This is a genomic window from Sporolactobacillus vineae DSM 21990 = SL153 (genome assembly GCF_000377985.1).
GTDB lineage: Bacteria > Bacillota > Bacilli > Bacillales > Sporolactobacillaceae > Sporolactobacillus > Sporolactobacillus vineae.
The window spans coordinates 344,986-396,965 of record NZ_KB899044.1; the positions used below are offsets into that span (position 1 = coordinate 344,986).

48 protein-coding genes and 1 rRNA gene (1 of these 49 running past the window's edge) are annotated in these 51,980 nt (G+C 50.1%); 12 read left to right on the plus strand and 37 right to left on the minus strand.

The features are described from left to right. From D889_RS0105945 to D889_RS0105975, 7 genes are all read right to left on the minus strand, one after another. On the minus strand, positions 1 to 87 hold the 5' end (the start) of the coding sequence (locus D889_RS0105945; protein WP_010631601.1) for an FAD:protein FMN transferase. Its footprint begins 843 nt before the window's first position; only the first 87 of its 930 coding nucleotides appear in the window; its start codon is at positions 85 to 87; its stop codon lies off the left edge, out of view. A gap of 39 nt (positions 88 to 126) precedes the next feature. Beyond that, a complete protein-coding gene (locus D889_RS0105950; RefSeq protein ID WP_010631600.1) occupies positions 127 to 645 on the minus strand; it encodes an FMN-binding protein in 519 nt (172 codons plus the stop codon). A 195-nt stretch (positions 646 to 840) separates the two neighbouring features. After that, positions 841 to 1,917, minus strand: a complete 1,077-nt coding sequence (locus D889_RS0105955; RefSeq protein WP_010632350.1) for an AI-2E family transporter — start codon at positions 1,915 to 1,917, stop codon at positions 841 to 843. 231 nt (positions 1,918 to 2,148) lie between these two features. After that, entirely contained in the window at positions 2,149 to 3,411 is a 1,263-nt protein-coding gene (locus D889_RS0105960; RefSeq protein WP_010632349.1) for a dihydrolipoamide acetyltransferase family protein, read from the minus strand. Between the two features lie 97 nt (positions 3,412 to 3,508). Continuing rightward, a complete protein-coding gene (locus D889_RS0105965; RefSeq protein ID WP_010632348.1) occupies positions 3,509 to 4,543 on the minus strand; it encodes an alpha-ketoacid dehydrogenase subunit beta in 1,035 nt (344 codons plus the stop codon). Positions 4,544 to 4,574: 31 nt separating this feature from the next. After that, positions 4,575 to 5,570: a thiamine pyrophosphate-dependent dehydrogenase E1 component subunit alpha gene (locus D889_RS0105970; protein ID WP_010632347.1), complete on the minus strand. Its 996-nt coding sequence runs from the start codon at positions 5,568 to 5,570 to the stop codon at positions 4,575 to 4,577. A gap of 125 nt (positions 5,571 to 5,695) precedes the next feature. After that, on the minus strand, positions 5,696 to 6,487 hold the full coding sequence (locus D889_RS0105975; protein ID WP_026039109.1) for an SDR family NAD(P)-dependent oxidoreductase: 792 nt from the start codon (positions 6,485 to 6,487) through the stop codon (positions 5,696 to 5,698). 248 nt (positions 6,488 to 6,735) lie between these two features. Between D889_RS0105975 and D889_RS0105980 the strand changes: the two genes are divergently transcribed. Continuing rightward, positions 6,736 to 7,989 carry an ammonium transporter gene (locus tag D889_RS0105980; RefSeq protein ID WP_010632345.1) on the plus strand — a complete coding sequence of 418 codons (1,254 nt, stop codon included), beginning with the start codon at positions 6,736 to 6,738 and terminating at the stop codon, positions 7,987 to 7,989. 86 nt (positions 7,990 to 8,075) lie between these two features. Here D889_RS0105980 and rnz read toward each other — a convergent pair whose 3' ends face one another. From rnz to D889_RS0105995, 3 genes are read right to left on the minus strand one after another with little or no spacing between them, the layout of a single operon-like run. Continuing rightward, positions 8,076 to 9,014 carry a ribonuclease Z gene (gene rnz / locus D889_RS0105985; protein ID WP_010632344.1) on the minus strand — a complete coding sequence of 313 codons (939 nt, stop codon included), beginning with the start codon at positions 9,012 to 9,014 and terminating at the stop codon, positions 8,076 to 8,078. Positions 9,015 to 9,044: 30 nt separating this feature from the next. Continuing rightward, positions 9,045 to 10,283: a DNA polymerase IV gene (locus D889_RS0105990; protein ID WP_010632343.1), complete on the minus strand. Its 1,239-nt coding sequence runs from the start codon at positions 10,281 to 10,283 to the stop codon at positions 9,045 to 9,047. Positions 10,284 to 10,320: 37 nt separating this feature from the next. After that, a complete protein-coding gene (locus D889_RS0105995) occupies positions 10,321 to 11,442 on the minus strand; it encodes a M20/M25/M40 family metallo-hydrolase (protein ID WP_010632342.1) in 1,122 nt (373 codons plus the stop codon). A 233-nt stretch (positions 11,443 to 11,675) separates the two neighbouring features. Here D889_RS0105995 and prli42 point away from each other — a divergent pair, with 233 nt between their 5' ends. After that, positions 11,676 to 11,780, plus strand: coding sequence for a stressosome-associated protein Prli42 (prli42, locus tag D889_RS15575; RefSeq protein WP_018962210.1), 105 nt, complete (start codon positions 11,676 to 11,678; stop codon positions 11,778 to 11,780). A 4-nt stretch (positions 11,781 to 11,784) separates the two neighbouring features. Here prli42 and D889_RS0106005 read toward each other — a convergent pair whose 3' ends face one another. The 3 genes from D889_RS0106005 to D889_RS0106015 form a co-directional block, all read right to left on the minus strand. After that, a complete protein-coding gene (locus tag D889_RS0106005; protein ID WP_010632341.1) occupies positions 11,785 to 12,873 on the minus strand; it encodes a sensor histidine kinase in 1,089 nt (362 codons plus the stop codon). Next, entirely contained in the window at positions 12,870 to 13,547 is a 678-nt protein-coding gene (locus D889_RS0106010; RefSeq protein ID WP_026039108.1) for a response regulator transcription factor, read from the minus strand. Before D889_RS0106010 ends, D889_RS0106005 begins: the two co-directional genes overlap by 4 nt. 178 nt (positions 13,548 to 13,725) lie before the next feature. Beyond that, the gene (locus D889_RS0106015) at positions 13,726 to 15,927 is read right to left on the minus strand and encodes a glycosyltransferase family 39 protein (RefSeq protein ID WP_010632339.1); all 2,202 of its coding nucleotides are present in this window, start codon (positions 15,925 to 15,927) and stop codon (positions 13,726 to 13,728) included. Between the two features lie 232 nt (positions 15,928 to 16,159). On the opposite strand from D889_RS0106015, the gene D889_RS0106020 reads away from it, so the two are divergent. The 3 genes from D889_RS0106020 to D889_RS15385 all read left to right on the plus strand — a co-directional run bounded on the left by D889_RS0106020 (position 16,160) and on the right by D889_RS15385 (position 19,163). Next, on the plus strand, positions 16,160 to 16,894 hold the full coding sequence (locus D889_RS0106020) for a phosphatase PAP2 family protein (RefSeq protein ID WP_248676829.1): 735 nt from the start codon (positions 16,160 to 16,162) through the stop codon (positions 16,892 to 16,894). A gap of 89 nt (positions 16,895 to 16,983) precedes the next feature. Further along, positions 16,984 to 18,936, plus strand: a complete 1,953-nt coding sequence (locus D889_RS0106025; RefSeq protein ID WP_010632337.1) for a glycosyltransferase family 39 protein — start codon at positions 16,984 to 16,986, stop codon at positions 18,934 to 18,936. 116 nt (positions 18,937 to 19,052) lie between these two features. Continuing rightward, positions 19,053 to 19,163, plus strand: coding sequence for a YjcZ family sporulation protein (locus D889_RS15385; RefSeq protein WP_010632336.1), 111 nt, complete (start codon positions 19,053 to 19,055; stop codon positions 19,161 to 19,163). Positions 19,164 to 19,390: 227 nt separating this feature from the next. On the opposite strand, the gene D889_RS0106035 is transcribed toward D889_RS15385, so the two are convergent. The 4 genes from D889_RS0106035 to lpdA are packed head-to-tail and all read right to left on the minus strand — an operon-like array spanning position 19,391 to position 24,125. Next, positions 19,391 to 20,668, minus strand: coding sequence for a dihydrolipoamide acetyltransferase family protein (locus tag D889_RS0106035; protein ID WP_010632335.1), 1,278 nt, complete (start codon positions 20,666 to 20,668; stop codon positions 19,391 to 19,393). A 19-nt stretch (positions 20,669 to 20,687) separates the two neighbouring features. After that, positions 20,688 to 21,671, minus strand: coding sequence for an alpha-ketoacid dehydrogenase subunit beta (locus D889_RS0106040; RefSeq protein WP_010632334.1), 984 nt, complete (start codon positions 21,669 to 21,671; stop codon positions 20,688 to 20,690). A gap of 13 nt (positions 21,672 to 21,684) precedes the next feature. Beyond that, positions 21,685 to 22,710 carry a thiamine pyrophosphate-dependent dehydrogenase E1 component subunit alpha gene (locus D889_RS0106045; RefSeq protein ID WP_010632333.1) on the minus strand — a complete coding sequence of 342 codons (1,026 nt, stop codon included), beginning with the start codon at positions 22,708 to 22,710 and terminating at the stop codon, positions 21,685 to 21,687. Next, positions 22,707 to 24,125, minus strand: a complete 1,419-nt coding sequence (gene lpdA / locus D889_RS0106050; protein WP_010632332.1) for a dihydrolipoyl dehydrogenase — start codon at positions 24,123 to 24,125, stop codon at positions 22,707 to 22,709. The genes D889_RS0106045 and lpdA overlap by 4 nt, the downstream gene beginning before the upstream one ends. 297 nt (positions 24,126 to 24,422) lie before the next feature. On the opposite strand from lpdA, the gene D889_RS0106055 reads away from it, so the two are divergent. Both D889_RS0106055 and D889_RS0106060 read left to right on the plus strand, forming a co-directional pair. Next, the gene (locus D889_RS0106055) at positions 24,423 to 24,851 is read left to right on the plus strand and encodes a VOC family protein (protein ID WP_010632331.1); all 429 of its coding nucleotides are present in this window, start codon (positions 24,423 to 24,425) and stop codon (positions 24,849 to 24,851) included. A gap of 122 nt (positions 24,852 to 24,973) precedes the next feature. Then, positions 24,974 to 26,095, plus strand: a complete 1,122-nt coding sequence (locus tag D889_RS0106060; protein ID WP_238537678.1) for a mechanosensitive ion channel family protein — start codon at positions 24,974 to 24,976, stop codon at positions 26,093 to 26,095. A 4-nt stretch (positions 26,096 to 26,099) separates the two neighbouring features. Here the strand turns inward: D889_RS0106060 and D889_RS0106065 are convergent, their stop codons facing one another. The 5 genes from D889_RS0106065 to D889_RS0106090 all read right to left on the minus strand — a co-directional run bounded on the left by D889_RS0106065 (position 26,100) and on the right by D889_RS0106090 (position 31,554). Further along, entirely contained in the window at positions 26,100 to 26,504 is a 405-nt protein-coding gene (locus D889_RS0106065; protein ID WP_010632329.1) for a hypothetical protein, read from the minus strand. Between the two features lie 270 nt (positions 26,505 to 26,774). Then, positions 26,775 to 27,089, minus strand: a complete 315-nt coding sequence (locus tag D889_RS0106070; protein WP_010632328.1) for a hypothetical protein — start codon at positions 27,087 to 27,089, stop codon at positions 26,775 to 26,777. 84 nt (positions 27,090 to 27,173) lie between these two features. Beyond that, positions 27,174 to 28,979, minus strand: a complete 1,806-nt coding sequence (locus D889_RS0106075) for an ABC transporter ATP-binding protein (protein ID WP_010632327.1) — start codon at positions 28,977 to 28,979, stop codon at positions 27,174 to 27,176. Continuing rightward, entirely contained in the window at positions 28,976 to 30,733 is a 1,758-nt protein-coding gene (locus tag D889_RS0106080; RefSeq protein WP_010632326.1) for an ABC transporter transmembrane domain-containing protein, read from the minus strand. Before D889_RS0106080 ends, D889_RS0106075 begins: the two co-directional genes overlap by 4 nt. A gap of 386 nt (positions 30,734 to 31,119) precedes the next feature. Then, on the minus strand, positions 31,120 to 31,554 hold the full coding sequence (locus D889_RS0106090) for an Hsp20/alpha crystallin family protein (protein ID WP_010632325.1): 435 nt from the start codon (positions 31,552 to 31,554) through the stop codon (positions 31,120 to 31,122). A gap of 234 nt (positions 31,555 to 31,788) precedes the next feature. Here D889_RS0106090 and D889_RS0106095 point away from each other — a divergent pair, with 234 nt between their 5' ends. Next, entirely contained in the window at positions 31,789 to 33,894 is a 2,106-nt protein-coding gene (locus D889_RS0106095; RefSeq protein WP_010632324.1) for a DNA topoisomerase III, read from the plus strand. Positions 33,895 to 33,972: 78 nt separating this feature from the next. Here the strand turns inward: D889_RS0106095 and D889_RS0106100 are convergent, their stop codons facing one another. The 3 genes from D889_RS0106100 to D889_RS0106110 all read right to left on the minus strand — a co-directional run bounded on the left by D889_RS0106100 (position 33,973) and on the right by D889_RS0106110 (position 36,071). Beyond that, complete coding sequence (locus D889_RS0106100; protein ID WP_010632323.1) at positions 33,973 to 34,674, minus strand: SGNH/GDSL hydrolase family protein; 702 nt, start codon at positions 34,672 to 34,674, stop codon at positions 33,973 to 33,975. Positions 34,675 to 34,786: 112 nt separating this feature from the next. Further along, positions 34,787 to 35,275 (minus strand): threonine/serine exporter family protein, encoded by a 489-nt coding sequence (locus D889_RS0106105; protein WP_010632322.1) that lies wholly within the window; start codon positions 35,273 to 35,275, stop codon positions 34,787 to 34,789. A gap of 10 nt (positions 35,276 to 35,285) precedes the next feature. Beyond that, positions 35,286 to 36,071 (minus strand): threonine/serine exporter family protein, encoded by a 786-nt coding sequence (locus D889_RS0106110; protein ID WP_010632321.1) that lies wholly within the window; start codon positions 36,069 to 36,071, stop codon positions 35,286 to 35,288. A 381-nt stretch (positions 36,072 to 36,452) separates the two neighbouring features. Between D889_RS0106110 and gpmA the strand changes: the two genes are divergently transcribed. After that, the gene (gene gpmA / locus D889_RS0106115) at positions 36,453 to 37,196 is read left to right on the plus strand and encodes a 2,3-diphosphoglycerate-dependent phosphoglycerate mutase (RefSeq protein WP_010632320.1); all 744 of its coding nucleotides are present in this window, start codon (positions 36,453 to 36,455) and stop codon (positions 37,194 to 37,196) included. Between the two features lie 326 nt (positions 37,197 to 37,522). Here the strand turns inward: gpmA and D889_RS0106125 are convergent, their stop codons facing one another. From D889_RS0106125 to D889_RS0106140, 4 genes are all read right to left on the minus strand, one after another. Further along, the gene (locus D889_RS0106125; protein ID WP_010632319.1) at positions 37,523 to 38,950 is read right to left on the minus strand and encodes an amidase; all 1,428 of its coding nucleotides are present in this window, start codon (positions 38,948 to 38,950) and stop codon (positions 37,523 to 37,525) included. Between the two features lie 99 nt (positions 38,951 to 39,049). After that, positions 39,050 to 39,220 (minus strand): FeoB-associated Cys-rich membrane protein, encoded by a 171-nt coding sequence (locus tag D889_RS15580; RefSeq protein ID WP_010632318.1) that lies wholly within the window; start codon positions 39,218 to 39,220, stop codon positions 39,050 to 39,052. 27 nt (positions 39,221 to 39,247) lie between these two features. After that, positions 39,248 to 41,248, minus strand: coding sequence for a ferrous iron transport protein B (feoB, locus tag D889_RS0106135; protein ID WP_010632317.1), 2,001 nt, complete (start codon positions 41,246 to 41,248; stop codon positions 39,248 to 39,250). After that, positions 41,233 to 41,478, minus strand: coding sequence for a FeoA family protein (locus D889_RS0106140; RefSeq protein ID WP_010632316.1), 246 nt, complete (start codon positions 41,476 to 41,478; stop codon positions 41,233 to 41,235). The genes feoB and D889_RS0106140 overlap by 16 nt, the downstream gene beginning before the upstream one ends. 224 nt (positions 41,479 to 41,702) lie before the next feature. On the opposite strand from D889_RS0106140, the gene D889_RS0106145 reads away from it, so the two are divergent. After that, complete coding sequence (locus D889_RS0106145) at positions 41,703 to 42,752, plus strand: two-component system sensor histidine kinase NtrB (protein ID WP_010632315.1); 1,050 nt, start codon at positions 41,703 to 41,705, stop codon at positions 42,750 to 42,752. Positions 42,753 to 42,807: 55 nt separating this feature from the next. Here the strand turns inward: D889_RS0106145 and D889_RS0106150 are convergent, their stop codons facing one another. The 4 genes from D889_RS0106150 to D889_RS0106165 form a co-directional block, all read right to left on the minus strand. Next, positions 42,808 to 43,101 carry a YxcD family protein gene (locus D889_RS0106150; RefSeq protein ID WP_010632314.1) on the minus strand — a complete coding sequence of 98 codons (294 nt, stop codon included), beginning with the start codon at positions 43,099 to 43,101 and terminating at the stop codon, positions 42,808 to 42,810. After that, positions 43,089 to 43,532 (minus strand): hypothetical protein, encoded by a 444-nt coding sequence (locus tag D889_RS0106155; RefSeq protein WP_010632313.1) that lies wholly within the window; start codon positions 43,530 to 43,532, stop codon positions 43,089 to 43,091. The genes D889_RS0106150 and D889_RS0106155 overlap by 13 nt, the downstream gene beginning before the upstream one ends. Positions 43,533 to 43,638: 106 nt before the next feature. Continuing rightward, complete coding sequence (locus tag D889_RS0106160) at positions 43,639 to 44,817, minus strand: MalY/PatB family protein (RefSeq protein ID WP_010632312.1); 1,179 nt, start codon at positions 44,815 to 44,817, stop codon at positions 43,639 to 43,641. Positions 44,818 to 44,910: 93 nt separating this feature from the next. Further along, on the minus strand, positions 44,911 to 45,492 hold the full coding sequence (locus D889_RS0106165; protein WP_018962214.1) for a thioredoxin family protein: 582 nt from the start codon (positions 45,490 to 45,492) through the stop codon (positions 44,911 to 44,913). 421 nt (positions 45,493 to 45,913) lie between these two features. On the opposite strand from D889_RS0106165, the gene proB reads away from it, so the two are divergent. Together proB and D889_RS0106175 are read left to right on the plus strand one after the other, a co-directional pair. Then, positions 45,914 to 47,068, plus strand: a complete 1,155-nt coding sequence (gene proB / locus D889_RS0106170; RefSeq protein ID WP_010632311.1) for a glutamate 5-kinase — start codon at positions 45,914 to 45,916, stop codon at positions 47,066 to 47,068. Positions 47,069 to 47,071: 3 nt separating this feature from the next. Beyond that, entirely contained in the window at positions 47,072 to 48,337 is a 1,266-nt protein-coding gene (locus tag D889_RS0106175) for a glutamate-5-semialdehyde dehydrogenase (protein ID WP_010632310.1), read from the plus strand. A gap of 59 nt (positions 48,338 to 48,396) precedes the next feature. Here D889_RS0106175 and D889_RS0106180 read toward each other — a convergent pair whose 3' ends face one another. From D889_RS0106180 to rrf, 4 genes are all read right to left on the minus strand, one after another. Beyond that, complete coding sequence (locus D889_RS0106180) at positions 48,397 to 49,095, minus strand: LutC/YkgG family protein (RefSeq protein ID WP_010632309.1); 699 nt, start codon at positions 49,093 to 49,095, stop codon at positions 48,397 to 48,399. Next, entirely contained in the window at positions 49,092 to 50,552 is a 1,461-nt protein-coding gene (locus tag D889_RS0106185; protein ID WP_010632308.1) for a LutB/LldF family L-lactate oxidation iron-sulfur protein, read from the minus strand. The genes D889_RS0106180 and D889_RS0106185 overlap by 4 nt, the downstream gene beginning before the upstream one ends. After that, positions 50,518 to 51,300, minus strand: coding sequence for a (Fe-S)-binding protein (locus D889_RS0106190; protein ID WP_010632307.1), 783 nt, complete (start codon positions 51,298 to 51,300; stop codon positions 50,518 to 50,520). Before D889_RS0106190 ends, D889_RS0106185 begins: the two co-directional genes overlap by 35 nt. Before the next feature lie 424 nt (positions 51,301 to 51,724). Further along, positions 51,725 to 51,841 (minus strand): 5S ribosomal RNA (rrf, locus tag D889_RS0106195). Positions 51,842 to 51,980: the final 139 nt, after the last annotated feature.

Sequence of the window (51,980 nt, forward strand, 5' to 3'; positions counted from 1 at the left end):
CTGAACCTGTTCCTGCTTCGGTTTTCCGGAAACCACGCGGATCATCACGATCGTATCCATACAGATGAAATCTTTCTCAACGGTCATGGTTTCTCTCCTTATGCCCTCTTCCTTTCCCCGGGTGTCTTATGCTTTAGCCTGGGTCAGCGCCTGGGCCACGGCAGTGACAAAGTCCGACGTACTTTCAGTGGCGCCCGAAACATTATCTACATTTGCATTCTGACGCGAAACAACCTGTGCGGGCAGCTGATCAATCTTTATTTCAGGATAAGATGTCGTGCAGTCTGTGATCTGAACACTGGCTATTTTCCCCTGTTTAATCGTCACGCTGACGGCAACCGCACCGATCCTGTTCATCCCCTGGCCGGAGTATGTGCCGTCTTTATATCCGGACTTTTTCCGGATGGTCGTAGCTGTCGTCCTGTTCTGCTTCTTTTGTGTCGTCCGCCCCTGATGCTCCTCTGCTTCTGAAGCAGATTCTCCGCCTGCAGATGCAGATGCCCTGTTGTCTGACTGCACCTGGACAGAATGGCTTGCCGGTGCTGCAGCAATAGGCCTGGGTTCAGTCACGACATACCCTGCTGAATAGGCCAGTCCGATTGCTGCCGTACACAGAGCAATCCATTCAGGTCTCAATTTGGCCATTTCTTAACCTCCCGATGGTGCTTTCTTTGCTTTACACGGAACATTTTATCGCCCGAATCTGAATAAGCGCTGAAAAAAAGTTTCCGCTTTTTGAATGACCTCAAAGAGCGGAAACTTTTTTTATTCAATGGGATTGTTAAAAGGTTGCCGGCAGAGAAAACTCAGCAATGGAACACCGGGCAAACAGTACACAGATTATTGCCTTCGCAGCTGGATCAGCTGATAGACACGCGTCACAATGACCTTTGCGACTGCGTAAACAGGGATTGCCAGCAGCATGCCGATGATTCCGGCAAGATTTCCGGCGACCAGCAACAGGCAGATAATGGTCAGCGGATGGACATCCAGCTTTCTTCCCATGACGAGCGGGGATATGACATTGCCCTCAATCTGCTGCACGACAATCACCCCGACAATGACATAGACAGCAAGCATCGGGCTCTGAATAAACGCGACGATCACCGCCGGCACGGTCGCAATGAATGATCCGATAAACGGAATGACATTCGTAAACAGGATAATCAGAGCAAGTACCAGTGAATAATTAAGACCGATAATTAAATACCAGATGTAAATAAACACAAAATCAAACAGGAGAACGATCATCTGCCCCTGAATATACCCGCTGAGGGCCTGATCCATATCAATGATGATCTCTTTTGCTTTATCCCGGTGTTCTTCCGGGATCAGGCGGAGAAAACCGTGAAACATTTTATTCCCGTCTTTAAGGAAATAAAACAGAATGAAGGGTACGGTAACAACAATCAGGAGCGTACCCGTCACAGACTGAGCAATCGAAAGCACATTATTTCCCACGGACGTGACAATCGAGGAGAAGGACTGCGAGAATCGGTTCATGGTATCGATATAGGAAATATTGTTCAGCTTCAATTTGGTAAACAGTTCACTGTTCTGAAACTGATTCAGTTGTAAAGACAGTTTATTCATTAAACCGGGCATACTGTTGACCAGAGAAAGAAACTGGCTGTAGAGAATCGGCCCGATCCAGAAAACGAGGAAGGTAAACAGTCCGACAGCGAGCAAATAAATAATCAGAATGGCGACAATCTTGGGAATGCCGACTCGTGCCAGCAACCGGACAAGCGGGCGAAGCAAATAATAGAGCAATCCGGAGACAATCAGCGGTGCGGCCAGTGAAGTAAACAGGACACCGATCGGCCACAGGATGAATGTCAGATTAGATCCGACCAGCAGGACAAGAAAGATTACAAGAACCCAAATAGCAAAACGAAAGTACCTTGATTTCGGCATAACTTTTCCCCTCATTAATTAATCGCAGACGGCTTACATCTGGATCGATCAAACAATATGAATCTGCTGAATTCTATTGTAACCTATTTCCTATGATTTCATCCAATCATTTCCGGACATTGCTGCATCTCATTGTATTTTTACAAAAAAAGTGCTAATAAAAAGAACAGTTTCAGAGCTGTTCTTCTCCGAAACTGTTCTTGTCCGATCAGAACCCTGATGTGCAATCGATCAGAGAACCAGTTTGAATGGTGCTTCCAGATTTGCCTTGAGATCCGCCAGAAATGCGGCAGCCTGAGCGCCGTCGACCGCGCGGTGGTCGAACGTCAGACTGAGCGGCAGCAGGCTGCGTTTCTGCAATTCTTCACCGACGTAAACCGGCTGCGCGTTGATTGTGCCGACACCAAGAATGCCGATTTCAGGCTGGTTCAAAACCGGAGTAAAGAAACCGATTCCGTACGTGCCGAGCGAAGATACCGTAAATGTCGAACCGCTGAGCTGAAGTGTATCAAGTTTCCCGCTCCGCGCAGCTTTACTTGATTTTCTGATCTCCCGAGAAATGGCACTAAGCGACTTCTTATCGGCGTCCTTAACGACCGGTACCACAAGCCCTTCATCCAGAGCCGTTGCGATACCAAGCTGGACGGATTTGAACGTTGTAATTGTATCATTCTGATAGAAACCGTTCATTTCGGGATGCTTCAGCAGTGTATTGATCGTCGCTTTGGCAATGAAATCCGTGATTGTCAGGCGGACTTCGTCATCAATCGGATACGCTGCTCTGGCTTCCTTCTGAAACTTCAGCAATTCGGTTACGTCCGCTGTCGTCTGCAGCGTCAGCTGAGCTGAAGTTTGCAGGCTTTCAAACATACGCTCGGCAATCACTTTGCGCATGCCGGTGACTTTCCGGACGCTGCCTTCTTCTGCTGCAGCCGGGGCAGGCTGCACCGGAGATGCTGCAACAGGTTGCGGCGCAGGCGGCGTCTGCTGCTGCGCGGCAAATGCGGCCACATCAGATTTAGTGATTCTGCCCAGCGGTCCCGTTCCGGTTACCTGATTCAGATCCACCTGCTGCGTCTTTGCCAGTTTCCGGGCAGCCGGGGAAACACGCAGCCGCGGCTGATCCGGCAACGGAGAAGCCGCCTGAGGCTGTTTGACGGCAGCGGTTGCCACCGGTTTTTCAGCAACAGCTACAGCCGATGAACCGGCGGCAACAGAGGCTTCGCTGCTCGCAGCCGGGGCAGAGACCGTTTCGCCTTTCGCACCGATATAACCCAGTGGCTGACCGATCGGCACAACCGCATCTTCTCCTGCTTCAATGTCGATCAGAACCCCGTCTTCCGGCGCTTCAAGGTCTTTTTCAATCTTGTCCGAACTGATCGAAACCACCGATTCGCCTTTTTTAACAGAATCGCCTTTGTGTTTCAGCCACTCAACGACGGTTCCTTCTTCCATACCCATGCCCATCTTGGGCATAATAATTTCAGTCGCCATTAATGTCCGCTCCTTTCTGATTCAAAAAGAGAGAGGGGAACATCCGGGAATTTGCCGGACGATGTCCGTCCCTCAATAAATCAAGCTGTTACATGTTTCACACAGTTGTAAAGACTTTGTCGCCGACCATTGACTGAAAGGCATTGATGATCTTTTCGGGATTCGGAAGATAAAGTTTTTCAAGCGGCGGCGAGAACGGTACCGGGCTGTGAGGTGCTGTGACTCGCTTGATCGGGGCATCGAGATAATCAAAGGCCTTATCTCCGACGATCGCAGCAATGTCTGTTGCCGCACTGCAGCGCGGATAGGCTTCATCAACGATGATCAGGCGGCCGGTTTTCTTGACCGAGTTAATGATCGTATCCTCATCCAGCGGCGACAGCGTTCTCGGATCGATGACTTCTGCCTCAAAGCCTTTCCTGGCAAGCTGATCTGCAGCTTTAAGTGCTGTATTCACCTGCTTGCCGATTCCGACGATGGTAAGATCCTTTCCGGCCCGTTTGATTTCTGCCTTGCCGAATGGAATGGTATAGAATCCTTCCCCAACCTGTCCTTTGACGCCGTACAACGTCTTGTCCTCAAAGACAACCACCGGATCATCATCAAAGATGGCACTCAGCAGAAGGCCTTTCATGTCATACGGATTGCTTGGTACAACGACTTTAAGACCAGGTATGTGTGTGAACAGGGCATAAAGGCTCTGAGAGTGCTGCGCTGCAGCATTGAATCCTGCCCCGTCGATGGTCCGGATGGTCAGCGGCACTTTCGCTTTGCCACCGAACATATAATGGAATTTTGCCGCCTGGTTCATCACTTCGTCGAGACAGCTGCCGATAAAGTCGTTGAACATCAGTTCCGAAATCGGCCGCAGTCCGGTCGCCGCTGCCGACACAGCCGCACCCATGTAGCCGGCTTCAGCAATCGGCGTATCAATAACACGGTCACGTCCGAATTCCTCCACGATCCCTTTGGTTACACCGAAAACTCCGCCCCAGGCGCCTTCATCCTGCAGATGGTCAACTTCAGCACCACCGGCAACGTCCTCACCCATGAGGATAACGTTTTCATCTTTGCGCATGGCAATACGAATCGCATCATTTATGGCATCTGAATAAGACATCTTGACTGTCATTTATTGTCACCTCCAGATTTTTAACCTGCAATCAATAATTAATGTATACATCTGTTGTTACCTGAGAAGCATCAGGGAACGGGCTGTCCTCTGCAAATTTAATCGCATGCTCGATCTCAGCTTTGACTTTGTCGTCAATCGCTGTGATCTCGTCCTCTGTCAGCAGCTGACTATCCTTCGCGTATTTCTGGAATCTCAGAATCGGATCATCTTCGTGCAGTGCGCGTTCCTGGACATCCTTGTCCTTATAGGTCTGAGTGTCGCCTTCAAAATGCCCGTAATCACGGTAGGTCTTGCATTCAAGAATGGTCGGCCCTTCGCCGTTTCTTGCTCGCTGAACCGCTTTTCCCGCTGCGTCATAGACAGCCTGAACATCGCGGCCGTCAACGGTTTTTCCGACGATCTTGTAGGCCTTCGCATAATCTGCAACATGATCGGTTGCTGCGGCATAGTCGAATGTCGACGCTTCGCCGAAACCATTATTCTCGCAGACAAAGATCACCGGCAGTTTCCAGATCGCAGCCATGTTTACGGCTTCATGGAATGTGCCGTGGTTGCTTGCACCGTCGCCGAAGAAACAAACGGCAACATTCTTTGTCTTTTTCACTTTCGCAGTCAGTCCGGCACCAATCGCAAGAGGAAGTCCGGCGCCGACGATCCCGTTAGCGCCGAGCATGCCCTTCGACACATCGGCGATATGCATGGATCCTCCCTTGCCCTTACAAAGTCCGGTTGAACGGCCGAAAATTTCAGCCATCATGCCGTCCAGGTCGCATCCCTTTGCGATGCAGTGCCCGTGGCCACGATGGGTACTCGTAATATTATCATTGTCTGTCAGATGAGCGCAGACACCTACAGCAACGGCTTCTTCTCCGGCATAGAGGTGAACGAATCCGGGAATCTCGCCTTTCTCAAAAATATCATGAACTGAAGTTTCAAACTGGCGGATCTCCTGCATTTTCTGATAAATCCATTTTGCTTTCTCAACGGTCATGTCTTTAGCGGATGCCTTTGTTTCCGTTTGCATTCTGACTCCTCCCGTCTTATGTGGCTCGCATAGCTGCAGGATGCAGTGTCTGTAAGCGTTTACTTGCATAATTATGATAGCCTATTTACATGCATTTTGCAAAATAAATTACGAAATTCATCAGGTTACTTCAGGTCCATCCACCGGCCTCCGAGATGCTCGACGAGCCGCGGGCACAGCTGATAGAGCCGGCTGCAGGCGCCCATGTACCATGGAAGATTGATCTCCCGCTTTTTCGTGCGTACGGCTCTGACAACCTTTGCCGCAACAAAAGTCGGATCCATCATGAACCGTTCAACAGATGCTGCATAATGACCGTCCGGGTCAGCAGTTTTAAAGAAAGGTGTCCGGATCGGTCCCGGGTTGACGACGGTAACTGTAACGCCTGAATTTTTCAGGTCGAGTCTCAGACCATCGGAGAAACCGATCACAGCATGTTTCGTTGCTGAGTAAACCGCTGAACGTGTTGTTGCGATTTTCCCGGCAATGGAAGCGATGTTCACAATCTGCCCGGAGTGCTGCCGGATCATCTGCGGCAGGACCGCCTTCGTGCAGGCAATCAGGCCGACAATATTGACGCCGAACATTTTTCTTACTGTTTCCAGATCCATTTCATCGACTCGTTCAAACATCCCGAAACCGGCACAATTGACCAGCACATCAATTTTCCCAAAGCGGGCAATGATTTTGCCAAAGACACTGGCAACCTGCCCCGCATCATTAATATCAACGGTGGAAGCGGCCGACCGTCCGCCTCTCTGTTCGATCGCAGCAGCCACGGACTTCAGCCGTTCGCGGTTTCTCGCCAGAAGAACTGTTATTGCCCCGCTGCGTGCGAATAACAAGGCGGTTTCCTTGCCTACGCCGCTGGAGGCACCTGTGATCACGATGATTGGATTATCTGACAAGGACATCATTCCTTCACTTCGACGTTTTTCTGTATTCTTCCATTATATAGAATCATTTACCGCAGAAAAAGCTATAAAGGCGGTTAGTGGGGCGGATTCCGGCCGGCTGATCAGCTGCCTTCGGTAAATCGTGAACAAAATGTTTCTGAATGGAAACGCTTACTAAAATAATTGAATATTATTAAAATTTAATTGTAACTTTTACTAACATGATATGTTATAATTATGGCATCATAGATGAGGGGAGCATTAGTTACATGAAGGAATTGTCTTTGAGTGCAGACACTCTGTGGATCATGGTTGCCGCAATTTTAGTTATCTTAATGCAAGCGGGGTTCGCATTCCTGGAATCAGGGTCTCTGCGCAGCAAAAATGCCGGTCACATTACCGGTAAACAGATCATCACGCTGGCTATTGCATCGATTGTTTACTGGGCTGTAGGTTACGGCATTGAGTTCGGATCCGGAACCAAATTTATCGGACTGAACCAGTTCTTCGTCGGCGGTGTTCCGGATGGCTATACCTCGACTTACTGGCTTTTCCAGATGGCTTTCGCCGCTGTATCCCTTGCCATTGCCTGGGGCGGTTTCGCCGAACGGGCAAAACTATCGGTCTACTTCATATTCGGTACCGTATTTATTGCGATTATTTATCCGGTAGTTGGCCACTGGGTATGGAATGCAAACGGCTGGCTCGGTCTGAATGGGCTGCAGATGCAGGACTTCGCCGGTTCAACAGTCGTCCATCTGCAAGGCGCGACTGCTGCTCTGATCGGCACGCTGCTTCTCGGCAAAAGAATTGGCAAATTTATTGATGGAAAGCCGCAGGCCATTCCCGCACATAGTCTTCCTTTCGTTTATCTTGGTACATTTATTCTCTGGATTGGCTGGTTCGGTTTCAACGCCGGCAGTACGATCAGCATTGGGAACGGCCAGTTCTTCGGCTACGTGGCGCTAACGACAAATCTTGCTGCAGCAGCTGGAGCACTCGGCGCTCTGTTCACTGCAATGATTCTTTCGAAAAAAGCAGATATCGGTGCGATGTGTAACGGTGTTCTGGCTGCCCTGGTTGCGATTACCGCGTCCTGTGCGTTCGTTGAACCCTGGGCCGCGATCGTGATCGGCGCAGTTGCCGGCGGCTTTACTTACTGGACATCGATCTTCTTTGAAAGCAAAGGTCTCGACGATCCGATTTATGCTGTATCGGTACACGGCGTTGCCGGTGTCCTTGGTACAATTTCCACCGGATTCCTCGCAGCTCCGGCACTTGTTAAAACAGCCGGTGTCGGCCGTCCCGGCCTGTTCTACGGCGGCGGCTGGTATCAGCTCGGGGTTCAGGTGCTTGGCGTTGTCAGTGCCTTCGCTTTCGTCGCTGTCGCTTCTCTGATCGTTCTTGGAATCATGAAAGCAACGATGGGCATCCGTGTTTCAGCCGAAGCTGAAAAAGCCGGACTGGATATCAGCGAACATGGCGGTTATGGTTACGGCGAAATGAAGGATAACGAATACTAATTCATCAGTTTCTAATCAAACAGACAAAACGACCGTTCTTATATGAACGGTCGTTTTGTCTGTTTGCTATTTTTTACTGTGGCGCTTCATTCCCGATGCTTCTGCCGCATTAATTGGTATACCTTAAAATCATTTGCCAGAATGGTATGTGGAAAGATCTTTTTTGCTTCTGCCAGCAACAGTTTCTGGTCCTTTTTCTGATACCTGGAGCTGAGATGAGTCAGAATCAAGCGGTGCACCGAAGCATTCTTCGCTGTTTCTGCAGCCTGCACCGATGTGGAATGATGATAGCTTTCGGCCAGAGATGCATCACTGTCGCGAAAGGTGGCTTCATGAATCAGTAAATCCGCATTTTCAGATAGCTTTGCCGTCGTACTGCATGGGCGCGTATCGCCGAGAATGGTCACAACTCGCCCCGACTTTTCTTTTCCGAGATAATCTGCACTCCGAAGGACTCTCCCGTCCGGCAGCTCAACTTCCGGCTGTTTTTTAAAGAGCCCATAAACAGGCCCGGGTTTCACACCCGCAGCTTCCAGTTTGTCCACGAGCAGTTCCCCGGAAAGTTTGTGTTCTTCAATCCGGTAACCGAAGGACGCAATCCCATGATCGAGCCTGTCCGTGGATACGCGAAAACGATCGTTTTCATAGATCACGCCGGTACCTTCAATTTCTCTGATCACCAGAAGATAGTGCAGATGCGTTCCGGAGACACTCAGACTGGTCCGAATATAATTTTTCAGACCTCTTGGCCCGATCAGTGTTAAAGGACTTTGGGCCCCCTGGAAGGAACGGGTGCCGAGAATGCCCGGTAAACCGAATAGATGATCTCCGTGCAGATGTGTAATAAAAATGACCGACAGCCGGGTCAGTTTTACCGGCGTATATAATATCTGGCGCTGTGTCCCTTCACCGCAGTCAAACAGCCACAGATCCCCATCATACTCTGGAAAACCAACGGCGACCGATGTCACATTTCTTTCTTTTGCAGGGATTCCCGCACCGGTTCCCAGAAAAGTAAAATCCATTTCTTCACCCTGATTTCATAAGTTCTTAGGTTATTCATGCTTCGGCTGATGCGAATGATCAGTCGAATGCAGCTCCCCGTCATTGAAAAGAACGGCTGCCGATTTCAACGTACCGGCTCCGAATTTTTCGTTCATTTGCGCAACGAGACGGACAATCGGTTCTTTCTCAGCATCTTGTTCATATGTAAATAAATCCAGCTGCTTGGTCGACATGTCCAGCGGTTTAAATGCCGCCAGCGTCACGCCGATCAGCCGGACGGGCTTACGCTTCCAGTTTTTCCGGAACAGGTTCAGCGCACACTTGTTAATTTCATTTTTTTGATAGAGCGGCTGATCCAGCGACTGCTGTCTCGTAACGGTTTCCCAGTCTTTATAACGGATCATCACCGAGAGTTCATAGCTGACAATATGTTTCTTCCGAAGTTTATCCGCAAGTTTCGCAGACAGAGTATTGATGGTTTCGGAAATCACTGAAATCGAGCGTGTATCTTTCGGCAATGTCACCGAATGCCCGATACTCTTATACCTGTCCCAGGCGCCGGGATCCACCGGTCTGTCATCGTTTCCGTTGGCATGCGCCAGCAGCCTGCATCCGAATACCCCGAATCGTTCCTTTATGTCTTCCGGCCTGGCTGCTGCCAGCTGGCCGATCGTCCGGATGCCGACCTTCTTCATACGCTCCGCTGTTTTTGGTCCGACACCATGCATCTTTCCGATGGCCAATGGCCACAATTTCTGTGCCAGCTGCCTCTTGCGCAAGATGGTGATTCCCATCGGCTTTTTCATGTTTGAAGCCATTTTGGCAAGAAACTTGTTCGGTGCGATACCGATGCTGCAGGGAATACCGAACTCCGACCGAATCCGATTCTGTATTTCCCCGGCTAGTTGCAGTGCCGTCTTTCCCGTAATATGATCGGTCATATCCAGATAGCCTTCGTCAATCGAAGCCTTCTCAACGGCAGGTGTGTAGCTCTTCAGAAACCGGAAGAGTTGGGCTGAGACGGCACGATAACGAACAAAATCAGGATGCTTCACAATGAGACCGGGGCACTTCCGCCGTGCTTCCTGGACAGTCATCGTCGTGCGGACGCCCATTTTCCGGGCCTCATAACTGCTCGTGACCACGATGCCGTGCCGCTCTTCCGGATTTCCGGCAATGGCCAGAGGCTTGCCCTTCCATTCCGGATGAAAAGCCACTTCTACCGAAGCGTAAAAGCTGTTCATATCTACGTGAAAAATAATCCGGGAATGATTCAGTGATTTTGTCATTCACATCACCTGCCCTGAATAGAATCCTGATTCGGGTTCAAACGGTCGCCTGATTCATGAGCGCCATAATCAGTTCGGAAGTTTTCACAAGTTCGCTGACCGGCAGTTTTTCCCTGAGCGTGTGAATCTGTTCATAGCCGATACCCAGATTAAGCGCAGTCAGGCCTTTTTCATTAAAGATATTGGCATCACTTCCGCCACTGCTGCTGCACAGGCGCGGCTTGCGGCCGACCGACAGAACCGCTGCTTCGGCCGCCCGGACGATCGGTTCAGCCGGTGTGAAACGATAACCCGGGTATACTAGCATCGGCCTGATCCCCGCCGTGCCCCCTATTTCCGCAGCAGCCTGCTTAAAGGCACGGGTCATCAGGTTCAGCTGACGGTCCAGCTTCGACCGGTTCAGTGATCGTACTTCAGCCAGAAGATAAACATGATCGCCTGCGGCGGCGTGAGTGTCGCTGTTCCCCGCAAACCGGCTGATACCGGCTGTTGTTTCACTGTCAATCCGGCCGAGCGGCATACGGGTAATGGCTCTCTTTGCCATCGTCAGCGCCGACCCATGGCTATCCGGGACCATGCCGTCATTCTTCGCTGCTTTTGCAAAAAGATCGACATCAATCCGGGCCTGAAACGGTGCGGCGATCGTAATCTCCCCGACAGGTCCGACACTGTCCAGTTCAAACCCGTACTGACTGAGAATGAGATCCGAATTCAGTGCCCTTGCGCCAAGCAGACCAGATTCCTCACCCGCCGTAATAATGATCTGCAGATCCGCATGGGGAATCCGATAAGCCTGCACGACCGTAAACGCCTCGATCAATGCTGCAATGCCTGCCTTATCATCAGCACCGAGGATCGTCCTCCCGTCAGAGACAATATAACCGTTACGGATTGCCGGACAAATCCTTTTCCCCGGACAGGCCGTATCCATATGTGTACCGAAAAAGATCGGCGTTCCTGCTGTCGTGCCGGGTAGCGTAAGAATCAAATTGTTCGCACCATGCCCGGTAATTGCTTTCGCCTGATCTTCCTGAAGGACAAAACCAAGTTTTGAAAATTTTCCCTTCAAAAAACTTGAGACAGCTGCTTCCTCACCGGTTTCCGAATCAATCCGGATCAGTTCAAACAGCGTTTGAATCAGTCTTTCCGTATGGATCAAAAACTCACCCTGCTTCTACGGATTTTTATATCCGGCTATATCTTCGCTTATTGTATCATAGCTGCATGAGATATTCAGTGGTTGAAAAAGGCGCAGCCATCCGTATATAATTTTAAGGAAATGCTTTCCCTGACAAGGACGGAAAGCTGCTCAATTCGGAAGAATGAGGAAGAACCGTCCCATCATAAACTCTCTCTGGTTTCAACGGGAGAACGAACAGGAGGTCAGACATCGTGTCGAAAAAAGTGTTCAAAGTGGTCGTTTATATCATGATTGCCGCACTCGTTTTATCAACCATCGGCGGCGTCGTCGCAGCGACGGTCGGCGCAGCAGGCTGATCTGTCATTTTCCGATTGCAGGCTCGTTGCCGCTCTCACTCAGAACAGGAAGAGAAACGGTGAACTGTGTCCCCTGACCCGGTTCACTCGCTATACGAATGGATCCATGATGCACATCGACGATCTTCTTGACAATCGACAGTCCCAGTCCGTTTCCTCCGTTTGTCCGGTTTCGCGACTTATCCGCCTTATAGAAACGCTCGAATAAATGGATCCGGTCTTCCTCACGAATGCCAATCCCGGTATCGCTGACCTGAAATACTGTGCCGTTCTTCTGACGGAACAGCCGGATCGTGATCCTGCCCTGCTCCGGCGTGAATTTAATACTGTTCTGGATCAGATTCATCCACACCTGGTTCATCAGTTCCTGATCCGCGATCAGCGTCACAGCTTCCAGTTTAATTCTCATGTCCAGTTTTTTCCTGTTCCACTGAGGTTCCAGCGTCAGCAGCACCTGCCTGATCTGACGGTCGGCCCGGTACGCCTCAAAACGAATCGGGTGGCGATTATTTTCAAGAACCGTCAGTTTCAACAAGTTATCACTCAGTTTAGACAACCGGTCGCTCTCCGATTCAATGATTCTGATATAATGGCGCCGCTCCTCATCCGACAGTCCGTCACTCTCCAGTGCTTTGGCAAAACCCTTGATGGACGTCAGCGGCGACTGGATTTCATGCGACACATTGGAGATAAATTCCTGCCGGACACGTTCGATCTGGCTAAGTTCTTTAGCCATATAGTGAACACTGTCTGCAAGTTGAATAAACGGATTTGATTTCACATTCAGGCCGGGCGGCGTGAGCGAAGCGTCCAGCTCGATTTCGAAATTACCCTTTGCGATCTGTCTTAAAGCCTGAATAATCGCTTGAAAATAATTTAAACGTTTCGGTTTGTGCAAATGACTGATCAGATCGCCGATAACCGCAAACAGGAAAATGCCGAGGATCGAACTGATGATGTGATGGGCCAGCGGATTGAGGGAAAAGGACCCGATCTCCGCCACAAGCCCGATCACAAAATAAAAGAACGTCCAGAAAATACTCAGGACGGTAAGGACCGCAGCCATGAAGAAAAATATTTTAATGACTCTCATTCGCATTCTTCCAGTCTGTAGCCGATCCCGCGTACGGTCCTGATTTTAATCCCTGAATCTACCGCTTGAAACCGTTCACGCAGCCGTTTGATATGTACATCGACCGTGCGCTCGTCTCCTTCATAGTCAAAACCCCATATTTGTTCAATCAAGTCATCACGCGTATACGTTCTTCCCGGAGTTCCGGCAAGCATGAACAAGAGTTCAAACTCTTTCAGAGGCAGGGTCATCCGGCCGGTCGCCGTTCTGATCTCATGGGCTTTCTTGTCCAGGCAGAGCTGCCCGATATGTAGTGTCTGTGACGCCGAAATCTGATAACGTTTCAGCAAAGCTTTGACACGCATGACCAGCTCAATCGGTTCAAACGGCTTGACCAGGTAGTCGTCGGCTCCGAGCTCAAATCCTTTGACTTTTTGCATTGTTTCCCCTTTCGCCGTGAGCATCAGGATTGGCAGCTGGCTGTGCGATGCCCTAACTTCTTTACATAAAGTCCAGCCATCCATTTCCGGCATCATAATATCCAGAACGATCAGGGCAACCGGCTGATTTTCAAGCCGGTCCAGCGCTTCTTTTCCGTTTTCCGCCTCAAGGCAGGACAAATCTTCTTTTTGCAGAAATAGCCGGACCAGTTCACGGATATACGGATCATCGTCGACAATCAGAATATTCTTCAGAATAAACATCTTCTTTCCGGAGGCATTGTTGTTGCTGCAGGCGGCTGCTCTCTGTGCAAAAGTTTTCTTTTCCACGCGGGCCCTGCATACCGGCAGGCGAATCAGCAACAGCTCACTAGTCATTATATACGTCATTCACCCCTTGCGAACAGCAGCAAGTTCGATGGAAAGCTGCTGCTTATGTCTGATTCGCCGCGCCCCCCTGTTGCGGCCGGGTTCTTCTGATCCCGTTTAATGTTTCAAACATCAGTATAAGCAGGATGCCCAGCGGGAGAACGATTAAGGCATCATAGAGTTCATCACCCATATACGGATGCGTGACTGTCCGGTAGACCTGGAATGTCAGATCATAGTCAGGCATCCGCCGGCCGTTTTCATAGAGTGCGCCGCCGGGATAAGTGTCCCATTTGCCGTATAAACCGGTACCGTTCATGCTCAAATCAAGCGCAGCACCCTTCGAACCGTGGATCTGCCGGATCGTGAGCAAATAGCCGGGTTTGCCGGTGAACACTTTTCTGCGGATCCAGTGAAGCATAATAAGACGTGTTTTTTTACCGGGATAAATCCGGAAATTGGTCCTTCCATACACTGTGTGATGCTTTAAATCGGTAATCCCGGCCTGATAGATCGCTGTTCCTCTGTGCCCGCTCATCTGGAGGGCGAGATGGTCAAAGGTCCGGGTTGCCAGAAAAGTCTGGCCGGCATCGTGCATCCGGCTGACCCGGACAGCTTGATGCCCTCTATGCGACGTCTGATCAACACAAAACAGCTTCTGCTGTTCCTGCGTTTGTGTGAATAAGCGTTCATTTTGATAACCCGCCGCCATCACGGCGCCAAACAGGCACAACAGACTCAGCATCACCGGAAGAATACGACCGGGCCGTGACTGTTGGCTGTTTAAATACTTTTTATACAGGTCGTGCATTTCAACAATGCCATATGCCGATCCACAAAGCTCAAGCAGTGTAAACAGGAGAGAATAACGCGGCTCCGCTTCCCAGATAAAGACGTAGAAAATAAAGCTTCCGAACAGGCATAACTGAATAAACAGATTTTCATCAGCTTGTTTTTTCCGGAATAAGCGCAGCACGGCAAACGCCAGCGGAATGAGGACGGCAACATGAAATACCTGTATCAGGAAAACCGTCAGTTGTTTTTCATTGCCGTAGAGGTAATTGTAGGGAACAGAATAATCCGTTGTATCATAGGTTTGCCAGTAATAAGCCTGCAGGCCGTCTCCGAAAACGCGTGCATCCTTCAATATCCATGTGCCGCCCATACGGATCAAGCCCTTGCTTTTGATCCGGTGCTGAATTGCCTTAAATACCACCTGCTGTTTTCGCTGCGCTGTCGGCTGCTTCATGGCCCGATTGTAATCCTTTATATTATATCTTCCGGAATGAGACAGCCCCATCAGCAGCCAGTCCGACGCCGGCATCTGCAGCTTCAGATTTTTAGTGAATCCAAGCGACTGTATATAACTCTGAGTGGCCGTTGTGACAGCGAAAAGCGAGACGGCGCAGACCACGAGGCCGACCAGCACCTTTTTCGGCTGACGGATGAGGAAATAATAGAGGATCAGCGCAGGGAGCATCAGGATCATGTTGATTCGAATCTGACAGCTGACTGCCAGAAACAAACCGATCAGGAGAATATCGCTGATTTTCCCGGTTTTCCTGTATCTGTAAGTCAAATAGAGCAGAAGCGGCGGAAACATCATGCTAACGGAATCTGTATAAAAGTAGACGATATAGAGGAAGAGTGGAAAACAGGTCAGCGTCATCAGCAGCATGACGTGAGCAGCTTCAGCGCTCAAAGATTCCTTGATAAACTTCCACGAAAAGAAGATACCTGCAGTCAGTGAGGCGGCGCAGGCAACCTGATCAATATAAGGATAGGCCGCCGGATTTCCGAAAGAGAACAGCCGATAGAGCCAGTATCTGACGACGGTTACCCCGATGTTATTCGGATAAATCTGGAAATATCCGGAAACCAGTCCGTCATTTTTGATCAGATCAACCGCCTGCGCATAAGTATGCCCCCCGTCATATCCGGGTGGCAGAATCCCGTGGAAGCATATAATGATACCGGTTTCAACCAGCAGCGTCACAGTCCAGAGAAATGCCGCCGTCACCTGTTTACCGTAATGCCCGAACTGTAAGAGAAGAGTATAAAGTAAAAAATAAAACGAAACAGCGACAGCAGCAAAGACGAGCAGTGCGGCCGTAATGCGTAAGGAGTGAAACTGACTGCCAAGATATAATTTCTTTCGTACCCAGTCAAAGGCAGGAAAGAGGACACTCAGAAATAAAATGGACAGGACCATCAGTCCGGACAACAGTGAGAAAGTGACAATTAATGGTCTTTTCCGGTTTTTCAAAAGAATCACCTGCGAAATGATGATTATCCCTTCGTAACAAGGTCACATTCAGATCACTTCAGAACACCAGCGATTGTAATCAAAACGACGGTTGAATAGCAAAAATGTCAAAAAAATTAAACATGAGATTTTTCTAATCTTCGTTTAATCATGATCTCATGTGTTGTCAATGAAAGAGCGATGCCGCATTCGGTATAATAGTTTTTAGAAAAACGGACTAACGAAACGGAGCATGACTGATTTGAATGGTAATTCATTGAGAAAGGAACATCTCTTTTTCCTGATCGGAAGCATCGCGTTGATTCTGTTTCTTCTCGAGAGTCTGATGATTTCCCTTGCTTCTTCGTATGTATCCTGGGCGGACAGGAATCTGATTCAACTTGTTCAATCCGGAATTTCAGCATCCGGCATCCGTCTCATGCTCTCGATGACGCAGTTAGGCAGCCCGGCAGCCATTGCCCTGCTGTCGCTTTTACTTGTTGTCTTCCTTATCTCTATAAATAAAAGCGGTGCCGCGCTTTGGTTCCTGGCCACCCTGCTGTTTGGCTCAATAATTGTCAATCCATTGCTGAAACAGCTGTTTGGCCGGCCGAGACCGGCGATTCACCGCATACTTATTGAATCCGGTTTCAGTTACCCGAGCGGTCACGCCACTGCAGCAACACTGTTTTTCGGCTTACTGATCATCCTCTCGCTGCGCTACGCGCGTCAGCGGCTGATACGGATCGCCTCGGTACTCGTCTGCGGTGCGGCGATTCTCATGGTGATGCTCTCAAGAGTATATCTTGGCGTCCATTACCCAAGTGATGTGCTTGCCGGGCTTCTGACCGGTACGGCGATTGACTGTTTCTCTGCAGGCCTATCCCTGCGCCGATCGTTACATATAAGGCGTTATGCAACTTCCGGCAACGAGGTCCGAAAGGGCAAGTCAGCCGCAGAAACTCAGGATCAATGCACTTCTTCCTGACGGATCGTGTTTGTGGTGAACGATCTTGTTCTTTATACCCGTAAGTCTCAAATACGGGTATCGTGCTTAAGAACCGGGGGCCTTGAATTTTGAAAAATCTGAGCAACAGGACAGACGCTTACCTGATTCTGATCCTGTTTCTGTCGATCATTCTGAATACAGTGGGGATCTCAACCATTGGGATGGCGAACCCTTATTATCTGGCTGCCGTCGTCAGCATGGTGCAGAATTTCCACAACTTTTTCTTTGCCTCATTCGACCCGGCTGGCTTTGTTTCCATTGATAAGCCGCCGCTTGCTTTATGGATTCAGACTGTTTTCGCGGTTGTTTTCGGCATCCACGGCTGGAGTGTCGTCCTCCCGCAGGCGCTCGCCGGTTCAGGATCCGTTCTTTTGATCTATCTTCTGATCCGGCCCGCTTTCGGTGTTGTCAGCGCCCGGATTGCCGCGCTGATTCTGGCGATCACACCCGTGGCGGTCGCCGTGTCCCGAACCAATAATGTCGACTCGCTGCTCGTCTTCTTCCTGCTGCTGGCCACCCTTTTCCTGTTCCGTGCATCGCGTCGGACATCCGGAAGCCGCCGCCGGCTGTTCCTTGCGTTTGCAGTCATCGGACTGGCTTTTAACATCAAAATGCTGGAAGCTTATCTGATTTTGCCGGCATTTATCTTTCTTCATCTGATTCGTTCTGGTAAAATCACGCGGAGAAGCATCGGCTCACTGGCAACAGCACTTATTATCCTTATTGTCGTGTCGCTTTCCTGGACAACCGTAGTAGATGCCATTCCCAGCCAGTCACGGCCCTTTATCGGCAGCAGTATGAAAAATTCGGAAACTGATTTGGCATTTGGCTACAACGGAACGCAGCGGCTGAGCGGTCAGGCGTCAGGGCTTGATTTGAAAACGAAAACTTATCCTTCTGTGGCATCAAAAGGGGTTGCCCGGCTGTTCCGGGTCGGTTACGGCACCCAGATCAGCTGGTTTCTCCCCTTCGTTTTTTTCGGTATCGCATTCGTTCTGATCCGGCTGCGCAGGAAAGACGGCCCAAGCTGGTATCGCAGCATGGAAGGACGGGAGATCCTGTTCTGGATCATCTATTTCCTGCCGGCTTTCAGCTTGTTCAGTTTTGCCGGATTTCTTCATCGCTATTATTTTGTGATGATCGCCCCGCCGATTGCTGCGCTATGCGGCATTGCGCTGCCCGCCATGTACCGGCGGTTTACTCAGTTGCCGGGACTGAGACCGATTGTTTTCCCGGTATCTCTGCTTACTGTACTTCTGTTGCAGTCGCTATATATTGGCTATTATCAAGGCGTTGCCGGACTATTATTCGCCATCACGGGTCTCTGCCTGCTCTTTCTTTGGGGCCGTTCTGATACGACGCATGCGTCACACAGATCATTGGTACGATTTAGTGGCGCCGCATTGGCAACCCTGCTGGCGATTGCCCCGGTATACTGGTCTCTGACCCCTGTGCTGTACGGCGGCAACCATGCGCTTCCTGAAGCCGGACCGCAATTAAAAAGTCAGCAGACGGCCATTCAGCAGGGCAACCGAACCAACAACCGTCTGATTCACTATCTGTTCCTGCACCAGAAGCCTCACACTTTTCTTTTTGGAACAACAGACGCGCCAACTGCCGCTCCCTATATTATCAAGACGCAAAAGCCGGTGATGGCCATCGGCGGATTTAATGGTACCGATCCAATACTCACGCCCGTTCGTCTGGATCAGCTCATTGATCATCACCAGATCCGCTATTTTTATTTTCCATCGTCCCATGTCACGACGACACCCGTTGAACGCTGGATCAGGGCACACGGAAAACCAGTGCCTCCGCGTCTGTGGGCGGGGCATTCTCGGACGACACTGAATCATTCGGCAGGACAATTGTACGATCTTGGTGCCGGCGATGAAAGAACTGAATCCGCACCCACCGTATTACGTGCACAAAAAAGCGCCTCATCCTGGAAGAATGAGGGTAAAATAAGAACGTTTATTCCCACAAATAGGTCGTTGTTCATCATTGATCGCCCATTTTAAAATCATTTTGGCTGTCAACTGCATCAAAACGGACGTTTTCATTCCTGCATTTGTCCCTTTCACTTACTGATCAGGTTCATAGAATGTAGTATCACGTGAAAAAGAGGTGTCGCTCAATGAGTTATGATGGTGGATATGGTGGCGGTTATGGGCACAAAAACGATTTTGTCTTAATTGTTGTGCTGTTCATTCTCTTGATTATTGTTGGTGCTTCCTTCATCTATTAAAGGCAGTAATCGTATAGTCGCCGAAATTGCCTTCCCCAATCTCCTTTTCAAAGGGCACTCTGAACCCAGTGCCCTTTTTAGTGGTATACGAGCATGAGAGCTAAAATAAGCGAAAAAAATGCCGCACACATTTTATGCGGCAAGAACCATGATTTTATAAGTATGTGGTCAAAAGGGTTTTGCTTCATTTAAGCCCCTTTATATAACAATAACGTGTTGCGTGTTCATCAATAGATCGGCGTATTTTCCGGAGATATATTTTCCAGCCGCTCCTTAACGCGGGCAAGGAAGTGACCCGTAACCAATCCGTCCAGTACACGATGGTCGATGGAAATACAAAGGTTGACCATATCGCGGATAGCGATCATGTCGTTGACCACAACCGGACGTTTGACGATCGACTCGATCGACAGAATGGCTGCCTGAGGATAGTTGATGATCGGCTGGGATTCAATCGATCCGAACGAGCCGGTATTATTGATGGTAAACGTTCCGCCCTGCATATCATCGGGTGACAGACGGTTCTCCCGGACCTTGGCGGCCATCTCATTGACGGCAATTGCCAGACCCTTGATGCTCTTCTCATCGGCGTGGCGGATCACCGGAACATACAAAGCGTCCTCTGCAGCAACGGCGAGAGAAATATTCACGGCCTTTTTTTCAATGATCCGGTCTCCGGCCCATGTACTGTTGATCCGCGGGAATTCCTTAAGTGCCGCGACAATCGCTTTAATGAAGAAGGGCAGGTAGGTCAGCTTGGTCCCTTCTTTTTTATGGAAGATATTTTTTATCTGATTCCGATAATTGACCAAATTGGTGACATCGACTTCAATCATCGTCCAGGCATGGGGGATTTCATGCTTGCTCCGGACCATGTTCCGGGCGATCGCCCGGCGGACACCGGTGAGCGGTATATCAATATCCCCTGCTTCACTCTGCACGGCCGGTTCACTGCGCTTCGGAACCGCCTGCGCTACTGCTTCCGAGAAGGATGCGGCACTTCCGGTATGGGCAGCCGAAGGAGCGGATGATGAATGCTGCTGTGCGGCCTTTCCGGACGCGATAAAGTGTTCTACGTCTTTCCGGGTGATGCGCCCGCTCCGGCCTGAACCGGTCAGCTGTTCAAGATCGACATCGTTCTCCTGGGCAAGACGCAGGACAGCCGGAGAATAGCGCTTCTTCATTGATTGATCCTGATCCGTGTCCGCTGATGACGTTGCCGCGGATGTTTGATCAGGCACTGCTTCAGCTGCAGGCTCCCCTTCACTCGTTTCGATGGAACACATCACTTTGCCGACGGGAAGCGTGTCGCCTTCTTCGGCAAGCAAAGCTGTAATTTTTCCGGAGAAACTGGACGGAACCTCAGCATTCACCTTATCCGTCGTGATTTCGGCAATCGGATCATATTTACTGACCTTGTCACCGACCGAGACGAGCCACTGACTGATCGTTCCTTCCGTCACACTTTCTCCCAGCTGCGGCATTTCCATTTGTCTGACACTCATTTTTTCTTCCTCCTCCCTTTTAAAATTCCGCCAGATCGCGAATGGCCTGTTCTACTTTTTCCGGAGTGATCAGAAACTGCTTTTCCAGCGGTGCTGCATATGGCATTGACGGCGCATCCGGAGCAGCCAGCCGACGGACCGGTGCATCGAGATCAAACAGGCAGTTCTCGGCAATCGTGGCCGCAACTTCGCTGATCACACTGCCTTCTTTTGTATCCTCAGTGACCAGCAGCACTTTCCCGGTTTTCCGGGCAGCATCGATCACCGCTTCCTTATCGAGCGGGTAGACGGTGCGCAGATCGAGAATATGGGTCGATATGCCGTCAGCAGCCAGTTTTTCTGCTGCTTTCAAGGCAAAATGAACGGCCAGGCCGTAAGTGATCACCGTCACATCCGTACCTTCCCGTTTGATATCGGCCTTGCCGATCGGCAACGTATATTCCTGATCGGGCACTTCACCTTTAATCAGGCGATACGCACGCTTATGTTCATAAAAAATGACCGGATCATTGGAACGAATTGATGATTTCAAAAGCCCTTTGACATCATAAGGCGTCGACGGCATGACAATTTTAAGACCGGGTACATTGGCGAATATGGCTTCCATCGACTGAGAATGATACAGACCGCCGTGTACACCGCCGCCATAGGGTGCACGGATGGTAATCGGTGCCGACCAATCATTATTCGACCGATATCGGGTTTTCGCCGCCTCAGAAATGATCTGATTAGCTGCCGGCAGCATAAAGTCGGAAAATTGCATTTCGGCTACCGGGCGCAGCCCGTACATGGCGGCACCGATACCGACGCCGACAATTGCCGATTCAGCGAGCGGGGTATCGATCACCCTTTTCTCTCCGAATTCTTCATATAATCCTTTCGTTGCCTGAAAAACACCGCCGCGTTTCCCGACGTCTTCTCCTAAAACAAAAACGTCCTCATCGCGTTCCATTTCTTCTTTTAATGCTTGTGTCACTGCTTCGATATATGAAATCACTGCCATGATCTGCTCCCCCTCAATCCTTTTCCTCATAAACATAACGGAGAACAGAATCAGGATCAGCAAACGGCGCTTGTTCCGCGTAGTCGGTCGCCTCATCGATCTCACTGCGGATCTGTTCTTCCAGTTGTTGTTCGACGTCCGGCGTCAAAATTTCAAGGTCGCGTAAATACTGGGCAAAAGTTAGAACGCCGTCATACTTCTTGTGCGCGTCGACTTCTTCTTTGGTCCGGTACGTCATATCGTTATCATCGCTCGTATGCGGCTGCAGCCGGTAGCAGTTGGCTTCAAGCAGTGAAGGTCCCTCGCCTCTGTGAGCCCGGTCTGCCGCTTCTTTTACTGCTGCGTAAGCGGCCAGCGGATCGTTGCCGTCGAACGTTCTGCCGAACATCCCGTAGCCGGCCGCACGGTCGGAAACATGCGCACAGGCCAGCTGATGTTTTAAGCCGACAGAAATGGCATAATGGTTATTTTCGCACATGAAAATGACGGGCAGTTTATGAACGCCGGCAAAGTTGCACGCTTCATGAAAATCACCCTGATTGGAGGAACCTTCACCGAATGTGACAAAGCTGACAATGTCGTCGCCTTTGATCTTTGCCGCCAGCGCAATGCCGACAGCATGCGGATTCTGCGTTGTGACCGGAGATGAATGGGTCAGCATTCTCAGTTTCCGGTCGCCGAAATGACCCGGCATCTGTCTGCCGGCTGAATTCGGATCCTCTGCCTTGGCAAAATTATTCAGCATCATCTCACGGACCGTCATGCCCCAGGCAAGCACGAATCCATAATCCCTGTAATAAGGGGCCACATAATCTTTCTCACGGTTCAATGCAAACGCTGCACCAACCTGTGCCGCTTCCTGACCCTGGCAGGAAACAACAAAGGGAATCTTTCCTGCCCGGTTAAGCAGCCAGAGACGCTCATCAATCCGTCTTGCTGTCAGCATAATCCGGTACATATTCAGTACGTCCTGATCGGAAAAACCCAGTGCATGATGTCGATTTTCCACTTTATTTTCCTCCTCACCGGTTTTCATCATATATGAATCGCCCTCCCGTCAACGGCCAGTGCCGCTTCTCCGATAATCTCACTCAGTGTCGGGTGCGGATGGATCGTCTCTGCAACTTCCCACGGCGTCGCATCGAGCAGACGTGCCAGTGAAACTTCGCTGATCAGATCCGTTGCATGCGGTCCGTAGATATGAACACCGAGCAGATCGTCGCTGCTTTTATCCGCAATGATTTTTGCGAACCCTTCCGAATCACCGTAAACCAGTGCCTTGCCGATCGCGCCGAACGGAACGCGGCCGATTTTCAATTCATGATCTTTTTTTGCTTCTTCTTCCGTCAGACCGATCGATGCCGCTTCAGGCGCCGTGTAGATGCATCTGGGAACAAGCGTCTCATCAAGCGGTTCAACATTTTGACCAGCCAGATGGTCGACGGCGATGATGCCCTGACGTGCCGCCACATGGGCCAGCTGCAGCCCGGGGACAATGTCGCCGATCGCATAAATATGCGATTCTGCAGTCTGACCGAAACCGTTTGTTTTAATTTGTCCTTTTTCCATTTCGATCGACGTATTCTCAAGACCAATGTCTTCGGTGTTCGGCTGCCTGCCGACGGAAACGAGCATTTTTTCCGCGGTGAATGTCTTCGGTTTGCCGTTGATTTCTGCATCAACAGAAACGCCGTCTTCTTTCTTCAGCGTTTCCGGCAACACTTTGGCTTTCGTGTAAACCTGGATACCGCGTTTTTTAAAATTCCGCGTCATCGCCTGGGAAATCGCCCGGTCTTCCGTTGGAACGAGCCGGTCCAGGTATTCAATGATTGTGACCTCCGCACCGAAATCAGCCATCATCGACGCCCACTCGGCACCGATCACGCCGCCGCCGACAATGATCAGCGAGCCGGGAACTTCAGTCATCTTTAACGCTTCGTCCGAGGTCATCACTTTCTCACCGTCGATGACCAGCCCTTTTAATGAACGCGGCCGGGAACCTGTTGCCAGAATGACGTTTTTTGATGTTAAAATATCATTTTCACGTCCATCACCATAGTCGACAGAGATGGATCCGGAAAGCGGAGAGAAGATCGACGGACCAAGCATCCGGCCGTAGCCCTTGTAGACATTGATTTTCCCTTTTTTCATCAGCTGCAGTACACCGTGGTGCAGTTTGTTGACGATGTCCTGTTTTCTTTCCTGGACTTTTGCAAAATGAAGCACTGCGTCAGGAACTTCTACGCCGAATACCTCGCTTTTTTTCATGGTAGCATAGACTTCCGCGCTTCGAAGCAACGCTTTTGTCGGAATACAGCCCTTATGAAGACAGGTGCCGCCCAAAGCATCGCGTTCTACAATCGCTGTCTTCAAGCCAAGCTGGCTGGCTCGGATTGCCGCTACGTAACCGCCCGTGCCACCACCTAATAGTACCAGGTCATAATTTTTGGCCATAAAAAAAGTCACTCCTTCTACCCAGTGTTTCTATCTACGCAGCAACTTATAAAAAGTTTCATTCACGCATTGATTCACGGATTTTCACACGAAATCACTCGGACACCATCAGTCCTGTTAACCAATAACAGTTTACGCTTGTTTATAACAAGATACAATTCTTATTTAAATACAGAGTGCGTCCGGTCTGCTGTCGCCGGATGTGTCGGATTCAGTCGCTATTTGTTGCAACCCCGTATTGCAATCTGATAGGCTTTGGGGGTAACCAATAATTGACGCATAAAGGAGTTGGCCAGCTTGGCACTTTCATTAACCCCATATCTGGTGATGAACGGGAATGCCGGTGAAGCAATTCAGTTTTATGAAAAAGCTCTGGACGCTAAGGTGACGTTCAAACAGACTTTCTCGGAGATGCCCGCAAATCCCGATTTTCCCCTCCCGGAAGCGGCGAAAAATCTGATTTCGCACGCGATGATAAAAATCGGTGATTCTGATCTGATGTTTTCCGATAATTTTCCAGGTCAGTCTTCCAGTACATCGGGGAATCAGGTAACGATCTGTATTACTTCCGATAGCAAGGAGCAAACTGGAAAATCTTTTGACACACTGAGTGAAGGCGGCCAGGTCGTCATGCCGCTGCAGGAAACTTTCTTCAGTCCCGCCTACGGTATCGTCACCGATAAGTTCGGGATTACCTTCCAGTTCTTCACAGAAGGAAAGAATTGATCAGCGATCGCTGTCAGGAGCAGCCCGCCCGCTAACGGGCAGGCTGCTCTGTGATAGATAATGCGGCGGAATACATTCCGTGCTATGATAAAAGAAATCTGCTTTTTCGGAGTGACCGGACTGTGAATCAATTTCAATGGATCAGTCAGATAACCTGGGGCAGCGGCATAACCGCGTTAGCCATTTTTCTGGCTTTCTGTCTTGGCGCATGGGCTTTTTCAAGATATTTTCCTGTCCTGATTGCTAAAATGTCGAAATTAAGCCACGGCCAGATGGACGATGCGCTGATCACCTCGTTTCGCCGGCCGATTCGTTTTATCCTTGTCCTGACCGGCATTTATCTGGCACTGGCGTATTTACCATTGCCCGGGCAATGGAAGCATATTGTCTCGCTTTTTTACGGGTCGGCCGCTACTTTTTCCATTGGTTGGGGCTTCTTCTATTTTTCGGATGCGATCGGTGTTTTCTTCAGCCATATGGGCGACCGGTTTGATCTGCAGTTCAATACGATTGTAATTCCGTTTCTTGCCAAACTCGCTAAATTTATTGTTGTGATCATGACGGTGATTTTGATTCTGGATCAGTGGAATTATCATGTCACCGGGCTGATTACCGGGCTCGGCATCGGCGGACTGGCGATCGCGATGGCAGCCAAGGATACCCTCAGCAATCTTTTTGGCGGACTCGTCATCATTACCGATGCGCCGTTCACGATCGGCGATCTGATCCAGTCAGGAACGGTTGAGGGGGTCGTCGAAGACATCAATTTCCGGTCGACACGAATCCGGACTGCAGATCAGGCACTGGTCACGGTACCGAACTCAACGCTGGCCAACCAGCCGATTACCAATCTGTCGCGGATGAGCAAGCGCCGCATCTCGCTGAACATCCCGCTGGACCTTGAGACACCGAATCGAAAACTGAACCGCTGCGTCACCCGTATTCGCAAGCTGCTGACAGATGATGATGCGGTTTATCATGAAGGCCTGATGGTTTATCTGGACGAGATCACGTCAACCAGTATCAATCTGATGGTTCAGTTCTTTGTCCATGCCACAGAACTCGACGAATTTCTGAAACTGAAAGAGAAGTTTAATTTTGCCATTCTTTCGCTCCTCGACGAAGAAGCCATTGATCTGGCAACAACACGATCCCAGATGGTGATCGACCGCCGGCAAGATGCCGTTCCGAAGCTGACTGCTGCAGCTGAAAACAGGGATTCACGGGAGAAAACAGACGAATAAAGGTTCACGTCGGTTTCTGCTTTCCTTCTTCCCCTTTGCGATCATTGCTGAGCATCAGCACACCGGCCGCCATCAGGACGGCACCGGCCGGCAATCCTGCTGAAAACAGAATCACACTATTCGCTGCACCGGCCGTGATCAGTAAAATGCCGGTGAATACATGAGCCCTGCCTTTTCGCATCAGGGATACCGCAATCGTGAGCGTCAGACTGGCGGAGATTCCGGCAAGCAGCGCCGCGGATCCGAAATGGACCAGGCTGTCTTTTGCTCCTTCCAGCGTTGTACTGTCACTTAGTGGTGTCGTCAAAGGGATCGCAGGCCGGATCCATGGGATCCATGCAAACAGCACAAGCCACAAACCAAACAGCATTTGCAGCAGGATCAGGCCGATTCCGGTTATGGTCAGCAAGTGACACGTCCTCCTGTTTCGCATCGCTTTCTCCCCTGTCGTCTTCTTTACGATTAAGCCTCAGAAATGGCAGCGAAAGAAATTCGGACACTGTTTGTCCCCCTTCACCACCCGAAAGTTTGACCGATGCGTTATATTTATGTCTCGTTCAGAACGATCAGACCATATTTGTTCATGACAATCGCCGCCGCACCGGAAAATAGAAAAGAAGCACCATTTAGTATGGTGCCCCTCTGTCATCCTCTATGCTGTTTATCCTTTAAACTCTGCCTATCCGTTTTGTCTATAGAGTCCGGGGTTTTCCCTGGCATTTTCCCTGGCAATCTGAATCGACCCTTTAATCTGCCTGTACAGGTGCTCGGCATTTTCTCCTTCGATCACCAGCAGCACTTCTTTCCTGTGAATCTGGGACAACAAAGAGAGCGTCTCCGGCAGATTATTTAACGGAAGCATTCTGCCTTCAATTGAAAAATAAGCCGTGCACTGGCCTTTTTTGATCTTTTCATACAAGCGCAATGCCCTCTTCAATGTCAGTGTGCTCATTGTCCTGAATGGAATTTTGATCGATACAATTTGCTTTGCCATAGTTTGAAAACCACCTCTTACATGTTTCTTGATTCACCCCATACACTTTACATTATATGCCTTCTCTGCAGCCATGCAGTCAGTTTACACCTTACCGCCGGCAGCGGCTTCATTTTCAGCAAGTTTTCCATGCTGCAGCTGATACATGTTGAAATAAAGCCCTTTTTTCCTGAGCAGCGACTGGTGTGTTCCGCGCTCGACAATTTCGCCGCGATGCAGAACCAGAATTTGATCCGCATCCTGAATGGTGGACAGCCTGTGCGCAATCGCAATCGTAGTCCTTCCCTCACGCATCCGCTGCAATGCCCTCTGAATCGCTTCCTCCGTTTCCGTATCGACATTCGCTGTCGCTTCATCGAGTACCAGAACTTTCGGTTCAAGCGTCATCGTCCGGGCAAATGAAATCAGCTGGCGCTGTCCGCTTGAGAAGGTCGTGCCGCGTTCACCGACTCGTTCCTGGTACCGGTGCGGGAGTTTCTCGATGAAACGGTCTGCCTGGACAAACCGTGCCGCATCACGAACCGAAGCATCGGGAACAGGATGGCTGAGCCGGATGTTTTCAGCCACGGTGCCGACAAACATAAACGGGTCCTGGAGTACCAGTCCGACTCTGCTGCGCAGCTGCTGATCAGAGTACTGTGTCAGCGGTTTTCCGTCGATGAGAATACTTCCGTGGACAACGGGATAGAAACGCATCAAGAGATTAATAATCGAACTTTTCCCACTGCCGGTATGACCGACAAGTGCCACCGTCTCGCCCGGATTGGCTGTGAACGAAATATTTTTCAGAACATCTGTCTTGCCGTCGTACGAAAAAGTAACATTTTTGAATTCAACACGGCCTTCTTCAATCTGCGGATCCTTCTCTCCCTGTTGAACCGGTGCCATTCGCGGATCGTCCAGCAATCCGAAAACACGTTCCGCAGAAACAACTGCCTGCTGATACAGAGTCAGCTGCTGCATGATCTGGTTCACCGGATCGAAGAAGCGGTCCAGATAATTGACAAATGCGTAGAGTACACCGATCTGGACGACACCCCCGATTGATTGGATGCCGAAGAAGCTCAGGATCATGATCAGGCCGAGAAGATAGACGGAATAAACTGCAGACCGCAGCATCAGGCTGTTCAGACGGACACTCTTCAGCATCGCCGTCCGGTGCTCGTCATTAATCTTGCCGAATTCGCGGCGCATCCGTTTCTGCTGCCTCATTGCCTGGATCATGGCCATCCCCTGAAGAGACTCGTTCAGTTTCGCATTCAGCTGACTGAGTTTCACACGAGTAACCCGATAAATCTTCGCGCTGAGGCGGCCATAAAGCCACATCAGTCCCAGCAGAAACGGCATCAGAATCAGACAGATCAGCGCCAGCCGGACATCCAGAATGAACATACCGGTAAAGATGCCGAGCATCATGATGCCGCTGCTGACAAAGGTTGACAGGACACTGACATACAGATCCTTGATCGTTTCCGTGTCATTGGTAATCCGGGACACAAGACTTCCGCCCGGCGTCCGGTCGAAAAAGGTCAGGCCCAGATGCTGCACCTTGCTGAAGACATCGACACGGATCTTCTGGACAACATTCAGGGCGATTTTCTGGAACATCAGCACCTGAAGATAGTTAAATAACGCAGAGATGGCAAAGAGCCCCACAAATCCGGCTCCGAGAAATGTCAGCGGCTGCCACGGAAAGTACCTCGGTGCGAGATAATTATCAATAAAAATTTTCATCACGATCGGACCAAGAACGTCGGCAGCAGTACCGATCAGCAGCAAGGTGAAAGCTGCAGTCAGGCTCGATTTAAACGGTACCAGATAGTGCATCAGACGGCGGACGACATGTTTCTCTGTCAAATTTTCGTTTATCGGGTTCAATTCCGCTCTCAACGATTTGTCCCTCCTTCAGATACCAGAGACTCAAGCTGCTGATGGGCATACATTTCGGCATACCAGCCGTTTTCTTTCATCAGCTCATCATGGGTGCCCTGTTCACTGATCTGCCCGTCAGCCAGAACAATAATCTGATTGGCATGTTCCACAGCACTGAGCCGATGGGCGGAAATCAAGGTTGTTTTATTCCTTCGCTCTTGTTGCAAAGCTTTCAGAATCGCCGTTTCCGTCCGCGCATCGACGGCCGACAGCGAATCATCGAAAATCAGAATTTCCGGATCGGCGAGCAGCGCCCGCGCAATCGACACCCGTTGTTTCTGCCCGCCCGACAAGGTCACTCCGTGCTCACCGACGACCGTTTCATAACCGTCAGGGAAATGAAGAATGTCTTCATGGATGCTGGCCAGCCGCGCCGCACGCTCGATTTCCTCCCGGCTCGCATCCGGCCGGGCGAAGGCGATATTCTCCGCAATCGTTGCTGAAAAGAGAATATGGTCCTGCGGCACATAACCGATAGCGCTTCGCAGTGCCTCCAGGGTCATTCCCATAATCGATTGTCCGCCGATGAAAATCCCGCCGTCCGTCAGATCAAACTCGCGCAGCAGCAGACGAAGCAAAGTCGTCTTCCCCGCACCGGTCTTCCCGACCAGTCCCAGCGTCTGCCCCTTGCCGAGGGTAAAATGGATATTCTTCAGAACTGTAGCGGCACTTCCCGGATAAGTGAACGAACGAATGGCATAGCGGATATCCCCGCCCGGCACTTTATCCGACGCATCAGGGCGGCTGACGACTTCCGGTTTCACGGCAAGCAGCCGGCGGATCCGCTCATATGACGCATTGCCGCGTTCGACAACATTAAACAGGAAACCAAATGCCAGCATCGGCCAGACAAGCTGGCCGAGGTACAGGGTAAAGCTGGTCAGTTTGCCGATGGACAGTGTCCCGTCGACGACAAAGATCGAGCCGAAGACGAGCGACAGAAAAAAGCACAAAGCAACAATAAATGTAATCGTCGGATCAAACAGAGCATCGATCCGGGCCACAGCCATGTTTTTATTCACCACATCCTGTGATGCAGTGCGGAAGAGATTAATCTGGGCCGATTCCTCGCCAAATGCCTTGATGACCCGGACACCGGAAATATTTTCCTGAACCTTATCGTTCAGATCGGAAAAGGCCTCCTGAGCCACGCCGAATCGTTTATGCATAAGTGAACCGTAATACATCGTCAGCACAGCCATTACCGGCATCGGCAGCAGCGCAATAATCGTCAGTTTCCAGTTAATCAGTGCCGCCATTGTGATAATCACCATGCCGCCCATCGTGATCGAATCCACAAGTGTGAGGATCCCTTCACCGGCGGCACTCTGCACCGCATTGATGTCGTTGGTCGCGTGGGCCATCAGGTCGCCGATGCGCCGTTTCTGGTAAAAGTTCGGCGACATTCTGGTGAAATGGCGATAAAGATCGCCGCGAAGCTGCCGGGCCAGCACAATCGATGAGCCGAAGATCAGTTGCCGCCACACATAGCCGGTAAAATAATAAATCGTACCGATCAGGATCAGAAAACCCACCCAAGCGGCAAGTACCGGCAGGCTCAGGCTCCTCTTCCGTATATCATCGACAATGATACCGACGACATACGGAGGGATCAGGGAAAGAAAACTTGAAAGCATCAGAAAGGTAATCCCAAAAAAATATTTCAGTCTTTCCTGTTTAAAAAACCACCATAAATCCACGAAAATGCGCAAACGGACAACCTCCCCGGACGATAAAACTGCAGAGAAATGCAAAAAAGAGGCTTCAGGAAAACGGAATCTCTTTTCCTGAAGCCTGCACAAAAAATAAACGTTAAAAATAGTCGTTCATCGTTTATTCGTTGCTTTGCATGGAAAAAGAGATGGGCGTCTGATGATCATACACTGCTGCTTCTTTAATCAAACGAATCACAATGATTGCAGTCTGTGTTGTACTCATTACGCTCACCTCTGGTCACGAATCATATCTCATAAATCAATGCCCTCATTATAAAATTTTTCTTCGCAGAATTCAACAGCAAAAAACCGGAGGATGTCGTTCACTCCTCCGGTTTTTTCTATATAACATCAAATGCGTACGCATGTGTCCTTTTTATTGATTAGTCGATCGAGATCATCCTGCCGGATTTATCTGCATTTTCTTTCTTAGGCAGATGTATCGTCAGAACACCTTTATCGTAGGATGCTTTGATTTTTTCATCATCCACGTCATCAAGCATGAATCTGCGGAGATAAGAACCCGTTGAGCGTTCCTTTCTCAGGAAGCTTCCGTCATCCGCTTTTTCATTCGTTTCCTGATTACGTGAAGCCTGAACCGTCAGAACGCCCTGATCAAAATCAAGGTGAATATCCTTTTTATCGACGCCCGGCAGATCTACCTTCACATCGTATTCGTTCTGCTTTTCTTCAACGTCGGCTGCGAATGGCTGAACGCTCGGATTATGCATGAAATTGTGCCCCCATTCGTCAAACCAGGAAGGCAGAAAATCAAAGAATCCGTCACGATCTTTTTTTGTTGGATAAAGATTAGCCATAAAGCATTCCTCCTTGAATTTAGCAGGGATACGAAGGACTGACTTTCATCTTTCTCTCCCTCGCTTACATAAGTTATTATAGACCATTGGTCAGTAAAGGTCAAATATAATTTGACTTATTCTGACTTTATTATTTTCTCAATCCGTCTGAAACTTTTGCGCGACTCCGATATAATAAAAAGGAATACCGGAAATACAGAATGCAGAACGGCGTAAGAGGAAGGGATGTTTCAAATGGCAAAGACACTGGTGCTTGCTGAAAAGCCAAGCGTCGGCCGTGATATTGCCCGTGTTCTCGGCTGCCGGAAGATCAGCCGCAGTTATATTGAAGGAGACCATTATATTGTGACCTGGGCACTCGGCCACCTGATCGAACTGAAAATGCCTGAGGAATATGACGCGCGATACAAAACCTGGCGGATGGAGGATCTGCCGATCATTCCTGATCATATGGAGACACGTCCGATCCGTAAAACAAGCGGGCAATTAAGTACAATTCGCCGGCTTGCCGGTCGGCATGATCTCGACCGGCTGGTGATTGCAACAGATGCAGGGCGTGAGGGAGAACTCGTCGCCCGCTGGATCATCGATAAAATAAGATGGAAAAAGCCGGTGCTGCGGCTCTGGATCTCATCGCAGACCGACCGGGCGATCAACGAAGGATTTAACCAGCTGAAACCCTCTCGGGATTATGACAAACTTTATCAGTCAGCTGTTTGCCGGTCCGAAGCAGACTGGCTGGTCGGGCTGAATGTCTCCAGAGCACTGACGACCAAATATAATGACTCGCTCTCAGCCGGGCGCGTTCAGACACCGACACTTGCCATGATTCTGAAACGCGACCAGGAGATCCGCTCATTCCGGCCTGTCCCCTTCTGGACAATTCACGTTCAGGCCGGATCGATTTCTGCTGACTGGAGCCGTGACGGACAGTCCAGAATCTTCGAACGGAAGCAGGCGGATGCGATCGTTCAGAAACTGAAGCATGCGTCCGCTGTCGTTCAGTCGCTGACGGTCAAAACGAAAAAAGAACGGCAGCCCCTTCCCTTTGATCTGACAGAACTCCAGAGGGAAGCAAACAGGCGGCTCGGTTTCTCGGCAAGAAAAACGCTGAACGTCCTTCAGAATCTGTATGAGCACCACAAAATAGTGACCTATCCGCGGACCGATTCACGCTATCTGACACGTGATATTGCCGCTACCATGCCGGAGCGGCTAAAAGCTGTCTCGTCGGTTTTCGGCGCTGAAGTGCGCCCGATCCTTTTCAAACAGAAAGGACGCGTTCTGGCGGACTTTGTCTATAACAATGCCAAAGTCAGTGATCATCATGCTTTGATTCCGACTGAACAGCCGGTCTATCTGAGCGATCTGTCGGATGATGAAGAGCAGTTGTACCGAATGATCGTGATCCGCTTTCTTGCTCTTTTTTACCCGGAACGGAAATATGAAAGCAGAAAAACGGTTCTGAAAGCCGGTGACGAAACGCTGATCAGCCATGAGACCGTCGAGACTCAGGCCGGGTTCAGAGAGGTGACTGATCCGGATCACAAAGCGAATTCTGCTTTAAGTGCACCGCTTAAGGAACACCAGACACTTCAGATCGACAGCGTTGAATTGCAGGAGAAAATGACCGAACCCCCGGCGCTGCTGTCTGAAGCCGATCTCTTGACACAAATGGAGAAATACGGTTTAGGGACGCCGGCGACGCGAGCGGATATCATTGAGAAACTGATTCAGGCAGAATCGGTTACCCGTACTGCCGGCGGCCGCCTCCAGCCAACACCGAAAGGGAAGCAATTAATCGATCTCGTCAGCCCGGAATTAAAGTCACCTGAACTGACTGCTAAATGGGAAAGGGAGCTGGAAGATATTGCGAAGGGTGCCGGAAATCCCGCCGATTTTATGAAACAGATCCGCGAACGCACCCGTCAGCTCATTACCGGGATAAGGAACAGCAGCCATGCTTATAAGATCCAGAATTTAACCGGAACAAAGTGCCCTGAATGCGGCTCACCGATGAAGGAAGCCAGAGACCGGGACGGCGGACTGGTTCTGGTTTGCATCAACCGTTCCTGCGGCTACCGGAAAAGGAAAGATCCGCGGTTATCCAATCACCGTTGTCCGCACTGCCACAAGAAAATGGAATTGCACAAGGGTAAGGCAGGAATCTATTTTCAATGCCGAAACTGCGGCATTGTCGAAAAGGCTGAGAAACGGGAAAAAGCAGCTGACAAACGGGAGACACGCCGAATCCTGAGCAAGATCAACAAGGATCAGGAAGGTTTTGGAAACAGCCTGGCTGATGCTCTGAAATCGGCCATGAAAGATCATGAAAATTAATTTTGACGAAAAGAGAGACGCTCCGTTTGCGCGGAGCGTCTCTCTTTTCTGCGTTACCTTGCCATGAAATCGGGCAAATCACGTCAGAGCATGTCTTTTCGTGACAGCAGATTTCAATTCAGCCATGGATGAATAGATAATCTGAGCCATAATTTTGTACCCTTTGGCCGTCGGATGTAGGCCGTCATCATTGATCAGTTCGGATAATTCCCCTTTTGCCTTAAAAGGCGTGCGGATATCAAGCGACGGGATGCTCAGCTTCTGAACAAGCTGCTTCAGCGAGCGATTGTACATTCCGTGCCAGTGCTCGATTCCGCCGCAGCAGCTGATCCAGTGGCCGATGGAATGACTGTAATGGCCCATCAGCGAATGATAGTACCTTACCGGATCAAGCGGCAAAAGACTCATTACCACCGGAACGGCACCGGCATCCGATATTTTCCGAACTATATGACGGATATTGTCCAGATAGCGGTTCAGCGGAACGACCGGGATATGCTCCTCCTCAGGCGCCGACGCGACCTGATCCCATCGGAAATTGCAGTCATTTCCTCCGATATTGATCAGAACCATGTCGGGGTGAAGACGAAGCACATCCTTATCCAGCCGCTTCAGCAGCAAATCTGAATTATCATTAAAAACTCCTTTATTAACTACTTCATCCTGATCGCCGAGCAGTTTCTGGAGCAGTACAGGATAGTTCTCTCTGACTAGTCTGAATCTTCCCTTTGTAAAGGTCACTCCGCGGGTCACACTGTCCCCAAAACAGATGATCTTCAATCTTCTCATCTCCTGAATCTTTCAGGTCCTTAAAGCTATTCTGGCCAAAAGCCTTTACCCTGTATACTATCAGATCCGCCTGACGATTTACAGTGTCTCCCGGAAATTTCGGCTATTTTCTGAAAATAGCAATCCGGTCCGGACGATTTCTGTTCCAGCGGAGAAAGGTCCTTTTAAAGATCTGGTAGAGCACTTCGGCGAAGATCAGGCCCATCGCGATCGCACCGGACAGAACAAATGCTTTCTCACCGAGATGAATGGCAAGATTATAATTGTCCCCCACCGCCCGGCTCATAATTGTATAAGTCAGCCCACCGGGAACCAGCGGGATAATGCCCGAGACACTGTACAGAATCACCGGATTTTTGCAAAGACGGGCAAAGATCTGGCTCATCAGCGCAATGACAAACGAAGCAACGAATGTCGCAAGAAAATCGTTACCGTTCGATTGATACAGGAAGAAATAAATCAGCCAGGCAATGCTCCCGATCAAGCCGCCGTGTACCAGTGGCTTCAATGGGATATTATAAATAATACCGAACGCACAGGTCGCAATGAAACTGGTTATGGCCTGAATGAGAAAAATGATTGCGAAACTCACGTCCTCCACCTCAATTCAATGCCAGCGCAAATGCAACCCCGGTCCCAATCGCAAATGCAGTGAGTCCTGCTTCGGCTGATTTTGAGAGGCCGGATACCAGGTCGCCCGCCATGACATCCCGGACCGCATTGGTAATGGGTACCCCGGGCACCAACGGCATGACCGCGCCGATGATAATTTTATTGATTTCCATACCGATCCCGGCCTTGACGCTCGCCCAGGCAATCAGTCCGATCAGAATCGATGACATGAATTCAGAGAAAAATTTAACCCGTGTCAGCCGGTGAAAATATATGACACCGGCCTGACCGGCGCCCCCGGCAATAAAAGCAGGCAGCAGATCGTTCCATTTTCCCAGGAACATGAGAAGGAAACAGCTGCTGGCAATGGCTGCCGCTAAAATCTGCAGCCATTCCTTATAGCCTCTTGTCGACCGGTCGATCCTTTTTAACTGTTCATGAGTCGATTCCAGATCCGTTTTCCCGCCGGCAGCCAGACGAGAGAGGCTGTTGACCTCGGTGACTTTGCGCAGATTCGTCCCCCGGTGGGTAATCCGGACAACCTGCGTGACATCGCAGCCCTCAATCGCGAAAATGATGCCGGTCGGAGTCACAAAGCTCTGTGCCTCATAAACTGAGAAACTTCGTGCCAGCCGGTTCATCGTATCTTCGACGCGGTACGTTTCTGCACCATTTTCCAGCAGTATTTTTCCTGCCAGCATACAAACGGCCGTCAGTTCATGGACATTGGCCGTCGTGTTCCTGCCGTTCTGATTGACTTTGCGGAGACCATTCATTAGGACGCGTACTTCTCTCTTTGTTCGGCCCGGGAAGATTTGTCTGCAGCTGATTCCGTTTCAGTTCATGATAAAGAGAAACGGCAGTCGGTTCCGGAGCCATTTTTTAGTAGACCTATTATAATATGTCCATTCGGCTACGACAAGACTTTCACATTGTTTTAATAGATGAAAATGTCAAAGGTAAAAAAGCATGCTATAATTAATTGATGTGAAAAATCGCTGAACCGTCATTCTATGCCGCTTGGCGCCGGTGATTTGCTAATGGAGTGTATCTTCGGATCCGTCCGTCGTCTGAGAAAACACATCTGAAGTTTTTTTCAGGACAGGCCGGGGATACTAATGACGTTTTTTAAAAACTGGGAGGAGTGAATCAACCCGATGGTCAAACTCGTATTGATCCGTCATGGACAAAGTGCCTGGAACCTTGAGAACAGGTTCACTGGCTGGACAGATGTAGATTTAACTGAAAAAGGTGAACAGGAAGCCACAAAGGCCGGCGAAATTCTGAAAAAGAACGGCTACACTTTCGATCTTGCCTTCACGTCGGTTCTGACACGTGCCAACCATACGTTATGGAATGTGCTGCATGCACTGGACGAAACGTATATTCCGGTGGAACACACATGGCGTCTGAACGAGCGTCATTACGGCGCACTGCAGGGCCTGAACAAAGCCAAGACAGCAGAAAAGTACGGTGCCGAACAGGTACATATCTGGAGGCGTTCCGCTGACGTACAGCCGCCTGCACTGACTAAAGACGACGAACGGTTTACCGCTCAGCTTCATGATCCCCGTTACAGCGAACTGACGGAAGATGAGCAGCCGCTGACAGAGAACCTGCTGGACACGGTTGCCCGTGTCCTTCCTTACTGGAACATCAAAATTGCTCCGGAAGTTAAGGCAGGCAAGAAAATCATCATCGCCGCTCACGGCAACTCGCTTCGTGCTCTTGTCAAACACCTGGACAATCTGCCGGCAGAAGTTATCATCAACCTGAACATTCCGACTGGTACACCGCTTGTTTACGAACTCGACGAGAATCTCAAACCATTGAACCGTTATTACCTTGGTGAAAACGGTCCTCTGGACAAAGAAGTTATTCCAACTGCTGAAAAGAAATAAGGTTTATCATGAAGAGGCGTTCTCCCTGGCGAGAACGTCTTTTTTTGTAAGCAACGAACAAAACTCAGAATTATAAAAAAATGACCTCCGACATTTTCCGGAGGAACACCGCGTTTCACATCTTTCACCAACTGCCTGGTGAAGGGTGTAAACGTTCGATAAAAGCTGGGTTATTACAAAGTGCAAAGAATGAATAATGGGCTTATTCACTTCGTTCAACAAGATAATTGTAAACCCTTACTTCATAAATGTAAAGGCTGTCATTTGCTTTTTTAATCATTATCGGGACAAAAATTTTGTCAGGTTCTTTGCCGGTCATTCTTCATTCATTCAGCGGAGGGCGCCAGTGTGCGTATCCTGAGAAGTGTCTCTACCCACCGGGCAAACTGAAAAAGTTTCCGGTCGTCCAGACGCCGGCAGATGCACTGCATACCAACAGGAAGTCCTGACCTGGTAAAGCCGATCGGCACGGAACAGGCCGGCTGTCCGGTCAGGTTAATCGGGCTGGTCATCATCCATTCGGATTCCGGATCAATGTGCCTTCCGTTGACTTCCTCCGGCCCTTCGGCATCAGCCGTATAAGCCGCCGCGCCAAGTGTCGGGGAAACGAGAATGTCAAAATGATTCAGCTGATCCTGAAACATTTTCCATAAATAAGTCCGGTAATGGTTCATGTTGAGATATTCATCAGCTGTCGCGTGTTGTCCGCGTTCAATCATTGAAATCAGCGTATCCGAGAGCTCACTCCGGTGCTCCCGGACAAGACGATCCATACTTACCGCCAGGCCAATCATCCACAGTCGGTTAAAGAAATGAACATAGCCGTGCAAATCCTTACCCATCTTAATTTTTGCAGGAGCCACGCTCGCTCCGCCCTCCTCCATTTTTCTCAGTGCCCCTCGAAAAATGGTACCGATTTCTGCGTCAACCGGATAAATCCCAAAATTTTCAGTAAAACCGACACGAAAGGGCTTGCGACGATCCGTCAAGGTTTCAGAAACTGAAGGAACCAGCCTGTCCAGTGAATAGGGATCGCGCAGGGATGGCCCCTGAATGGCATCGAACATCAGTGCCGCATCGGCAACCGTACGGGCCATTGGACCGTGACTGATGAACGGTACCGTGTCGCCAAACAGATTATCCGGATGATTATCCGACGGCACACGGCCGAAAGTCGGCTTGAACCCATAAATACCGCAGAGACTTGACGGAATCCGAATGGATCCTCCTCCGTCACTGCCCTCAGCAATCGGGCAGAATCCCGCGGCAACGGCAGCAGCGGATCCGCCGCTTGAACCGCCTGTTCCATTCCTCAGATTCCATGGATTCTTTGTCGCGCCAAAGAGCCGGTTGCTGGTCGTTCCCTTATGACCGAACTCCGGCGTGTTGGTTTTCCCGATGATTATGGCACCGGCCGCTTTCAGACGGCGGACCACCGTCGCATCCTCACCCGGGATATAATTCCGGTACACCAGACTGCCGTAAGTGGTACGGATACCTTTTGTGTTCGTCAGGTCTTTGATCGCAACGGGCACTCCGTCAAGCTGCAAACTGTTTCCCTGCCGATACCGCTCCTCTGAAAGTTTCGCCTGCCGGAGCGCCTGATCTTCATTCAGTGTGATCAGCGCATTAATCGACGGATCCAGCTGTCTGATCCGCTTGAACGCCTCTGTCGTTACGTCAACCGGGCTGAGCTTATGCGTACTGTATAGCCGAATTAATTCAGTTGCATGAAGCGATGTAAGTTCAGGCAAAGTGACCGTCCCCCTTTTAATTTATAGTTAACCTAATTATACATTATGTTAACATAAGATCCATATACAAAAGGGTCCGGCGGTTACTTTAAAGATCGCTCAGACAGGTTCCTTTTTTTCACCGCAGTGACAGTCCTTTTGTCCGCATGCCTCTTTAATCGCACATGTGGCACATTTTCCTTGCCGGCTAGTCCGGATGAACCGGATCATCATCCAGCCTGCGTAGCCGAAAATCAGGAAACCCAGAAGAATACTGATCACCATACCCATTCCTGTCACCCCTCCTGTTTCATGACGTTAAAATCCTGCCAGCAGTCCCAGACGGTACACAATAAATGAAACGGTGTAGGCCAGCGCGACACAATAACCCATCGTAAACAGCGTCAGCTTCGTTGAGCCGACCTCATGCTTAATCGCCGGGACGGTCGACATACAAGGAATATACAATAGTGTAAAAACCATAAAACTGTAAGCCTGCAGCGGTGTGAACGATTGTCTGATCGATTCCGTCAGTGATCCTGCCGCCGCAGTATGATAAACCATACTCAGCGTCGATACGACCGATTCCTTCGCCATAAATCCGGATATGAGCGCCGATGCAGCCTGCCAGCTGCCAAAACCAAGCGGCGCCACAAGCGGCGCCAGAAAACCGCAGATCATGGCGAGAAAGCTGTGATCCAGCGGAACGTTTGCTCCGGCTGTACCGAAATAAGAGAGCGCCCAGACGAGAATCGTCCCGCCGAGAATAAATGTCGTGGCTTTTCTGACAAAACCTTTTGCCTTATCCCATGTACTTCTCATGATCGTCCGAAGATTTGGGAGCCGGTACGGGGGAAGCTCGAGAACAAATACAGAGGTTTCCTTCTTCATAAACAATGAGAAGAGTTTGGCCATCAGCATGGCCAGAACAATGCTCAGCGCATACAAAGACAGGACAACGAGTGCCTGATAACGGGCAAAGAAAACACCGGCGAACAAACTGTATACAGTGAGCCTCGCCGAACAGGACATCAGCGGAGAAATCAGCACGGTCAGCAGCCGCTCTTTAGGCTGTTCAATCGTCCGCGCCGCCATGACGCCCGGAATATTGCATCCGAACCCGATAACCAGCGGTATGAACGCTTTCCCGTTGAGCCCGACCAGCTGCATCAGCCGGTCCATGACCAGAGCGACGCGTGTCATATATCCTGAATCCTCAATCCATGAGAGAAAGAAAAAGAGGACAAATATTTGCGGAACGAATACGATCACCCCGCCGACTCCGGCAATGATCCCGTTCAGCACGACGTCACGGATCACCGTGGCCACGCCGGCAGCATTCAGCGCCTGACGCGTCCAGTCGGTCAGCGGTCCGGAGAAGAAAGCATCAAGCAGATTGGATAACGGATTCCCGATCCATTCAAAAGTGATATGGAAGATCAGATACATAATTCCCAGAAACAGAGGGATTCCGGCAAATTTATTGGTAACCAGCGCATCAATCTTCGTCGACAGCGCCGTCTGATTCATTTCCTCACGATGACGGACGACCTGGCGGATAATTTCGTGAATGTACTTCTTCCTGATCTGGTAAAACCAGTCGGAAACGGTCTCTGCCTGACCGTTTTCCTGAAGCGCTTTCCGAAGATCACAGCTGGCCTCAATGGCATCATTCCGGTCTGTTTCCGATTGAATCCGATTCCGGGCATCCTTGTTTCCCTCAAGTGCCTGAATCGCCAGCCAGCGTCTGTTTACCCCGGATTCAGGAAAAAAGAGGCTGAGCCGGCTGATCGCGCGCTCCGATTCAGAACCATAGTCGATTCGGAAGGTGTGCGGCCTATCCGCTGCTGATGCCGACAGCGATTCGGAGACCAGATGACAGCCTCTTCCGCTTCGGGCAACAATCGGAATCACCGGAACCCGGAGCAGCTTCGACAGACTCAGGCGATCAATCTCCATCCCGCGATGTTTCGCGACGTCCATCATATTCAGCGCAATGACAACCGGTTTGCCAAGCTCGAGTAATTCGATCGTCAGCTGCAGATTTCTTTCCAGTTGCGAGGCGTCCACGATATTGACGATCTGTGAGAAATGATTGTCGATCAGAAACCTGGATGTCACGGATTCATCTTTGGATAAAGGAGCAACCGTGTATATTCCGGGAAGATCAATAAGCAGACCGTCACGGTTTTTCAGCCGTCCCACTTTTTTTTCGACCGTCACGCCGCTCCAGTTGCCGATTAACGCATAGGAACCCGTCAAATAATTGAAAAGAGATGTTTTTCCGGTGTTTGGATTCCCGATCAGAGCGACTTCCAATGAGTGTCACACTCCACATCGATGGTCTCCGCCTCAGCGCGGCGAATACCGATACACTCACCACAGGATTCGAAACAGCACGGTCCGCCCAGCGGCATAACCGACCTGAGACAAATCAGTGTGCCTGCCGTTACGCCTAAATCTCTCAACCTTTTGTTGACCATCCGGTCTGTCTTTGACAGATCGGTAATCACCGCATGCACACCTGGTTTCAGTTCAGCAAGGTTCATGATGTGCCTCCTGAATCATTCTGATAATGATAATTGTTATCAGTTAAAGTTTAGCGCATTTGCAGTGATCTGACAATGAAAGTCGCCAAAAACTTTTCCCGTATTGATCGACAAAATATCTGCAGTCAGCCAATGAGCCATTTTTCGTCATAGATTCGCCATTTTCGCATATAAGTTTACAAATGTGGTAATTAAAATTATTATTTGATTTGGGAGGCAATACCATGAGCGGAAACATCCGGGAAGCGTCACATTTTGATCAAATCATCGATCTTGTCTTCGATGCCGTCCTGATTATCGAAAAAGGACGAATCATCTTTGCCAATCACTCGGCAAATGCACTGTTGGCAGGCCATCCCGGCACATCCGTTACCGATGCCTTTGTTTCGCAGTTCCTGGATGCACCGTCATCCGACGAACTGAAGCATCAAGCTGCAGCTTTGTCTGCGGACACGGAAGAAAGCAGCAATGCTTTTTATCTGACCGTCCACAACTCAGACGGTGTGACGCGGTTTACCGAAGGACGGGTCAGAAGACTGCCGGGCCGGAATACGTCGACAGTACTGTTGATCCTTAAAGATTTGTCGGACCAGAAAAAGATCGAGGATCATCTGCTCCAGGCATCGAAATTATCGATGATCGGCGAATTCTCTGCAGGGATTATTCATGAAATTAAAAACCCGCTGACGGCCATAAAGGGATTTCTGCAACTGATGCAAAAAGAGCCGGTCATCAATCGAGAGTATCTTACGATTCTTTTAAAAGAAGTCGAAAACATTGAAAAAATTACCGGAGAATTGCTTTATTTTGCCAGACCCAAGACCGGTTGCTTCGAATTACAGAATCTGAAAAGTATTTCAGGAGAAGTGATTCACCTGTTTCAGTCACTGGCTGCGGAAAAAAATATCCGCCTGATTATTCAATATGACAATTCACCGCATCAGATTATGGGCGACCGGACCAAGTTGAAACAGATGTTTATCAATCTGATCAAGAATGCCATTGAGGCTTCTTTTGAAAACAGTTCCGTACACGTAATCCTTAAGGGAAACGGTCCGTCTGAGTCGGTCAGCATCCAAAACCGCGGCCGGATCATCCCCGAAGAGATTCAGAAACATCTGGGCCGGTCTTTTATTACAACGAAAGAAACGGGAACCGGTCTGGGTCTGATGATGATCTGCACGATTGTCCGGGATCATCACGGAAAAATCAATGTCGTAAGCAACGAGACATCCGGAACCCTGTTCACGCTGACGTTTCCCCGGGCGCACTAACAATAAGCGGGCAACCAGAAAGAACGGCTGTCCGCTTATTGTTTACCTGTTTTATTTAATACGTACAATGCGCAATGATCCCCAGTTGCTCATCCATTTCCAGTCTTAATGCGGCCGCAAAAGGATCCGCCCCCTGCTCATGCTCCAGCCAGAATCGGATCGCGTCAATGATATTTGAAGCAATGTACACTTGCTTCCGGCCGGCTGCGTAGACCTCGGCAGAAAAGCCGTAATCATCATCGTAGATCAATTCCGCCTGCACGTCCTGCGGCTTGATACCCTTCCGGTCGGCGGTATAGAGGCAGATCACATTGATCAGATCCTGTTCGCCAATAATTATCTCTTCCATCGGTCAGATTCCTCTGCCCTTCTCCGCCTTGCTCTTTCGGCGAAGCTGACAAACAGATACCGGATCAGCGCAATAATGGCAAGAATGGCCACAATATTGATCAGGAACCCGGCGATCATGCCGAATCCTCCAAAGTGTGACAGCAGACTGCCGAACAGCAGACCGGACAAACCTCCGAAAATCATCCCGCGCATAAATCCGCCGCCGCTGAATCCACGGGGAAATCCATTTGTTGCCGTATTCGTGTTGTTTCGCTGACTCTTGCTCTTAAAGAATGAGTTGAAGCTATTGCTTTTATTCGGTGTAAATGATTTGATTCCTGTGCGGTACCCTTTTGCACTGACTTGAGTATCCTGATGAAAAACAGTGTCCCCGAGCGGTGAAAAGATAAGTGCCAGGGCAACGAACGCGGCAAGCATTTTCTTTAACATAAATGAATTCCTCCAATTAATTTTTCAACCATGCCTTTACCATTAACCAGTCATCTATAATTTACGGATCAGAACAGCAACCGGTTCCCTTTAATCCGGTAAAGCGTCAGCGTGCACGAACGGCCTTTCTGAGCCTGCCCATGGCCTGAAGGACAAGCGAATGCGGGCAGGCAAGATTGAGCCGGATAAACCCATCGCCTTCTTTCCCGAAAGTATCCCCGGGATTGACAGCCAGTTTTGCCTGATCAGTCATAAATTCCCGCAGCTCGTTCTTATCAAGGCCAAGACGGCGGCAGTCGATCCATGCCAGATAAGTGCCTTCAAGAGGCACGAGAGACAATTCAGGCAGATCATTGTCAATATAACTTCTGACTGTATCGGCATTGCCGCCGATATAGCCAAGGCATGCTTTCAGCCATGAAGAACCATAACGATAAGCAGCCTCAGCAGCCGTCACACCTAAAGTATTCGGACTTCCAAGGCTGAAACGACCGAGCTGCCGCAAATAAATCCTTCTCAATTGCGGATCTGGAATGATGATATTCGAAATCTGCAGCCCGGCCAGATTAAACGTCTTACTCGGCGCTGTGCAGACCACAGAGTGTGACGCCGTGTAGGCCGACAATCCGGCAAACGGGATCTGATGATGCGCCCCATAGGTCAGATCACCATGAATTTCATCCGAAACAACAAGTACATGATACTTCTCCGCAAGCCGGGCTACCGCCGTCAGTTCATCAAGCGTCCACACCCTGCCGACAGGATTATGCGGGGAGCAGAGGATCATCATCCTGACTTTCGGATCCGCCAGCTTCACTTCCAGGTCGGAGAAATCCATATGATAGCTCCCATTCTCATAGATCAGCGGATTGGTCACAAGCTCACGCGACTGGTGGCTGACCGACCGGCGGAATAGCGGATAAACCGGGGGTTGAATCAGCACTTTGTCGCCCGGCTGCGTCAGACCGTCGACCAGCAAATTCAGTGCCGTCACGACGCCCGGACTGTGGCAGATCCACTCCTTCCGAACCGTCCAGTCGTGGTGCTCCTTCATCCATGCCCGGACGGCATCGAAATAGCTCTCGGTCCGAAACGTATAACCATAAATGCCGTGCCGGATCCGCCGCTCCAGCGCCGCGGTCACCTCCTGCGGCACCTGAAAATCCATGTCCGCAACCCACATCGGAAGCAGATCGTGCCCATGAAACAGTTTGTCTGCGGCGTCCCATTTTTCAGAAGCGGTTCCTTTCCGGTTCTCTAACCTGTCAAAGCCATCTGTATCCATTCTACCCATCCTTTATTGCAGGTATGAAAACAGCCTGCTCATTCAAATGAAACAGGCTGACTGATGCATGTTTTGCTGCCTTTGCCTTGCGGATCAGACAAGATCGCACGCCTCACCCGGCATCCAGTGAGCGTCCTTGCCCTCCCACTTGACATTGCAGCCGATCGGGTTCGTGAGTTTTGTGCTTACTTCTTCACCACGTGTCAGCTGTGCCAGCGCATTGTCCAGATCATTGACCGTCGCCTTCTCCGGCTGTCTCGGATTATCCAGTTCTCTGCCGGTATAGACAAGCTCGCGTTTCTGGTCGAAAACAAAGAAATGCGGTGTTCGCAATGCGCCGTATGCCCTTGCCGTATCCTGAGATTCATCCCGCAGATAAGGCCACGGATAGTGCTTGTCATTCATTTGCTCCACCATGTGACGGAACGAATCCCCGGGGTGCGTGTGCTCGCTGTTTGCATTGATCGCGACAAATTTTACCCCATTTTTCTTATATTTCTCGGCTGTTTGTACGGTAACCGGATTCGACCCCAGAACAAACGGACAATGATTGCATGTAAAAAAAACAACCAGTATTTTTGCATCTGAAAAATCGTTCATAGAATATGTTTTTCCATCTGTCGCCGGCAAAGAGAAATCCGGTGCAGATTCGCCAATCTGAAGTGTAAATGCCATTTGCCAAACCTCCGGGAAAGTATTTGTCAGAATATATTCTAACATCACCGAAGCAGTCCGTAAAAAATTCTGCCTGTACCGGAAGCGGTATGAACGCAGCGTTTGTTTAACTGAATTTCTTGACGCTGTCCCGTCCAGAGCATATAATAGCTATACTTAATATGAGCGTTGACAGGGATCAGTAGGTACTCAGACGCACAAGAGAGCGGTTTTCCAGGCTGAAAGAAATCGCGGCATGACTGATACTGAACCTACCCTTGAGCTGTCCGGCCAATAACCGGTCCGTCTGCTTCACGATACGGAGCTCCGAGAGAGCACGGCATATCAGGCTGTGCTAACAAAGGTGGTACCGCGGGTAAAGCCTCTCCCCGTCCTTTTAAACAGGATGGAGAGAGGCTTTTTTTGCGGAAGGAAAAAAGTGATGGAGTCAAAACGAATCGTCATTAAGATCGGCAGCAGCTCACTGACCGACACCCACGGCCAGCTGGACACGAAAAAACTGGAACGACATGTCGAAGCGGTTGCCCGATTGAAAAGGGCAGGCCATGAAGTCATCATTGTCTCTTCGGGAGCGGTTGCGGCCGGCTATTCCGGACTGGGCTATCCCGCCCGTCCGGTAACGATTGCCGGAAAACAGGCGGCGGCGGCAGTCGGCCAGGTCATGCTGCTGAAACATTATGCCGATGCGTTCAGCCGCCATCAGATCGCGATCGCCCAGCTGCTGCTGGCACGGCAGGATTTTGAACGTCGTGAACAGATGAGTCACGCCTACTCAGCATTATCTGAACTGCTCCGGCGTTCCGTCATCCCGATCATCAATGAAAATGATTCTGTGTCTCTTGAAGAGCTGACTTTCGGCGACAATGATATGCTCTCCGCACTGGTCAGCGGACTGGTTCATGCGGATTTTCTGGTGATTCTCACCGATGTCGACGGTCTTTATAATAAAAACCCGACATTATATCCGGATGCCGTCCGCTACCATCAGCTCGCAGCGGTGTCGGACCAGTTGCTCGAAGAAGTCAGCAGCACATCCGGATCTAAGGTCGGCACCGGCGGCATGAAATCCAAACTTCGTGCAGCGAAAGTGGCCGTCTCTCTTGGTGTCAGGGTATTCATTGGCAAGGGCGGTTCGCCTGAGACGCTTCAGGCGGTCGTTGAAGGAAGCGGCGACGGTACCTATATTGGCGGCGCCGACCTGAAGCCCTCCCTCAAAGTATCCAAACAGTGGATTGCCCTGCATTCACGGGTATCCGGGAAAATTGAAATCGACGACGGCGCGGTACATGCGTTGATGGATGAAGGCAAGAGCCTGCTGCCGGCCGGTATCAAAAAAATATGTGGCCGCTTCTTTGCCGGCGAAGTGATCCAGATTGTCGACCGTCACCATCATGTACTTGGCAAGGGACAGGTCAATTATTCATCCGAGCAGCTGAACGAAATTAAAAGAATGCCCAGTGACATGGCAATGAATAAAGCAAACGGAGACCGTCCTGAAGTTGTGCATCGCGATAATTGGGTGCCATGGACAGTACGGATTCAGCCGATCAATATCTTTCAAAAGAAAGGACGATGAACCATGAATCAGAAGATCAAAGCAGATGATCTATTGTCTAAAGGAAGAAAGGCAAAGAACGCCTCTCAGGCACTGGCAGCCGCTTCATCAGATCAGAAGAATACGGCACTTCTCGAAATCGCGGCAAACCTTCGCCGCCAGAGCGGAAAGATTCTTTCGGCAAATGCACAAGACGTTCAGGCAGCCAAGAAAGCGGGTACGACGGATGCGTTAATCGACAGACTGACGCTTACCGACGACCGCCTTTCGTCGATGGCCGACGCGCTGGTACATCTGACCAAACTCAAGGACCCGATTGGTAATTGCCTGACCACCTGGACCCGTCCGAACGGACTGCGTATCCGAAAAATCAGTGTACCGCTCGGTGTCGTCGGTATGGTCTATGAAGCAAGGCCGAATGTCACGACAGATGCGGCCGGGCTTTGTCTCAAAACCGGCAATGCCGTGTTTCTCAGGGGCAGCGGTTCAGCCCTGAACGCAAATAAAGCTCTGGTTTCAGTCATTCAGGAAGCACTGACGGCCGCTCATCTCCCTGCCGACGGAGTCCAGCTGCTTGAAGATACGCGTCATGAAACTGCCGATCGTTTTTTCCGGTTGAACGGGTTGATTGATGTTCTGATTCCGCGCGGCAGTAAAAGGCTGATCCGGAATGTTATCGAAAAGGCCAGTGTTCCCGTCATCGAAACGGGTGCAGGCAACTGCCACCTGTTTATTGACCGGTCAGCTAAGCCGGAGATGGCCATCAGCATTGCACTGAACGCCAAAGTACAGCGCCCTTCCGTCTGCAATGCCATTGAAACGATCATCGTGGAACGCAACTGGTTCAATCTTCATGGTCATGATCTGATCGATGCGCTTCAGGTTGCAGGTGTTACCTGCCGGATTGATCCGGAGGCAGCCGATCAGTATCCGGAATTGCGCGCAGCGACGGAAGACGACTGGAAAACCGAATATCTGGATAAAATTGTCGCCATCAAAATTGTCGGCAGCACCGACGAAGCGATCACCCACATTAATCGCTACGGAACCGAGCATTCGGAATCCATCGTTTCTGAAACACCGGAGCATGTCGCACACTTTTTTAAATATGTTGATGCATCGACGCTTTACCATAATGCTTCGACACGTTTTACTGACGGCGAAGAATTCGGATTCGGCGCCGAAATCGGCATCAGCACGCAGAAACTCCATGCCCGTGGTCCGATGGGACTTGACGCACTGACAAGTATTAAATATCTGGTCGAAGGTGACGGTCAGATCCGTGAGTGACCATTCTAAGAAAAACAACATAATTTCAAAAGAGCATTAATATGAGAAAGGTCGCTGATCTAACGGTCGCTGACAACGACGTAAGCCACTTTGACCGGGCCGTGCACGCCGACGACAAGCCGCATCTCAATATCGGCGCTGTTACTTGGACCCGAAATAAAGTTGATATAATGCGATATTTCTTTACCGTCAGCAATGTCGCTCTCCACCTGCTGCATCGCCTGTGTCAGCCTTGGAACGATCACACTGGCCGGAACAATAACGATGGAAGCAACCGGCAGCAGACTGACGCTTCTTGCCTTATCCTTGTCATGGTACAGGCCTGCTGTAGCCGATTCAGCAAGCATCACATCGCAGACAGACAGTCCGATATTGGCCTGAGCGGCACGATCAATGTTCTTGTGGCCCTCAGCAACATTCCAGGTCTCAATGTGATATTTTTCAAAAAGACTATTTAATCCATACTCCGTAAATCGCCCGTCTCTCGTTGCGATTGCCGGAGCGCCGCCATATTCCTGAATGACCTGATCGAGCTGATCGGGTAATCCCGCAGCATCCGTTTCAAATACCTTTGTGTATACTGCTTCAGCAGCATTTTTCAGGACATCGGTCAGTTCTCTTCGTGAGGCCCCCCGACGGACTCCGAACTGCGGCTGATGCGTCCATTCAGGTGTTTTTACATATTCTCCGGCTTTGCGGTTCAGTTTCGAAGCAATGTTCTGAAGAAATGATTCCCGATTTTCGATCGTTCCGCTCATTGCTGTTCACCCGTTTCGTGATTTTTACCCGTCATTTCAGACTGCTTGTGTTTCCGAAACCAGGTCCTGAAGTCTTCCTGACTCGGCTGCGGCAAATCGCGTCCGTGTGTCCAAGGTTTCATCGGACCCGGTCCCTTCTCAATCGCGCCGTCATGTACCAGTGGTTTCAGGATAAACGGAGCGGTTTTCATCCCTGCCCGATAGAGCCGCGGCGAGCTTGCACCGATGCTGAACGTCTTCATGCCTGCTTTTTCAGAGAAAGGCGGTTTCCCGCCGCCTTCAACATATTTCTCCCTGTGCCGGATCAGCAGTTTATGGAGCGGAATTCGGACAGGGCAGGCCTCGGTACAGGCGGCACACAGGCTCGACGCGTAAGGCAGTTTGCCATATTCCTTATAACCGCCGAGGATCGGTGAGAGCACAGCGCCGATCGGACCCGGATAAATCGAACCGTAGGCGTGGCCGCCAATATGGCGATATACCGGACATACATTGAGGCAGGCAGCACAGCGGATGCATTGCAGCGCTGACTGAAACTCCGTTCCCAGCGCCCTTGACCGTCCGCCGTCAAGTATGACGAGATAATAATCTTGCGGACTGTCCACCGTATCCGGCTGGGCTCCGGGTGTAATATCCGTCACATAAGTTGTGAGCCGCTGTCCGACAGAACTGCGGCACAGTAAGGTGACCAGGACATCGAGTTCTTTCCAACTGGGTACCAGGCGTTCCATACCCATAACCGTGATCTGCGTTTTCGGGAAAGTCGTTACCATATTGGCATTGCCTTCATTGGTCACCAGACAGATACTGCCGGTTTCGGACACCGCAAAATTACATCCGGTAATCCCGACATCCGCATGCAGAAATTTTCCACGTAAAGTTTTTCGGGCGAATCCGGCGAGTTCTTTGGGCTCATCCGTGCCGGTGTACCCGATCTTCCGGAAAGAATCACGTATTTGCTGCCTGTTCTTGTGCACTGACGGGACAACTATATGTGACGGCCGGTCATGGTCGACCTGAAGGATAAATTCTGCCAGATCCGTTTCGAGCACGTCACAGCCCTCTTCTTCAAGCGCCTCGTTCAGACTGATTTCTTCAGTTACCATTGATTTGGATTTTACGATGTTTTTGGCCTTTTTCTTCCGGACGACCTTTTTTATGTACTCACGCGCTTCTTCGGCCGTTTGTGCAAAAAACACATGACCGCCGCGTGCGGCAAATTGGTCGCTGAGCTGTTTCAGATAATAGTCCAGATGATTGAGTGTAAACTGGCGGATTTCTTCTCCCGCATCACGCCAGTCTTCCCAGTTTCCCAGAGTCGGGTCGCCGGTCGTCGCTTTCCGCTTCTTCTCTCTCAGACCGTCCTGTGCGGATGACACGGCATTAACCATGAACGTATTGTGAATTGCCTGATCCACACCCTCAAAGAAGGGTAGATTCCCGACTTTCATCGGCATGATGATCACCCCCTTCTGTTTCAGGTCTGCTGTTCAGAATTTGGGCAATATGCAGCACTTTAATCGGCTTTCCCATTCTTCTGAGGCGCCCGCCGATATTCATCAGACAGCTCGCGTCCGCACCGATTAATACATCTGCCTTTGTTTCTTCGATATGCCTGATCTTCTCGTCAACCATCTGTTCGGAAATCGGGAACATTTTGACTGAGAAGGTACCGCCGAAACCGCAGCAGTCATAATTATTCGGCAGTTTAACCAGTTCAAGGCCTTTCACATGGCTCAACAATTTATAATGCGATTCTCTTTCTCCGAGAAGACGCGTCATATGACACGAGGTATGCAGCGTCGCACGGGCATGATACTCTGCACCGACATCCTCAACACCCAGGACATGTACGATAAACTGAGTAAACTCATAAGTTTTTTCAGCAATTGCCACTGCTTTCTCATGCCATACCGGATCGTCTGCAAAAAAATCCGGATACTCGTGAAACATGGCAGCACAAGAACCGGAGGGACAGACAATATATTCCGAATTCGAGAAAGCCCGGATCATTTGCTTAGCCGGACCCCTGGAATCTTCAATGTAACCGCTGTTAAATGCCGGCTGGCCACAGCATACCTGACCTTCAGGAACATCAACATCGCAACCCAGTCTTTCAAGAACCTCGGTGACATCCTTTAAAACGTCAACATAAAAGAGTTCTCCCAGACAGGTGGTAAACAATGAAACTTTCGTTTTCATCATCCTCTTCCCAATCTCCATTATACTCTTACACTAGCTAACTTTTTTCAGTCGGAAACAACCACTTGCAGTGCTTCGGATCTTGATGAAATTTCGTGAAAATGGATGTTCACAATTTATCCTTTCAATTATCACATTTTAGACGTACTTTGACAAATTGCAACTTTTTCAGCTCAATCCATAAGCTTATTCATTTGTTGCCCATTGATTATTTAACGAGCTCTGATGAACCGGGCTGTTGTTTCCCGCTGCAGGTATTCGCTCTTCTCGTTATATTGCGCAGGGCCAGATGAAGCGCTAATCCTGCGGGAATCTCACATCTTCCGATGTGCCAATTGATGACATGAAAAAGCAAAATTATTTAAACCGGTTCATAGGTTAAAAAAAGAGACATCCTCCATTTCTGGAAAATGCCTCTTTATCTTTTGCCTGGCAGTGACCTACTCTCACAGGGGGACAGCCCCCCACTACCATCGGCGCCGAAGAGCTTAACGGCCGTGTTCGGGATGGGAACGGGTGTGACCTCTTCGCTATAACCGCCAGACGTAAACCCGGCCTGGACCGAGCCTTCAAAACTGGTAACGAATGTTTTGCCATGTCGATCTGCCTGATCCTTAACCCTTCCGGGTTAAGCCCTCGGCCGATTAGTATCTGTCCGCTTCACGCGTCACCGCGCTTCCACT

Excerpts from the sequence above, each read along its gene's own strand:
- D889_RS0105955 (WP_010632350.1), bottom strand. The coding sequence starts at position 1,917 with ATGCCGAAATCAAGGTACTTTCGTTTTGCTATTTGGGTTCTTGTAATC.
- D889_RS0106040 (WP_010632334.1), bottom strand. The coding sequence starts at position 21,671 with ATGGCAGTGATTTCATATATCGAAGCAGTGACACAAGCATTAAAAGAA.
- D889_RS0105970 (WP_010632347.1), bottom strand. The coding sequence starts at position 5,570 with ATGCAAACGGAAACAAAGGCATCCGCTAAAGACATGACCGTTGAGAAA.
- lpdA (WP_010632332.1), bottom strand. The coding sequence starts at position 24,125 with ATGGCCAAAAATTATGACCTGGTACTATTAGGTGGTGGCACGGGCGGT.
- D889_RS0105980 (WP_010632345.1), top strand. The coding sequence starts at position 6,736 with ATGAAGGAATTGTCTTTGAGTGCAGACACTCTGTGGATCATGGTTGCC.
- D889_RS0106150 (WP_010632314.1), bottom strand. The coding sequence starts at position 43,101 with ATGGAAGAGATAATTATTGGCGAACAGGATCTGATCAATGTGATCTGC.
- D889_RS0106045 (WP_010632333.1), bottom strand. The coding sequence starts at position 22,710 with ATGATGAAAACCGGTGAGGAGGAAAATAAAGTGGAAAATCGACATCAT.
- rnz (WP_010632344.1), bottom strand. The coding sequence starts at position 9,014 with ATGGATTTTACTTTTCTGGGAACCGGTGCGGGAATCCCTGCAAAAGAA.
- D889_RS0105960 (WP_010632349.1), bottom strand. The coding sequence starts at position 3,411 with ATGGCGACTGAAATTATTATGCCCAAGATGGGCATGGGTATGGAAGAA.
- D889_RS0106140 (WP_010632316.1), bottom strand. The coding sequence starts at position 41,478 with ATGAACCTTGCTGAACTGAAACCAGGTGTGCATGCGGTGATTACCGAT.
- D889_RS0106020 (WP_248676829.1), top strand. The coding sequence starts at position 16,160 with ATGACTGATTTGAATGGTAATTCATTGAGAAAGGAACATCTCTTTTTC.
- D889_RS0106070 (WP_010632328.1), bottom strand. The coding sequence starts at position 27,089 with ATGGCAAAGCAAATTGTATCGATCAAAATTCCATTCAGGACAATGAGC.
- D889_RS0105950 (WP_010631600.1), bottom strand. The coding sequence starts at position 645 with ATGGCCAAATTGAGACCTGAATGGATTGCTCTGTGTACGGCAGCAATC.
- D889_RS0106190 (WP_010632307.1), bottom strand. The coding sequence starts at position 51,300 with ATGATGAAAACGAAAGTTTCATTGTTTACCACCTGTCTGGGAGAACTC.
- D889_RS0106185 (WP_010632308.1), bottom strand. The coding sequence starts at position 50,552 with ATGCCGATGAAAGTCGGGAATCTACCCTTCTTTGAGGGTGTGGATCAG.
- proB (WP_010632311.1), top strand. The coding sequence starts at position 45,914 with ATGGAGTCAAAACGAATCGTCATTAAGATCGGCAGCAGCTCACTGACC.
- D889_RS15385 (WP_010632336.1), top strand. The coding sequence starts at position 19,053 with ATGAGTTATGATGGTGGATATGGTGGCGGTTATGGGCACAAAAACGAT.
- D889_RS0105990 (WP_010632343.1), bottom strand. The coding sequence starts at position 10,283 with ATGACAAAATCACTGAATCATTCCCGGATTATTTTTCACGTAGATATG.
- D889_RS0106180 (WP_010632309.1), bottom strand. The coding sequence starts at position 49,095 with ATGAGCGGAACGATCGAAAATCGGGAATCATTTCTTCAGAACATTGCT.
- D889_RS15580 (WP_010632318.1), bottom strand. The coding sequence starts at position 39,220 with ATGGGTATGGTGATCAGTATTCTTCTGGGTTTCCTGATTTTCGGCTAC.
- D889_RS0106095 (WP_010632324.1), top strand. The coding sequence starts at position 31,789 with ATGGCAAAGACACTGGTGCTTGCTGAAAAGCCAAGCGTCGGCCGTGAT.
- D889_RS0106165 (WP_018962214.1), bottom strand. The coding sequence starts at position 45,492 with ATGGCATTTACACTTCAGATTGGCGAATCTGCACCGGATTTCTCTTTG.
- D889_RS0106160 (WP_010632312.1), bottom strand. The coding sequence starts at position 44,817 with ATGGATACAGATGGCTTTGACAGGTTAGAGAACCGGAAAGGAACCGCT.
- D889_RS0106005 (WP_010632341.1), bottom strand. The coding sequence starts at position 12,873 with ATGAGAGTCATTAAAATATTTTTCTTCATGGCTGCGGTCCTTACCGTC.
- D889_RS0106175 (WP_010632310.1), top strand. The coding sequence starts at position 47,072 with ATGAATCAGAAGATCAAAGCAGATGATCTATTGTCTAAAGGAAGAAAG.
- D889_RS0106110 (WP_010632321.1), bottom strand. The coding sequence starts at position 36,071 with ATGAATGGTCTCCGCAAAGTCAATCAGAACGGCAGGAACACGACGGCC.
- D889_RS0106090 (WP_010632325.1), bottom strand. The coding sequence starts at position 31,554 with ATGGCTAATCTTTATCCAACAAAAAAAGATCGTGACGGATTCTTTGAT.
- gpmA (WP_010632320.1), top strand. The coding sequence starts at position 36,453 with ATGGTCAAACTCGTATTGATCCGTCATGGACAAAGTGCCTGGAACCTT.
- D889_RS0106035 (WP_010632335.1), bottom strand. The coding sequence starts at position 20,668 with ATGAGTGTCAGACAAATGGAAATGCCGCAGCTGGGAGAAAGTGTGACG.
- D889_RS0105975 (WP_026039109.1), bottom strand. The coding sequence starts at position 6,487 with ATGATGTCCTTGTCAGATAATCCAATCATCGTGATCACAGGTGCCTCC.
- D889_RS0106155 (WP_010632313.1), bottom strand. The coding sequence starts at position 43,532 with ATGTTAAAGAAAATGCTTGCCGCGTTCGTTGCCCTGGCACTTATCTTT.
- D889_RS0106145 (WP_010632315.1), top strand. The coding sequence starts at position 41,703 with ATGAGCGGAAACATCCGGGAAGCGTCACATTTTGATCAAATCATCGAT.
- D889_RS0105965 (WP_010632348.1), bottom strand. The coding sequence starts at position 4,543 with ATGACAGTCAAGATGTCTTATTCAGATGCCATAAATGATGCGATTCGT.